This window comes from Photobacterium sp. Ph5, assembly GCF_022129445.1.
Taxonomy (GTDB): Bacteria; Pseudomonadota; Gammaproteobacteria; order Enterobacterales; family Vibrionaceae; genus Photobacterium.
Map to the genome: position 1 here is coordinate 1 of NZ_JADQAQ010000032.1, position 52,873 is coordinate 52,873.

Here is a 52,873-nt window from a genome sequence, read left to right on the forward strand (position 1 = left end):
ATTTAGGTTCTGGCGCCGCAAGGTGTGAGAGTTCAAGTCTCTCCTTCCGCACCATACATTAGAAACCCACTCTTTGAGTGGGTTTTCTTTTATCTGGCAAATATGTCATTAGATAAAGAAAAAGCTGAGTGACAATGTCTCTCAGCTTTATGCTTTTCGTTATATAAATAGCAAAATCTTAAATTAAAGACCCATTGCGTATTTCAATACTTGTTTTTTAATCCCGCCCGCCCCATCGGCTAAACGAAGCCCTGCATTACGAATAAACTTTAATGGCGCAATATTATTACTAAATGCCACATAGAAAAAATCCATCCCTGTTTGCATGACAAGGTTGTCAGGACGACGACGACGTTGATATTTATCAAGTACCGAACTTTCCGCCCAATGCTCACCTGCCGCTTCTATTTCTTGCAGTAAAATATCAACATCTTTAAAGCCAAGATTCACACCTTGGCCTGCTAATGGATTAATCGTATGAGCAGCATCGCCTAATAATACTACATTTGGCTTGTAATACGTTTGTGCATGACGACGCGTTAATGGAAAAGAGCCATGATCAATTACACTGAACTCACCCAGCTCTTCAGGGAAAACAGCAGAGATCTCTGTATGCAACTGTTCGGAAGTCATGTGTGTTAGACGTCGAATACGTTCAGGGCTGTCATACCATACTAATGAACCTTGATGCCCAGGCAACGGTAAGAATGAGCGTGGACCTGCTGGTGTAAACTGTTGCCACGTAATATCTTGTTGCGGCAATGCTGTTTCTATATTAATGAGCATGCAGTGTTGACGGTAATCCCACGCCGTAATACCAATGCCCGCTTGTTGGCGCACTTGAGAATTAGCACCATCGGCACCAATTAATAATCGACACTGTAGCTGCTGAGTATTTTCCAACTCAACGATATAGCCATTTTCAATCGGTGTTGTTGAAACCATTTTTGATGGGCAATATAGCGTCAAGTTCTCGATATTGTCGAATTGCTGCCAAAGCGCAAGTTGTAGCAGACGATTTTCAACAATATAGCCTAGTTGCTCTAACCCCATATCATCAGCATTAAAACGTGTACGACATTCTGGGCTTTCCCACGTTTCCAATCGTTTAAATGGACACAAACGCATGTTGAGCACTTCGTTCCATGCGCCTAACCGATCTAATAATGCAACGGAATGAGGAGAAATTGCGGAAACACGTAAATCCATCGGTTGTGTGTTTGCAAAAGGTCGAGGTGCAAAGCCTTCTAATATAGCAACATCTAGACCTAACTTCGCCAAGCCAAGCGCGGTGGCAGCCCCAACCATACCGCCACCAGCAACGATGACATCATACTGCTTCATTATTTACCTACCTATTACGTTCAGGCTCATTATTTGGTTATAATCCAATAAAACCATCATAGTAACTCGAATTGTATAAAAAATTTTAATATATAGGGAATGTCGCTAAGATAAACATTCTTTTATTGTGTGATCACTTTAATAAGCAGGAAACAGCCTTATCATGCTAAAACGTTTTTTTATTAAATTTCTTTTATTTGTGCTTCTGTTTCCTGTATTTCTCGTGATTATTTTTAAATTTATTAATCCACCATTTTGGGGCTGGGAGGTTAGTCGAACACTATTTCCACCTCAAGGTTACCCTGAGCACACTCAACATGAGTGGGTGAATTTAGATAAAATATCAAAGAATATGCAGTTAGCTGTAATTGCATCTGAAGATCAAACGTTTCCTGAACATCACGGTATCGATGTACAAGCGACACTTGCTGTATTAAAAGATGCGGGTAAAAATGGCCCAGATCGTGGCGCCAGTACCATCAGCCAGCAAGCGGCTAAAAATATGTTTCTATTTCCAGTCCACTCATTCATTCGTAAAGGTATCGAATTATACTTTTCTTTATTAATGGAAATAGTTTGGGGAAAAGAGCGTATTCTTGAAGTCTATCTAAATATTATTGAATTTGGCCCAGGTATTTATGGCGTAGAAGCGGCCAGTGAACACTTTTTCCATATTCCAGCCAGTCGATTAAGTGCCCAACAGGCAGCACAACTTGCAGCTGTATTACCGAACCCTTATAAGATAAAAGCCGCGCCAATGAGTAATTATGTCTACCAACGTAGCCAATGGATCCGTCGTCAAATGCGACAACTTGGTATGGTAACGCTCAATAAAGTCTATAATGAACAATCACTTTTCAAATCGGTTGCTATTTATCCATAGCTTTGAATAAACCCACAATTTATTCAGGGTGGTGATGATCTGGTCAGAGCGAGTTTAAAGCAGTACAATACGCGGCTTGCTACAGGCGATTACTATCATGTCCCCTGTCAGCCCGTAATCTGAATGTAATGAAATCAACACTACGAGCGAAGAGTTAGAGATGGCGAAGAAACTGCTGATCAAAACCTGGGGCTGCCAGATGAACGAATACGATTCATCAAAAATGGCAGATCTTCTTAATGCAGCTAATGGCTTTGAGTTAACCGAAATCCCAGAAGAAGCAGATGTTGTGCTACTTAACACCTGCTCGATCCGTGAGAAGGCACAAGAGAAAGTTTTCCACCAGCTAGGGCGTTGGAAAAAATTAAAAGATAAGAAGCCTGATCTTGTGATCGGTGTCGGTGGTTGTGTAGCCACGCAAGAAGGTGACTCGATTCGTAAACGTGCACCGTATGTTGACGTAATCTTTGGCCCGCAAACATTACACCGTTTGCCAGAGATGATTAAGCGTTCACAATCAAATGAAAAAACCGTTATGGATATCTCCTTCCCTGAAGTTGAGAAATTCGATAGCTTGCCTGAGCCTCGTGCTGAAGGCGCAACAGCATTCGTATCTATTATGGAAGGCTGTTCTAAATACTGTACTTACTGCGTAGTACCTTATACTCGCGGTGAAGAAGTGAGCCGTCCATTAGATGACGTACTGTTTGAAATTGCGCAACTTGCAGAACAAGGCGTACGTGAAGTAAATCTACTAGGACAAAACGTTAATGCTTATCGTGGTCCGATGCACGATGGAGAAGTAGCAAGCTTTGCCGAGCTACTGCGTTTAGTCGCTGCAATTGATGGTATCGACCGTATTCGCTACACAACTAGTCATCCTATTGAATTTACTGATGACATCATTGATGTGTACACAGATACGCCAGAATTAGTAAACTACTTACACTTACCAGTACAGAGTGGTTCAGATCGCATTCTGACAATGATGAAACGTCCTCATACTGTATTAGAATACAAGTCTAAAATTCGTAAGTTACGTAAAGTACGTCCTGATATCACCATGAGTTCTGACTTTATTGTCGCGTTCCCTGGTGAATCTGATCAAGATTTTGAAGATACCATGAAGTTAATTCGTGATATCGATTTTGATATTAGTTATAGCTTTATCTTCTCACCACGTCCAGGTACGCCAGCAGCTGATTACCCATGTGATCTGTCTGAAGATGTGAAAAAAGAACGTTTATATGCGCTACAGCAACAACTAAACAGCCAAGCAATGCGACATGCACGTCAAATGTTAGGCACTGAACAGCGTATCCTTGTTGAAGGTCCTTCTCGTAAGAACGTAATGGAACTGCGTGGGCGTACTGAAAACAACCGAATCGTAAACTTTGAAGGTTCTGCTGATTTAATTGGTCAATTCGTCGATGTGAAAATTGTTGATGTATTTACCAACTCACTACGTGGCGAATTAGTGCGTACTGAAGCAGAAATGAATCTACGTGTTGCAATGTCACCTGCTGAAATGATTGCAAAAACACGTAAAGAAAATGAATTGGGTGTAGGCGTATACACACCAGAGTAAACCGTTAGCTCTTGCTCTACATTGGTAGGCATGTACGTTTTACCTGAGTACGTCTCCTGCCCTGAACCTATGGCCGTCATCATGACGGCCTTAATGAGAGGCAAACCTTGAGCAAAATAATTACTGTAGAATTTCAACTTGAGCCAGCTGATAACCAGCGCTTATCTAGTCTTTGTGGCCCTTTCGACGACAATATCAAACAATTAGAGCGCCGATTAGGTGTTGAAATTAATCACCGTAGCAATAACTTTAGTATCGTTGGAAAAAACTATTCCGTTGACGCTGCGACAAATATCATCAAAGATCTCTACGTTGATACTGCACCTGTTCGCAATACAATTCCAGATATTGAACCTGACCAAATTCACCTTGCGATTAAAGAGTCTGGTGTATTAGAGCAAACGACTGAATCCTCAATTCCGTATGGCAAAGAAATTCACATCAAAACCAAAAAAGGTGTGATTAAACCGCGCACTCCTAATCAAGCGCAATATATTGCCAATATGGTAACGCATGATATTACCTTTGGTATTGGTCCTGCTGGTACTGGTAAAACCTACCTTGCAGTTGCCGCAGCTGTTGATGCATTAGAGCGTCAAGAGATCCGTCGTATTTTATTAACGCGTCCAGCAGTAGAAGCAGGGGAAAAGTTAGGTTTCCTTCCTGGCGATCTAAGCCAAAAAGTCGATCCTTACTTACGTCCTCTCTATGATGCGCTATTTGAAATGTTAGGTTTCGAGCGTGTTGAAAAATTAATTGAACGAAATGTGATTGAAGTTGCCCCATTAGCATATATGCGTGGACGTACCCTTAATGATGCATTTATTATCCTAGATGAAAGCCAAAACACCACAGTAGAACAGATGAAAATGTTCCTTACTCGTATTGGTTTTAATTCTCGTGCTGTGATCACCGGTGATGTGACGCAAATAGACTTACCTCGTGGTGCACGTTCAGGTCTACGTCATGCAATTGAAGTATTATCTGAAGTTGATGAGATCAGCTTTAATTTCTTCTTAGCCGATGATGTCGTTCGACATCCTGTGGTAGCACGTATTGTTCAAGCTTACGAAGTATGGGAAAGCGAAGACCAAAAACAACGTAAGCTTGCAGAACAACGCCGCCGAGCAGAGCAGGAAGCAAAAGAAGCGGCATTAGTTGCCGTTGCTACTGCGGCAAAGATAGAATCAGAAAAGAGTAATTAATGGCAATTTATCTCGATTTACAACACGCCACTGAGAGTCTGGATGGGTTACCGACAGAAGCGGAATTTCAACAGTGGTTAAATGCAGCCGTTACCCCTTTTCAAGCTGATGCTGAAGTCACGATACGTTTAGTTGATGAGCAAGAAAGCCATGCACTAAATCTCGAGTACCGTGGCAAAGATCGTCCAACAAATGTGTTATCTTTTCCATTTGAAGCGCCTCCTGGCATGGAATTGGAACTGCTTGGCGATTTAATTATTTGTCGTCAAGTTGTAGAAAAAGAAGCACTTGAACAAAATAAGCCCCTAAAAGCACACTGGGCACATATGGTTGTACATGGCAGTCTCCATCTGCTAGGTTATGATCATATTGAAGATGAAGAAGCTGAAGAAATGGAAAGTTTGGAAACAGAAATCATGCAAAACATGGGATTTGTTGACCCTTACATTTCTGAAAAGCAGTAATCATTTATATCGCGATTCATCCCTACGATGAGTCGCATTTCCGTGGCATCGTCCACTTAGCTGACAAGCTATTTGCTGAAAGTAAATAATGAACGAAGATAACTCTCCAACATCTGAAGGTCCGAGTAGAAAGTCCTTCTTTGAACGTATTGGCCAACTATTTCAAGGTGATCCACAAAACCGTGAAGAATTGGTTGAAGTTTTTCGAGATTCAGAAGAAAACGATCTAATCGACCATGACACTCGCGACATGCTTGAGGGTGTAATGGAAATTTCTGAAATGCGTGTTCGTGACATCATGATCCCACGTTCGCAAATGATCACGATTGAACGTTCTCAGAAGTTAGAAGATCTAATTGATTTAATTGTTGAAGCCCAACACTCTCGTTACCCTGTTATCAGTGATGATAAAGACCACGTAGAAGGCATCTTACTTGCTAAAGATCTCCTGCGTTATCTGCTTCCTGATAGCGAGCCTTTTGATATGGATAAAGTGCTGCGTCCCGCTGTTGTGGTGCCGGAAAGTAAGCGTGTTGACCGTCTATTAAAAGAGTTTCGTGAAGAACGTTACCACATGGCGATTGTGGTTGATGAGTTTGGTGGTGTATCAGGCGTTATCACCATTGAAGATATTCTTGAACAAATCGTTGGCGAAATCGAAGATGAATTCGATGACGAGGAAGAACAAGATGTCCGTCAGTTAAGTAAACATACTTACGCGGTAAAAGCACTGACAACCATTGAAGATTTCAATGAACTATTCCAAACCTCATTCTGTGATGAAGAAGTCGATACTGTTGGCGGACTTGTGATGATGAACTTTGGTCACCTACCAACGCGTGGTGAAGTTGTTGAAGTTAATGGTTACTCGTTTAAAGTGACTTCTGCCGATAACCGTCGTGTTATCCAGTTACAAGTAACGGTACCTGACGAAGCATTTCAACCGACTATTACTTCTTAAAGAATGACAAAAAAATCATTATTATCGTGGGGACAGCTGCTTGCAGCTGTGCCTGCGGGTGCAATTGCAACACTTTCTTTTGCACCTTATAACTACTGGCTTCTCGCGCCATTATCTCTCATCGCTTTTTTCTTTTTACTCCAACATAAAACTGCCAAACGTTCAGCCCTAATCGGCTTTCTTTACGGCTTAGGTATGTTTGGTACTGGCATTAGCTGGGTACACGTTAGTATTGATAACTTTGGTGGTATGCCAAAGATTGCTAGTGTGTTCTTAATGACGATGCTGATCAGCTACTTAGCGTTATACCCGGCGCTATATGGCTATCTCTACAATCGTTTTAATCGTACTCGTCCTTTCCACCAACTACTATTAACCGGCCCTGTATTTTGGTTACTTTTAGATTGGATCCGTGGTTGGCTATTTACCGGCTTTCCATGGTTATGGATGGGTTACAGCCAAATTGATACGCCCTTGGCTGCTATTGCGCCAATCTTCGGTGTTGAAGGTATTACGCTTGCCTTAGTACTTATTTCAGGTGCGATTGTTGCCGCAATAACCTACCGTAATTGGAAACCTTTACTGATCCCTATCGTCATTATTGGTTTGTCTTTGTGGGCAGGAAAAGCACAATGGGTTAAACCTGATCCTAAAAACAGTGTGTCTGTCGCTTTAATTCAAGGCAATATTCCTCAAGATCAAAAATGGCTACCGAGCCAACGTTGGCCAACCTTGATGAAATATATGGATCTCACCCGTGAAAATTGGGGATCCGATCTGATCATTTGGCCAGAAGCTGCAATCCCTGCACTCGAAGCACATATTCCTGTTTTTTTACAAGGTTTAGATGATGCTGCTCGTGCCAATAACAGCACGGTTATCACCGGTATTCTGGATCAGAAACCTGATGGACAATTCTTCAATAACATCTTAACTCTCGGTGTGGACGCTGATGGCCCATATAACTACGACACAGCAACACGATACAGTAAGCACCACTTACTGCCGTTTGGTGAGTTTGTACCGTTTGGTAATTTATTGCGCCCTATTGCACCGCTGTTTAACCTACCGATGTCGTCATTTAGCCGTGGAGCTTATGTACAACCGAACATTCAAGCTCATGGTTATTCAATAGCACCAGCACTCTGTTATGAAGTGGCTTTTAGTGAACAAATGCGTGAAAACATCACCAATCACACTGAAATGCTACTAACGCTTTCTAATGATGCATGGTTTGGTCGTTCTATTGGTCCTTTCCAACATATGGAAATAGCTCAAATGCGCGCATTAGAGCTTGGAAAACCACTATTGCGTGCAACCAACACAGGGATTACCGCTGTTGTTAATCACGAAGGCCATATCACCAAAAAGTTACCGCAGTTTGTTACTGGTGTTCTAAAAGCAACAGTGATCCCAACAATAGGTATGACACCTTATACTACGCTTGGCAGTTGGCCTTTATATTTCTATAGCTTCTGGGCTTTCGCGTTATCTTGGATCCTTATCCGACGTCAACGCGGACATTTCCGTGACACTCGACCATTGGAAACCGAGTAAAGTACCTAAAAAAGGTGAAGATTTAAGCTTCACCTTTTTTTTAATCTCATGGTATGTTGGTTGAATAAATAGCCAAATACTTACGAACACAACATACAAAGAACCTATGATTCGTAAGGTATTCCCCTATACCTTACGCAACCAACAAGGATCGAATTAATGAAAACGATACATAAACTATTTATAACCTTATGTACCTGCATCATGATGCTGAGCTCAACCTCTGCGTTAGCACAAGACAGTGACACACAAAAAACACTCGATTTATTCTACCAATCATCACAAACAAAACCTTTTTTTTCAACAGCTTATGGGTATGCGGTTTTCCCATCTGTCGGTAAAGGTGGATTCTGGGTAGGTGGTGCTTATGGCAAGGGTGTGGTATTTAAGGCTAACCAAGCAACAGGCTTTGCTAAACTATTTCAAGTTTCTATCGGCTTACAGTTCGGTGGACAAGCATATAGCGAAATTTTATTCTTCCAAGATAAACGTGCTTACGACAATTTTGTGAGTGGTAGCTTCGAGCTAGATGCCCAAGCATCAGCAGTCGCTTTAGATGAAGGCGCATCAGCAAAAGCAGGCACTGCAGGTGCGGGTGCTGGCTCTAATGGCAAATACGCAACGAAAAGTTACATCAATGGTGTTGCTATTTTCACAAAAGCAAAAGGTGGTGCCATGATTGAAGCATCATTAGCTGGACAAAAATTCACTTTCGAGCCAATGACCGAAGCTACACGTAACGTGAAGGGCTATAACAAAATGGTACCTCAAGAACTACAAAAATCAGCGCAAGCATCAAAGTCAGTAAAACCAGTTGAGACGATTAAAGCCCCAGCAGAAGACAATGCAGTGGTTGTTGAAACGTTAGAGCGTCCAGACGATATCTAGTAGCATCACGAATGTTAAAAACAAAAAACGCAGCCAATCGCTGCGTTTTTTATGATGTAGTAAAACCTATTTTTTACGGCTCAAGCGGCTGACGATTAAACTCCTTACAACCACATTTAATGCATGGTTCAATACGTGTTACATGAGTAATCGTTTGCTGGTAGCCACATTTCTCACATACCAAATGACCCAGTCCAACTAGCTCTCCTGCGCGGTAAACCCCTTTATGTTTAATATCATCCATCACTTCAATCCACTCCAATTGTGTTTTATCCGTGATCTCAGCAAGGTGTCGCCATACTGTTTCACTTACCAATTGATAAAATGGACTTTCTTTGAACGGTTCTGGGCTATTTTTCACTTCTTCACTAAAAGTTTTTAAATCACTTTTTAAATACGCTTCAATCAGTGAAAGCTCATCCTTAGTCATATCGCTGGCGGCTTTACCATACAGTTCAGTCGTCTCAATAAACTTCTTAAGCTCTTGTGGGCTATTCTTTAATGTCTCTGTTACTTTTTCTAATAGCGCTTCGTAGTGTGCTTTTTGCTGAGTCATGATGTTTCTCCTTAGCCTATATTGACTAAAAGCGTGCTGAAATGCCGCCAAATACAAGATTAAAGGTATCGAATTGCCTTCAGCTATTGTTGACACCTTTACCTTTGGTTATTCTATGTCGATTAATTTGAATGTGTTTATATTAAACTCACAAAATCCCGGATGTCATCGATGCAAGAACAATATCGTCCACAGGACATTGAACAGAAAGTTCAAGAACATTGGGACAACAAAAAAACTTTTGTTGTTAGTGAAGACCCTAATAAAGAAAAATTCTACTGTCTGTCCATGTTCCCGTACCCTAGTGGTCGACTGCACATGGGTCACGTGCGTAACTACACTATCGGTGATGTTATCTCTCGCTACCAGCGCTTACAAGGTAAAAATGTAATGCAGCCAATCGGCTGGGATGCATTTGGTTTACCTGCTGAAAATGCGGCAGTAAAAAATAAGACAGCTCCAGCACCATGGACTTACGAAAATATCGAGTACATGAAAAACCAGCTTAAGCTATTAGGCTTTGGTTATGATTGGAACCGTGAATTCGCAACTTGTACGCCAGAGTACTACCGTTGGGAACAAGAATTCTTCACTAAGCTTTACAATAAAGGCCTAGTTTACAAGAAGACTTCATCTGTTAACTGGTGTCCTAACGACCAAACTGTACTTGCTAACGAGCAGGTTGAAGATGGTTGTTGTTGGCGTTGTGATACACCTGTTGAGCAAAAAGAGATCCCACAATGGTTCATTAAGATCACTGAGTACGCGCAAGAGCTACTTGACGATCTTGACAACCTTGATGGCTGGCCTGAAATGGTTAAAACCATGCAGCGCAACTGGATCGGTCGTTCTGAAGGTGTTGAGCTAACATTTAATGTTAAAGGTCAAGACGATCTAGAAGTTTATACTACCCGCCCTGATACCCTTATGGGTGTAACATTTGTCAGCATTGCTGCAGGCCACCCTCTTGCTGCAAAAGCGGCTGAAAATAACCCTGCTCTTGCTGATTTCATTCACGAATGCCGTAATAACAAAGTTGCAGAAGCTGATCTTGCAACGATGGAAAAGAAAGGCATGGATACAGGCTTAACGGCTATCCACCCATTAGATGGTCGTGAAGTCCCTGTTTACGTTGCTAACTTTGTACTGATGGATTACGGCACAGGTGCAGTAATGGCAGTACCTGCGCACGATCAGCGTGACTTTGAGTTTGCAACAAAATACAACATCGACATCATGGCAGTTATCAAGCCTGAAGATGGTAGTGATGCTGACATTTCTGAGGCGGCATACACAGAAAAAGGTGTACTGTTTAATTCAGGTGAATTCGATGGCCTTAACTTCCAACAAGCGTTCGATGCAATTGCAACGAAACTTGAAGCTGAAGGAAAAGGCAAAAAGACAGTTAACTTCCGTCTACGTGACTGGGGCGTTTCTCGTCAACGTTACTGGGGTGCGCCAATCCCAATGGTAACGACTGAAGATGGTGAAGTTCACCCAGTACCTGCAGATCAACTACCAGTGATCTTGCCTGAAGATGTGGTAATGGATGGCGTAACTAGTCCAATCAAAGCGGATAAAGAGTGGGCAAAAACTACCTTTAACGGTGAACCTGCGCTTCGTGAAACAGATACATTCGATACATTCATGGAATCGTCTTGGTACTACGCGCGTTACTGTTCACCACAAGCTGACGATATTCTAGATCCAGAAAAAGCGAACTACTGGCTACCTGTTGATCAATACATTGGTGGTATTGAACACGCATGTATGCACCTACTGTACTCTCGCTTCTTCCACAAATTGCTACGTGATGCAGGTTACGTAACGTCTGACGAACCATTCAAGCAATTACTATGTCAAGGCATGGTATTGGCTGACGCATTCTTCTATACCACAGAGAAAGGCGGTAAAGAGTGGGTTGCGCCAACAGACGTCACTGTTGAACGCGATGGTAAAGGTCGCATCACGTCTGCTGTTGACTCTCAAGGTCACAACGTTGAACACTCAGGCATGATCAAAATGTCTAAGTCTAAAAACAACGGTATCGACCCTCAAGAAATGGTAGATAAGTACGGTGCTGATACCGTTCGTCTATTCATGATGTTTGCATCACCTGCTGACATGACACTTGAATGGCAAGAATCTGGCGTTGAAGGTGCTAACCGTTTCCTTAAACGTGTTTGGAAACTCGTTCGTGAACATACAGCGAAAGGTGCAGCAGAAGCGGTTGATGTGTCAGCATTAACTGGCGATCAAAAAGCACTTCGTCGTGATATTCACAAAACAATTGCAAAAGTAAGTGATGATATTGGTCGTCGCCAAACATTCAACACTGCAATTGCTGCTATCATGGAGCTGATGAATAAGCTGGCTAAAGCCTCTCAAGAATCAGTTCAAGATCGCGCAATTCTTGATGAAGCACTAAAAGCAATTGTGACTATGCTTTACCCTATCACTCCACATATCTGTTTCGAAATGTGGGCTGCACTGGGCGAAACTGACATTGATAATGCACAATGGCCACAAGCTGACGAAAAAGCATTAGTTGAAGATGAGAAACTGATCATTGTTCAAGTTAACGGTAAGCTTCGTGCTAAGTTAACCGTTGCAGCAGATGCAACAAAAGAACAAGTTGAAGAACTTGGTCTAAACGATGAGAACGTCACTAAGTTCACTGATGGTTTAACGATCCGTAAAGTTATTTACGTACCAGGTAAACTACTTAACATCGTTGCTAGCTAATTAGGTTATTGTTCTCTGTTAGTTCACCTAACATAGCGAGTAACCTTAAGATCCCCGCTTATGCGGGGATCTTTATAATTACAGTTCTATTTAATTTTTGCGCCTAGCGCACTTTCTTTTTACTTCAAGGAGCTGACTTTCGTGAAAAGTTTTTTCTCGGCGAACAGCCTAACTCGACTACTTATCATTACTCTTCTCGCGCTAACAACAGCTTCTTGTGGCTTCCATCTTCGCGGTAATTACATGCTTCCTGACGGTATCGCTAAACTATCATTAACCAGTTTTGACCCTTATGGTCAGCTAACACGTATGGTTAGATACCAATTTAAACTCCACGGTATTAGTGAAGTTGCACCTGCGAAAAATGTGCCGAACCTAAATATTAACAGTGAGTCTCAAGGTGAGCGTACTTTATCTATTTATCAAAATAACGGTAAAGCGGAATACGATTTAACCTTAACGGTTAATTACTCAGTCACTATCCCAAATCAAGGTCAGCAAACTTATACCACCAAAGTGACTCGTACTTTCCTTGATAACCCATTAACAGCATTGGCAAAATCTGTTGAACAAGACGAATTAGTTAACGTTATGCGTGAACAAGCTGCGCAACAAATTATGCGTAAATTGGCACGTTTAACCGCCGTATTTAATAAGATCGAAGAAGACAAATTAGACTCTCAATTACAAGAGATTCTGAACGAAGAAGATAAAAAAGAATCTTCCGATGAAACAGGAAAAACGATAATTACAACGTTACCTGCAGAGCAATCAAATACAGTTATTGAGCATAATAGTCATAACGCACAATGAGAGTTTATCCCGAACAACTGACGCAGCAGCTCAATAAAGGCCTGCGTCAGGCTTACCTATTATTTGGTAATGAACCACTACTTAAACAAGAATGTGGTGACAGTATTAAGCAACTAGCTCAACAGCAAGGTTTTCTTGAACGCCATCGTTTTACCATTGATAACCAGTTAGATTGGAATCAAGTACTCGATTGCTGTCAAGCCATGAGCTTATTCTCAGCCCAACAAATCATTGAGTTAGAGTTTCCTGAAACAGGGCTTAATGCCAATCAAGCTAAAGCCTTGTTAGAGGTTATTGAACATTTAAACCCTGATATTTTATTAGTGCTTACTGGTCCTTATTTAAATAAGAAACAAGAAGCAACCAAATGGTTTAAAGCCCTCGATGGCTTAGGCTTATATGTGCCATGTAATACCCCTGACGCCAAACAAATGCCGCGTTTTATTCAAACCCGTTGTCGAATGCTTGGTTTAAAGCCTGATCATGAGTCGGTACAAATGCTAGCACAATGGCATGAAGGTAATTTACTGGCGTTAGCACAAAGCTTACATAAGCTGGTCTTGCTTTATCCTGATGGTGAGCTAACCATTATTCGCCTACAAGAAGCATTAAGTCGTCATAATCACTATACCCCTTTCCAACTGGTTGATGCGGTATTAGCTGGACAATCAAAACGCAGCCAACGCGTGCTCCGTCAATTGCAAGGTGAAGGTATTGAGGCCACGATCTTATTACGTACCTTGCAACGAGAGTTGACGCAGCTTTATAAGATGCAAGAAATGGGGAAGAAAGGCACACCGCTTAATATCATTTTTGAGCAATTTCGGGTGTGGCAAAATCGCCGTGAAATTTATGTTGGTGCACTTCATCGCTTACCATTACCACGTTTGGTTAGAATCATTCGTCAATTAACTCAACTTGAAATACAAGTGAAAACTGATTACGACACCACACCATGGCCAGCTCTTAGTACACTCTGTGCTGAAATCTGCGGTTTAGAAACCCACTTACAGCACGCATAATCCGATATAAAAACGGTCTTCAGTCATTGTTGACCGTTTTTTTTCTAAATCTTACCTTAACCGGTCGAAAAATCATCGTCTGAACCTTGTCCTTTTATCGCTGTCAGATAAGAGCGTGGTATACTGCCGATCTTATTACGGTCGCAAACTTTTTACCTATCCTATCCAATAGTAAAATAGATCATAGACGACTACACATTTTTAAACGCTTATTGAGGGAATCCCTTTGCAAGTTCAAGAACTACACGATTTCATTGTTGATAAAATTGACGACATTAAAGCACAAGACATCGTAACAATTGATGTTCGTGGTAAATCAAGCATCACAGACGTAATGGTTATCTGTACTGGTACTTCAAACCGTCACGTGAGCTCTATTGCTGATCACGTAAACAAAGAATCAAAGTTAATTGACTTCCCTCCATTTGGTATTAGTGGTGAAGATGAAGGTCAATGGGTGATCGTTGATATGGGTAACGTAATGCTACATATCATGCAAGAAGATGCTCGCCAAGTGTACCAACTGGAGAAGCTTTGGAGCTAACTGAGTCATGAAGCTTCAATTAATTGCTGTTGGCACAAAAATGCCAAAGTGGGTTGAGGAAGGCTATAAAGAATATAGCCGTCGCTTCCCTAAAGATATGCCTCTGGAATTGATTGAGATCCCAGCGGGTAAGCGCGGGAAAAATGCAGATATTGCTCGTATCCTTCAAAAAGAAGGTGAAGCAATGTTAGCTGCCGTTGCTAAGGGTAACCGAATTGTTACTCTAGATATTCCTGGCAAACGCTGGGATACCGAGCAACTAGCAGGTCAGCTAGAAGTTTGGAAACTTGATGGTCGCGACGTCTCTATTTTAATTGGCGGACCAGAAGGCCTTTCACCAGCTTGTAAAGCAGCAGCAGAGCAAAGCTGGTCACTATCACCATTAACACTTCCGCACCCGTTAGTGCGTGTAGTTATGGCAGAAAGTTTATACCGTGCATGGAGCATCACGGCTAACCATCCGTACCACAGGGAATAACCATCGATGAGACAAAAGCGAACCCAGATCCGCGACCATCGCGCTGAGTCGGCGCTATTTTTCCGCCGAGCTCTTGTCTCATTTATTGGAATTGTCATTCTGGTCAGCATCTTATTATTCAATCTATTTAATATTCAGGTTGAACAACACCAAGACTATAAGACTCGATCAAATGACAACCGGATAAAAATTGTTCCTGTCGCACCTAATCGCGGTCTTATTTATGACCGTAATGGTGTGCTATTAGCCGAAAACCGCCCCATTTATAACCTTGAAGTTACCATCGAAAAAGTACCTGACATGGAACAAACCTATGCTGATTTAAAATCAGTATTAGGCCTTACCGATGAAGACATTGAGCGATTTAAAAAAGAGCGCCGCCGTACTCGTCGCTTTAAATCTGTGCCAATCCTTGAGGGATTAAACGAGCAACAAGTTGCTTTGTTTGCAGTCAACCAACATAAATTTCCAGGCGTGGAAGTTAAAGCCTATTTAAAACGTTACTATCCATATGGTGATTCGCTTACGCACGTCTTAGGTTATGTTGCTAAAATCAACGATCGTGACCTTAAAAAACTAGATAAAGCGGATAAACTCAGTAATTACAAAGCAACTCGCGATATCGGTAAGCTAGGTATTGAGCGTTACTACGAAGATCTATTACATGGCACTTCAGGCTATCAAGAAGTCGAAGTTAACAGTCGTGGACGTATTATTCGTACCCTTAAGTACGTACCCCCTATTCCAGGTAAAGACATCTCATTAAATCTTGATATTCAGCTTCAGCTTTATGTTCAAAACTTGCTAACTGAACGTAAAATCGATCCTGAAACGGGTGAAGAGATCACTAAACACAAACGTGGCTCTGTCGTAGTTTTAGATCCAAAAGACGACGCTATTCTCGCGATGGTTTCTAGCCCAAGTTACGACCCTAATTTATTTGTTCGTGGTATTTCCAGTAAAAAATACCGTGAATTATTAAATAACCCAGATCGCCCATTAGTTAACCGCGTCACTCTCGGTATTTATCCACCAGCATCCACGGTAAAACCGTTAATTGCAGTCGCTGCATTAACAGAAGGCGTGATCACGCCAAAAACCACCCGAAATGATCCCGGTTGGTGGCAGATCCCGAACACAACCAGTCGTAAATTCCGTGATTGGTTACGTTGGGGACATGGTCGCGTCAACATTTATAAAGCGATTGAAGAGTCAGTGGATACTTACTTTTATCAAGTTGCCTACGATATGGGTATCGATCGACTTTCAACGTGGATGAATAAATTTGGCTATGGCGTCTATACCGGTATTGATATTCACGAAGAAAGCAAAGCCAATATGCCAACCCGTGAATGGAAACAAGCTCGCCATAAACGTCCTTGGTATCAAGGCGATACTATTCCTGTCGGTATTGGACAAGGCTATTGGACAGCAACACCACTGCAAATAGCAAAAGCAACATCGGTATTGGTCAATAATGGCGTGGTTCATCGCCCTCATCTTCTAAAAGATATTATTGACGAAGAAACAGTCAAACCCGCTGAGTTTGAAGATTTCCCACCGATCACAGGCGTGACACCAGAAACCTGGGAGATCGCTCGTGAAGGTATGCATCGCGTTCTTTATGGTAATCGTGGTACAGCACGAAAAGCGTTTTATGATACGCCATATGAAGCTGGCGGGAAATCAGGCTCAGCACAGGTCTTCGGTTTAGCTGAAAACCAAAAATATAATGCAGATGAGCTTGAAGAGCGTTTACGTGACCATGCGTTATTTACTGCATTTGCGCCATTTGACAAACCTGAAGTAGTCGTTGCAATGGTATTAGAAAATGCCGGTGGTGGCTCTAGTAATGGTGGGCCAATTGCTCGTCAAATTTTCGATCATATGCTAATTAAGCCAACCGCTGAGAGCCTTCTTAAAGCAAAGCCTGAACTCACTGCGACACAACCAACAGAGGTACAATAATGAGTATTATGGCGGCAACCGGTACCAAGCGAACGCTAAGTGATCGCTTACATATCGATATGCCACTATTACTAGGGATCCTTACACTTATGGGGTTTGCCCTTATCATCATGTGGAGCGCAAGCGGACAAAATATTGCCATGATGGAACGCCAGGCAATGCGCATGTTGATGTCACTAGGGATTATGGTTTTACTCGCACAAATTGCACCACGCCATTACGAAGCATGGGCACCTTACTTATTTGGTATTGGCTTACTACTGCTGTTTAGTGTATTAGCTTTTGGTGAAGTATCTAAAGGCGCACAACGTTGGTTAAATTTAGGCTTTGTTCGCTTTCAACCTTCTGAATTGCTCAAACTGGCCGTACCGCTGATGGTGGCTCGATTTATTGGTAATCGACCATTACCGCCATCGATGCGTAATATCTTTGTTGCTTTAGTATTAATCTTCACACCAACCATCTTAATTGCTAAGCAACCCGACCTTGGAACCTCAATTTTGGTTGCCGCATCAGGGATCTTTGTTCTGTTTCTGTCAGGAATGAGCTGGAGACTGATTATAGGGGCGTTAGTATTACTCGGTGCGTTTATTCCTGTGTTATGGTTCTTCCTTATGCACGACTACCAGCGAACGCGAGTAATGACTTTGTTTAATCCAGAGTCTGATCCGCTCGGTGCGGGTTACCATATTATTCAATCAAAAATCGCGATTGGCTCTGGAGGCATAAGCGGTAAAGGTTGGCTCCATGGTACTCAGTCTCAGCTAGAATTTGTTCCTGAACGACATACCGATTTCATCTTTGCAGTTATCGCTGAAGAATGGGGATTAACCGGTGTGATTGGTTTACTGACAATTTACCTTTTCATCTTAGGACGAGGGTTATTATTAGCAAGCCGAGCTCAAACCGCATTTGGGCGTATGATGGCTGGCAGTATTGTATTAAGTTTCTTTGTTTATGTTTTTGTAAATATCGGTATGGTAAGTGGCATTCTGCCTGTGGTAGGTGTTCCACTTCCTCTAGTGAGCTACGGCGGTACATCCATGATGACCCTGCTAGCTGGCTTCGGTATTTTGATGTCTATCCACACTCACAGAAAAATGTTGTCTAAGGCGACCTAAATGCGTTCACTTTTTTTATTGTTCTTTGTTCTACTTGCAGGATGTAGCTCCGCGCCAGATAAACCTCAACAGCCAGAGACAAAAGCAGCTCAAGCCACACCAGGCTTACTGTTTAAACCCAATACCCCAACCAATGACGATCCCAATGCGGGCCGTTATTCATTAAAAGATGACCGAGCACCAACGGTGGTGCCTGATTTTAGTAAAGTACCACCCGTTGTACCGCATTATGAACCTTATAGTCGTGGTGGTAATAAAGACTACACATTACGTGGCAAACGCTACCATATTGTAAAAAATACGAAAGGTTATACTGAGACAGGCTTTGCTTCTTGGTATGGCGAGAAATTCCATGGCCATAAAACCTCCAATGGTGAAACATATAATATGTTTGCTATGACGGCAGCGCATAAAACCTTGCCGCTACCGAGTTTTGTCCGTGTAACCAATACCCTAAATGGTAAATCGACGATCGTTCGAGTGAACGACCGTGGTCCATTCCATGATGGCCGAATTATTGATTTAAGTATGGCCGCGGCAGCAAAAATTGGGGTAATCAGTCTTGGCACAGCCCCTGTTAAGATTGAAGTGATAAATATACCTAAGCCGACAAATAAAAGTGCAATGAAAAATTCACCGATTCCTCATCACTATTTTGTCCAATTAGCCGCGGTAAATAGCTTAGCAAAAGCCGAAGAGATGAAAAAAGAGCTAAAACGTAACTTCAATACCGATATTGATATCGAAAAAGTTGCTAGTCGTGCGGTATACCGTGTCCGTTTAGGTCCATATATGGATCACCGAGATGCAGAAATACAGCTTAGCAAAGTAAAATCTCATCGTTACCCAAAGGCATTTATAACCACTGTTAATAGATAATGGGAACCTAATCGACATTTAGCACTCATAACATCGGCTTGTATGTTTATTCGTTTAACGTAATGAACATACAAGTTTTATTTTGTTCACAACAGTGAATCAATAACCAATCTTTGCGCACATTACGTCCGCTTAATGTCAATAAATGGGATTCTCCCCCCATTCAACTGATAGGTGAGGTGTTATCTGCTATAGTGAGCGTCATTTCTTGTCTTAGATAAACTAAAGTTATAATAACCATGAAGAAAACAGCTGCGCTTTTCCGTTCTGTAGCCATCTCTGCCACTTTGCTGGCTTCAGCTACTGTTGCTGCATCACCAGCAGTCGTACCTGAAGCTCCACAAATCGCGGCAAAAGGCTATATCCTCGTCGACTATAACTCAGGTAAAATCCTTGCCGGTCATAATGAATATGAAAAATTAGCGCCTGCTAGTTTGACAAAAATGATGACCAGTTACGTTATCGGTCAAGAAATTAAAAACGGTAACATCTCACCAGATGATACTGTTGTTATCAGTAAAAATGCATGGGCGAAAAATTTCCCAGGCTCATCTAAAATGTTCCTTGAGGTCGGTAAAAGCGTAAAAGTTTCTGACTTAAACCGCGGTATTATCGTAGATTCTGGTAACGATGCCTGTGTCGCAATGGCTGAGCACGTTGCTGGCTCTCAAGAGTCTTTTGTTGATTTAATGAATGGCTGGGCTAAAAACCTTGGCATGAAATCAACACACTTTGCTAATGTTCATGGTCTAGATCGCCCAGATCTATACACAACACCTTACGATCTTTCAATTCTAGCGCGCTCACTGATCCGTGATTTGCCAAATGAATTTAAAATCTACGCAGAAAAATCATTTACTTACAACGGTATTACCCAATACAACCGCAATGGTCTGCTTTGGGATAAAAGCATGCACGTTGACGGTCTAAAAACAGGCCATACAGATAACGCAGGTTACAGCCTAGTAAGTACTGCCACTGAAGGTAACATGCGTCTGATCTCAGTTGTGATGGGTACTGCAAGTAAAAATGCTCGCCTTGCTGAAAGTAAGAAGCTGCTTAACTTTGGTTTCCGTTTCTACGAAACACTGTCACCAAACAAAAAAGATCAAACGATTGAAACTGAAAAAGTTTGGATGGGTGACACTGACACAGTAAACCTAGGTGTAGCTGAAAATACTTATGTAACGCTGCCTCGTAGCCAAGCAAAAGATCTGAAAGCAAGTTTTGTGCTAACCAAAGAGTTAAAAGCCCCTATCACTAAAGGTGAAGAGGTAGGTAAATTAACTTATCGTGTTGGCGATCAAGACGTTGCTGAATACCCGCTTGTTGCATTAAACGATGTGAAAGAAGGTAGCCTATTTAGCCGTATGGTCGACTACGTAATGATGCTAGTACAAAGTTGGTTTAAGTAATTTCAACCATCGACTTCATCAACAACTAAGAGGCAACTTCGGTTGCCTCTTTGTTTTCATTACTGAATACAAACATTACCTCCCATATTCTCTATCGTCTTCATCCCCCCCTTGTTTTACAATCACTGACACATTAAGATGCCTGCATTACACTACTATTAGCCATAATAGTAATGATGAAAGACACATTGAAAGCGAACCTTGGAGTTCTATATGCAAGAACAAGAGCAACCAAAACTAAAAGATCTACTGGAATTCCCTTGTATCTTTACTTTTAAAGTAATGGGCGAAAACAAACCAGAATTGCCAGATCGTGTGGTTGAAGTTATTCAGAGTATTATCCCTGGTGATTACACTCCAACAACAAAACCAAGTAGCAAAGGAACATACACTGCTGTTTCTGTTGCTGTAAACGCGACCAATGTTGAACAAATTGAAACCTTATATAAAGATTTAGGTGCAATTGATATTGTTCGCGTAGTGTTATAAGCACTATTTTTCAGGCGGTTATCAATACCGCCTGTCTTCCTCTTTACTCTACCTTTCTTATAATCCTCACTTATTATCCATAACTCCTTCATCAGTCGTTAACATTACATCCGCAACAAGTTTAGGTATAATGCCCCGACCTAGCCTTCTTTATGATTGGCATCTTAATTATTATCTGGGTAGTACATTGCAAACAGCTCTTATTATTAAAAACCTTGGCCGTTGCGATTACCAATCGACGTACGATGCCATGCATGACTTCACCAATAATCGAACTGAAGACTCGGCAGATGAAATCTGGCTGGTCGAACATTCACCTGTTTTCACTCAAGGACAGGCAGGCAAAGTTGAACACTTGCTCAACACAGGCGATATCCCTGTTGTTCAAAGTGACCGTGGCGGTCAAGTAACCTATCATGGTCCTGGACAACAAGTGGCTTATATCTTAATCGACTTGCGCCGTAAAAAATTAGGTGTACGTGAATTAGTTACGCACATCGAAAATACAGTAATCAATACTTTATCCCACTTTGGGATTAGCTCTAACGCTCGCCCTGATGCACCTGGTGTGTATGTTAATAATCAAAAAATATGCTCACTAGGATTACGGATCAGACGTGGGTGCTCTTTTCACGGTCTGGCACTCAATATAAATATGGATCTGGCGCCTTTTCTTCGTATTAACCCTTGCGGATATGCTGGAATGGAAATGACACAAACTGCGTCATTAAATGGCCCAACTGAACTGACGGAAGTTCAGCCTGTACTCGTTGAAGAATTAACTAAATTACTCGATTATCCGAAAATCGAGTGGATGACGGAAAGCAATCAACCATGAGTAAACCAATTAAAATTGAACAAGGCGTCAAATATCGCGATGCCGATAAAATGGCATTGATCCCAGTTCGTAACGTTGCGAATGAAGAAGCGCCAAAAGAAGTATTACGTAAACCTGAATGGATGAAAATCAAGCTGCCGTCTGATAGTAAGCGTATTCAGGAAATAAAATCAGCCCTACGTAAAAACAAGCTTCACTCTGTATGTGAAGAGGCTTCTTGCCCGAATTTAGCAGAATGTTTTAACCACGGTACAGCAACCTTTATGATATTAGGGGCTATTTGTACCCGTCGTTGCCCATTCTGCGACGTGGCTCATGGTCGTCCTCTTCCACCCAATGCAGAAGAGCCCGCGCATCTAGCACAGACAATCGCAGATATGAAGCTACGTTATGTGGTTGTCACCTCTGTTGACCGTGATGATCTACGTGATGGTGGCGCACAACATTTCGTTGACTGTATTACTGAAATTAGAGCAAAAAACCCAAATATTCATATTGAAACGTTAGTGCCTGATTTCCGTGGTCGTATGGATCGCGCACTAGAGATCTTCCGTGATACCGCACCCAATGTTTTTAACCACAACTTAGAAACAGCTCCACGCCTGTACCGTAAAGCTCGCCCAGGAGCTAACTACCAGTGGTCACTGGATTTGCTGAAAAAGTTTAAAGAGCTTCATCCTGATGTACCAACTAAATCAGGTGTGATGATGGGCTTAGGTGAAACTAAAGAAGAAATCATTCAAGTATTAAAAGATCTTCGTGCTCATGGCGTTACCATGCTGACACTAGGCCAATACTTAGCACCAAGCCGCCACCACCTACCGGTTGAGCGTTATGTACCGCCAGAAGAATTTGATGAACTAAAAGAGATCGCTCTCGATCTTGGCTTTACGCACGCGGCATGTGGACCCTTTGTGCGATCGTCGTACCACGCTGATCTACAAGCACAAGGTGTCGAGATTAAATAATATCACTACGTATTATGACGTAAGCTAAAAATTAAACACAAAAAAACCGCTTTAAATAAAGCGGTTTTTTTTATGGCTTAAATAACTAATTATTTTTGGAAACTCGCCGCAAAAGCAGGTGCTGCAGATTCTAAAATTTCACCAGTCACAGGCTTACCATCGTTATCAGTAATATTAATTGACGTACGATTACCAAGATCACCAACTAAAATACGGTACGTATCATCCGTTAGTTTCATCGGTTTAGTCCCTAGCGTTTGCCAGAATTCATCATCAGGCTCACGGTACTTAACATCAATCAAACCTTGTGAACGGTTACGATCTTCAACAGTAAAGCCCAGTTTTTCTAATGCCTTCGGTAAACGTTCCCACATATCGCTATAAGATGCACGAGCAATAAGAACAGGGAAACCACTACGATCCATACCCATTGAAATTGGTACATTTTTCAGCTGCTCAGCCGCTGCTAAACGTGCTTGTTCGCGAATATCTTCATCGTATTTAGACATCACCAAGTTAGTCATCAAAATACTATAACGACGTTTATTATTCGCAGTAACAGGCACCGTTTTACCATCTTCACGCCAATCCGTTAAAATAATACGGTAACTGTTCGTTGCTGGTGATTTCTCAATACTGTAGCGGCTACCTACTTCATGATCTTCGTCTTCATTGGTCCAACTGACCCAATCAGTATCAATACGATCAGCACTTTGTTTAGCAATGCCGATATTATTTTTACTGATCAAATTCTGAGTAACTTGCCATAGTTTAGTTAAATCAGAAGTTCGAGGAAGTTGAACGGTTACACCATCTTGGTCCACGTTAGAGCGCATACCAGGGATCAGATTAAGAACCTGTTGCGGTGGGCGAATATCAACGCTAGCACCAACATCACCAGTAAATGCCTTACTCGGAATCGCGTAACTGGCATTACTAAAAGGCATAGCCCCTGTTGGCAACGTCCATGATTCTAAAGGTTGAGTATCAAGATAGTTAAAATCCTGATTAGCCTGACGACGAGCCTCTGACCCACCTGAACAAGCAGACAAACTGGTTACCATGAATGCAGCTAGTGCTAGTCGATATTTATAATTCATTTATGCTCCTGCGCTCCTACGCTTGTGCAACTTAAAGCACACCGGCATCCAAAAGAGCCTGTTTAACAATCGGTTGCTGTGACTCGCTTAATACAGTTAGCGGTAGTCGTAATTCACCATTATCAATCAAGCCTAACTGATGAGCAGCCCATTTCACTGGAATGGGATTCGCTTCAACAAATAGATGATTGTGTAATGGCATTAAACGCTGATTAATTTCTCGTGCAGCGTCGATTTGGCCACTTAATGCGAGTGTATACATTTGAGCCATATCTGCTGCGGCAATATTTGCCGTAACAGAAATAACACCGTGACCACCTTCAGCGACAAAATCTACAGCTGTAGCGTCATCACCGCTTAATTGGATGAAATCTTCGCCACAAAGTTCCCGTGTTTTTTTCACACGAGATAAATCAGCTGTCGCATCTTTAATACCAATAATATTATCGATTTTAGCTAAACGCGCGACAGTTTCAGGTAATAAGTCTACCGCAGTTCGTCCTGGTACATTGTAAAGAATTTGCGGAATATCTGTCGCTTCAGCAATGGCTTTATAATGTAGGAATAAACCTTCTTGGGTTGGCTTATTATAGTACGGGGTTACACTTAAGCATGCTGCTACACCCGTTCCAGAAAAAAGCTTGGTAATTGTAATGGCTTCATGCGTTGCATTTGCGCCTGTGCCTGCAATAACAGGCACACGTCCATCAACATATTCCAATGTTTTTAAAACAACCTTAATATGCTCATCAACGGTAAGTGTTGCAGATTCGCCCGTAGTACCTACGGCAATAATCGCACTTGTACCTGCGTTAATATGATAATCCACCAGCGTTTTCAAACCGACGTAATCTACTTCGCCGGCTGAATCTAGTGGAGTTAATAGCGCAACCATGCTTCCTTTAAACATGTCCATCCCCCTCTTCTTATATATCCAAACGACTCTCTCATCATTTCCCTGTGGGGCTATATGCAAAAGCAGTTAGGGCATAACTTTGTCATGGTACTTTTGAGTGGCTATAAACTCAAGCAAAGGCTGATTGAAAACAGTGAACTAACAGGCTTTATCGCCTTCTTTCATCACAATTTTGTACTTTGAAACTAAAATATCGATAAACTCAATAATATTTCTACTTTCTTGTTCAAAAAGCAGTCAAATTCAATGTACCTAGCAAGGACTCTTGTCATTAAATTTGGCATCGTATCAATAGCAGTCTGTGCTAACATGCTTAGATTATAATTTAACAATGAAGACCAATATGGAACATTACCTTGTCATCACTGCTGTAGGTACTGATCGCGCAGGTATCTCTGATGAAATCACCCACCTCGTGACTCAATGTGGCTGTAATATTGTAGATAGTCGCATTGCCCTTTTTGGTTCTGAGTTTACCTTGATCATGTTGTTATCTGGCAATAACAATGCAATATCTCGAATTGAGTCAACCTTGCCATTAAAAGGGCAAGAGCATGATCTTATTACCGTTATAAAACGTACAAGTAAACACCAGAAGCGGTTTTTCCCTTATACCGCTGACTTCTATGTTGAAGCCAATGATAGCCCAGGTTTAATTAAGCAATTTACTCACTTTATGGCCAGCCGACACATCGACATTTCAACGCTTAGCGCTAATACCGTTGAAAGCCAAACAGTGGAAACAATGAATCAACTTGTTTTACAAATTAGCACAAATTTACCTGAAGACTGCAACCTGATGACACTGCAAGAGGAATTTGAAACCTTATGCCTGAGTTTATCAGCAAAAGGGGCTGTGAATTTTATTGGTCATAAAAATTAACGAAAGCAAAACAACAAGACTTTCATTATCAGCCTCATGTTCGTTCAACATGCAATGCATCGCGATACGATAACTAAAAGGATATTATATTTATGAATACACTCACAGCAGGCACGCCTGCACCTGATTTTACTCTGAATGACCAAGACAATAACCCTGTAACGCTATCTAAACTGCAGGGAAAGAAGGTACTGCTGTACTTCTACCCACGAGCGTCAACACCTGGCTGTACAGTTCAGGCTCAAGGATTACGTGATACTAAAGCTGAACTAGATGCTCACAATGTTATTGTGCTTGGTGTTAGCCCTGATACCCCCAAAAAGCTGACGAACTTTACCAACAAGCAAGAGCTGAACTTCACTCTACTAGCCGATGAAGAACACGAAGTTTGTGAAAAGTATGGTGTTTGGCAACTTAAGAAGTTCATGGGCAAAGAGAATATGGGTGTTGTAAGAACAAGCTTCCTGATTGATGAGTCTGGCAACCTTGAACATGTGTTCAACAAATTTAAGACCAAAGATCACCACCAAGTGGTACTTGATTATTTAAACCAATGATCGCTAAAGGTTTAATTAGATATAAAAAAGGCCGTTTTCACGGCCTTTTTACTACACTTTTTCTGACACTTCGGAGGATGATAAATTATTATCACTCGCAGGTAGCGCTCCCCACACAGCTTTGACTAATGTCGCTAATGGGATAGCAAAAAATACCCCCCAAAATCCCCATAACCCGCCAAAAACCAACACAGCAACAATGATAGCTACGGGATGTAGATTTACCGCTTCAGAGAATAAAATCGGAACTAACACATTGCCATCTAACATTTGAATAATGCCATACGCAACTAACAGCCACCAAAAATCAGGTGTCCAACCCCACTGGAATAATCCAACCATAGCAACGGGAACCGTAACTGCAGCAGCTCCAATGTAAGGAATAAGAACAGAAAGCCCTACTAATACACTTAATAACACGGCATAACGTAAATCCATTACTTCAAATGTGACATAACTTACAATGCCAACAATAATAATTTCAGTCACTTTACCGCGAATATAATTAGAGATCTGCTGATTCATTTCGCTGCCAACTTTACTGGCTAAACGACGGTTTTGAGGCAAAACGTTTAATAACGTACGCAACATTTCGTCTTTATCTTTAAGTAAAAAGAATACGAGTAATGGCACTAAGATCAGGTATACCCCTAACGTTGCTAAGCTGACTAATGAAGCCAATGAACCTTTTACAACACTTTCGCCAAGCCCTAGCACCTTCTCACGCAGAGTATTCATGAAATCAACCACTTGAGCTGGTTGAACAAAATCAGGATAGCGTTCTGGTAAGCTAGATACATAGATTTGAAGGTCGTTAAACATCTTCGGCACATCAGCACTTAAATTGGTAATTTGATGCCAAATCGTCGGCACTAAACCAAAGAGAGCAAGCACCATTAAGCCAGCAAAAACCAATAATACAATAGCGACTGACAGTGTTCTTGGCATCCCAAGCTTATTTAACCTTGCTACAGGCCATTCTAATAAGTAAGCCAAAACAATGGCGACTAATAACGGCGTAATTAAACTGCCAAAAAAGTAAATAGTCAGAAAGCCGCCGAGAAGAATAACAACAAGGCTTACAGCGTGGGGGTCTGAAAATCGACGCTGATACCAGCGGTTTAGCATGTATAACATGTTGAGCTCTATCCTTTTTTCACCATCATGATCAGTTGAGTATTATCATCAACTAAGATATCGGTAATATATCCATTATTATGCAAGAAACGAGGGATATCACTTCTTGCGCCGCTGTCTGAAATTCGTATTTCTAACCCTTGATTGGGAAGAAGTGTTGCGCATGCGCGTTTAGCTAACAATAAAGCCAGCGGACAACGTTGGGCCATTAGATCAAGCGATATAATTTCCATTTCATTTAAGTGACAGGTATTTTGTATTGCCGTATTGTAACCTCAGCACATATAAGATGCGAGATAGAGAAAGGACATGAATCACATTAACGAACCTCTAAAGTATTTCGTTGTCCTAACTAACTAGATATTAACGATAACTCAATAAGGAGGTTGTATCATTCCCATGTTTCGATTTGCCAAAGCACCAACCTATCTTTTGCTTTCTGCTCTTATTAGTAGCAGTATTCCAGCCATTGCTAGTGATGATAATCGCTTACCTGAAATGGGAACGACAGCCTCTTCTACGTTAACGATTGATAAAGAACGTGAATATGGCGATGCATATATGCGTATGCTAAGCGCCAGCCAGCCTGTTATTAACGATCCTTTACTCTCAAATTATGTTCAAGCTTTGGGTCATAAACTGGTCGCCAGTGCTGAAGATGTCCGAACGCCATTTCATTTCTTTTTGATCCAAAATCCTGAAATTAATGCTTTTGCTTTTTTTGGTGGCTATGTTGCTATCCACTCAGGGCTATTTCTCCATGCCGAAACAGAAAGTGAACTCGCCTCTGTTATGGCGCATGAAATTGCCCATGTCACCCAAAGACACCTTGCGCGAAGAATGGAAGCAGAGGCCAGAAATTCGCCTATCACGATGGCTGCACTGATTGGCTCACTGTTATTAACAATCGCAGCTCCTGAAGCAGGTTTAGCAGCTATGCATGCTACTACGGCCGTAGGGATACAAGGACAAATTAACTTTACGCGCAGTAATGAAAAAGAAGCAGACAGAATTGGTATTACCACCCTCGCAAAAGCAGGGTTTGATGCTCATGCGATGCCGCGTTTTTTTGGTCGTTTAGCCGATCAATATCGCTATACGTCAAAATTACCCGCGATGTTGTTGACCCACCCATTACCCGAATCACGGGTCGCTGATAGCCGTATGCGCGCAAGAAAGTATCCGCTTGTACGTTTACCTCCCTCTGAAGACTATTTACTCGCTCGATCTCGCATCGTTGCTCGTAATGCAGGCTTGAGTGATACCTCTGCGCTTAATTGGCTTAATCGTGAATTAAAAAAAGTGCCGCCAAACCGCCGTAAAGAACTTAATTACGGTAAGGCACTCATTTATCTCGATAATGGTAAATACCAATTAGCACATCAAATACTCGATCCATTATTGGCAGGAGAACCCAATAATTTATTTTTTATTGATGCAGCAACCGATCTTGATCTCAACCAAAAGCACTTTGATCGTGCAATCACTCGCTTAACTAATGCGCTTAAAACCAGCCCTGAAAGTAATGTGTTGCGCTTAAACTTAGCCAATATTTATCTTGAATCGGGGCAATATCAAAAGAGTATTCAAATTTTGAATCGTTACTCTTACGATCATCCTAATGATATTAATGCTTGGACATTATTAGCACAAAACTATGCCAAAATTGGTGATCGTAGTGCAGAACTTGCAGCTCTTGGAGAGCTGTTAGCCTTGCGAGCTCAGTGGGATAAAGCCATTAATAATTATACTCAAGCCGCACAAATGGCAGAGCTAGGATCAATGAATCAAGCGCGTTATGACGCACGCATTGATCAACTTCGTTTCCAACGTCAGAAATTCAAAGCATTACAATAACGTATTGATTAATTTTAATTTATTGTAGATTATCACCAATAAATCAATACCAATAAAATACGCTGCTAGTGCAGTCAGTTAGGAGATGTCATGTCAGTCACTATTTATCATAATCCTCGTTGTTCTAAAAGCCGTGAAACATTAGCGTTATTAGAAGAAAAAGGGATCACACCGACTATCGTTAAATACCTAGAACAAACACCAAGCGTAGCAGAATTAGAAACGTTATACCGCCAACTGGGTTTTGACTCTGTACGTAAAATGATGCGTACTAAAGAAGCGGATTATAAAGCACTTGAGCTCGGTAATAATGACGTATCTGATAATGCACTTTTTACTGCAATGTCCACACATCCAAAACTAATAGAACGTCCAATTGTCGTGCATGGTGAAAAAGCTGCATTGGGTCGTCCACCAGAGCAAGTATTGGATATTTTATAATGCATAAAATCTTAGTTCTTTATTACAGCCGTCATGGCAATACACGTCAGTTAGCACGGCATATTGGTCGCGGTATTGAACAAGTATCGGGTTGTGAAGCAGTGCTAAGAACGGTTGCTGAAATCGAAAAAAATGATCTTCAGCAATCTAACCTTGATCCAATCGTCAGTCATAGCGATCTGAAACAATGCATTGGTTTAGCGATGGGAAGCCCTGTTCGGTTTGGTAATATGGCTGCGCCATTAAAACACTTTATTGATAGCACGAGCCAAGAATGGTTATCAGGTACACTAATCGATAAACCTGCCTGCGTATTTACCTCATCATCTTCAATGCATGGCGGGCAAGAAACAACCTTACAATCGATGATGCTGCCGTTACTACACCACGGAATGCTAATTGTTGGGATCCCCTATTCCGAACCCACTTTGCATGCAACGCAACATGGAGGTACTCCCTATGGAGCTTCACACCTCAACAATGGTACTAATAAGCAACTCCATAGTGATGAAATTGAACTTGCACACGCTCTCGGTAAGCGGCTTGCATTAACCGCTATTCAACTTCAGCATTAATTCATTATGGCTAACGAAAAGGATTATTCGATGCCCCCAATGCAACTTCGAACACAGTATATTCACCGTTTTGCCGTTTGCGCTAATTTAACCCTAATGCTATGGGTCGCGTTATGGCAAATTACCCTCTCTCCTCACCCTCACTTAAATAACTGGGTAATGGCTGTTGTTTGGATCATACCTTTACTACTGCCATTGCGTGGGATGTTAGCGGCTAAGCCTTATACTTATGCATGGTCTAACTTCATTTTGATGTTTTATTTTCTACATGCTCTGACGTTACTCACTATTGATGAAGGTGAACGTTGGTTAGCTGGTGTAGAGCTACTACTCGTCACCATTGCATTTCTTAGTAACATCCTTTTTGCTCGTGTAAGAGCCAAAGAATTAGGTATAAAACTCCAGCGCTTATCGCAAGTAGAGCGCCAAGAACGCGAGCGTTTTGAGCCACCTAAAGATTGAACTAATAGCTCGTTCTCTAATAATAAGATATTAAAAAAAAGCCCTCATCGTGAGGGCTTAATTATTGCTATTAACAACGAATTTTAGTTATGCCATGTATACATATCATCAGGTGCCACATAATTTTCGGGTTGCGTTTGTGGTTGTGGTTGCGTAGCAGTGACATCTATCGCATTAGGATCACTACTTACATCAGTCTTTGGTCTTGTTGTTGCGCTGGTATTAGTAACAGCATAATCATCAGCACTAATACGCGTATCATGACTCAACTCTCGCTTAAACTCAGTATCAGGTGCTGATAAATTCATGCGGAAAATAACCTTATCACCTTTAATATTTACTGCATTAGCACTGCTAACCGTCGTCATCTGATTAAGCATACGTTCAAGCGTAAAGAAATCTTCTGTTGAATTAACATTTCCAACTTCAATATTAACACTACCTGATGCTGCACCACCTAATGCAACGGCATACTTCTGCGCTAATTGGTTCGCTACTTGGCTCATCATATCGCGACTGGCTTGTGCCAATGTACCACTCGCCTTTCCAGTCATAGGCTGAGTATCTGCAGCAATAGTGCTTGGCTGCTGAGCATATAACTGCCATGTTAATTCAACCTTATCTGTACCTTGCTGGTGAGCTTTAACTAACAATAAACCACCCGCATTATAACGTTGACTTCCGCTAGTGATGGGATCAATAAAACTCCCCCAAAGGTCAGATACATGTACCGCTGTAACATCGTTAAAATCACCCACAGGAAAAGTAACGGGTAGACCACGATCATTTGCCGCTTGTTTTGTATCAGCTACAAGTGCATTGGTTGATTGATCCCATAAAATATCTCGGCTATTACCGTTATCATCAACCATCCAAACGAGAATATTAGGACGTTGAGCACTCCAAAAATTCGCTTTCGCTTGTGTTAATAACTGCTTAATTTGTACCTGATCAAACGTTAAATCTAGCGTCTTCTGTCCATTATCTTGGCCATAACCAAACTGGCTGACGTAATTTGAACTGTTCGCTATCGCCTGTGCTACAACACTATTTTTATTAATGTTCGGATTACCTGTCACTTTCACTAATACTTGCTTAAAACCTTGCTCTCTTGCTGCTTGATCAGGGTTTTGTCCATCAACAGGCATGACTACTTGAGCCTGATATAAATCAGTGACTGTAGCGGCTTTAATAGGTAAAGCCAGTAAAGCTAAAAATAACAACGCAAATCGCAACATATCGCACTCGTAATTTACAAAAATAAACCGTCAAAAAATACAGAGATAATCAAAGAAAACCAGTGATTCATTGATTCTCTGTATAGTCACATAGACCAACATTAATTTGTTTTACAATATGTACTTTTTCCTGAACCAAAACAATACAACAAGCAAGAAACAAACCATTTATTGAAAAACATTATTTAGTGACAAATATTGACGCTTAAAAAATAGCGATATTTTTCTCTTATTCCATCTAGGTAAACGTTTGCTTTGTGTGATAGGATTGCGCGATTTTTTTTCGACACGGTAATTTTGAGTATGATGCAGGTATTACAAGGCGCCCAAATGTTATTTGTCGCATTTGGCGCACTCGTTCTGGTTCCGCTACTTACAGGACTCGATCCTAGCGTAGCTCTATTTGGTGCTGGTGTAGGAACCCTTCTTTTCCAACTTGTCACAAAACGTTCTGTTCCTATCTTCCTTGCATCCTCTTTCGCTTTCATTGCGCCGATTATGTACGGCATCCAAGCTTGGGGCGTAGCAAGCACCATGGGCGGCTTAATGATGGCTGGTATCGTCTACGTTATTATGGGTGTAGTCATCAAAATACGTGGGGTCGGCTTTATTCATAAGATCCTTCCCCCTGTTGTTGTTGGTCCTGTAATTATGGTAATTGGCTTAGGTTTAGCACCCGCAGCCGTCAATATGGCAGTAGGTAAAACGGGGGATGGTGGCGTACAGTTGATTGCTCACGATACCGCACTATGGATTTCAGCCATTTCATTAATCGTCACGATTGGTTTAAGTGTATTTGCCAAAGGCATGTTAAAGCTGGTTCCGATTGTGGGTGGTATCACTGCTGGTTACATTACAAGTCTTGCCTTTGGAGTTGTTGATTTTACACCTGTTCATAGCGCAAGTTGGTTAGCCCTTCCTAACTTTACTTTTCCTGAATTTAATATCAATGCCGTACTATTTATGATCCCTGTTGCGATAGCCCCTGCAGTCGAACACGTTGGCGATATGCTAGCGATCTCGAACGTTACAGGAAAAGATTACCTGAAAAAACCAGGTCTACACCGAACGATGGCGGGTGATGGTATTGCGACGATTGCCGCATCTCTTGTTGGCGCTCCACCAAATACGACTTACTCAGAAGTAACGGGGGCGGTAATGTTAACGAAAGCCTTTAACCCTGTGATCATGACATGGGCGGCAATTACTGCATTAGTATTAGCGTTTGTTGGTAAATTAGGCGCAATGCTACAAACCATCCCTGTACCTGTAATGGGCGGGATCATGATCTTACTATTTGGCTCTATTGCCACAGTTGGCTTAAATACGCTGATCAAAAACCAAGTCGATTTACACAAAGCCCGTAACCTTGTGATTGTTGCGGTAACGCTGGTATTTGGTATTGGTGGGATGGCATTTGGTATTGGTGAGTTCAGCCTACAAGGTGTGAGCTTATGCGGTATTGTCGCGATTGTTCTTAACCTGATTTTGCCACATGATCTTGGTGAGAATAATGTGGTAGATAATGCTCAAATTGAAGATACCGAGCACTTATAATTGCTATCTTAACGTTTAGAACTTTTCAGAAATAAAAAACCGGACATAATGTCCGGTTTTTATATTATTCGAATCACTAATTACTTAGTACCGAAAATCTTATCACCAGCATCACCTAAACCAGGGACGATATAACCTTTATCGTTTAGCTTCTCATCAATTGCAGCTGTGTACAGCTCAACATCTGGGTGTGCTTTTTCTAATGCAGCAATACCTTCAGGTGCTGCTACTAATACTAGTACTTTAAATTGCGTACAACCGTGCTCTTTTAACAGATCCAGTGTTGCAATCATAGAACCACCTGTGGCTAGCATTGGGTCAACAACAAGTGCAATACGCTCATCAATATTTGATGCTAACTTGTTGAAGTATGGTACTGGCTCAAGCGTTTCTTCATCACGGTAGATACCAACAACACTGATACGTGCACTTGGCATATGCTCAAGTACACCATCCATCATGCCAAGACCGGCACGAAGAATAGGCACTACAGTTACTTTTTTACCTTTGATCTGGTCTATTTCTACTGGACCATTCCAACCTTCAATCGTAACTTTTTCTGTCTCGAAGTCTGAAGTCGCTTCATATGTCAGTAGGCTACCAACCTCAGTTGCTAACTCACGGAAACGCTTAGTGCTGATGTCACCTTCGCGCATAAGACCAATCTTATGTTTAACCAGTGGGTGTTTTACCTCAACGACTTTCATCTCTGACTCCTGAGCAAATAAAAAATAAAATCGCATCATTATATACTAAGCCAAACGATTGCAGATAGTAGTAAACGTTTAACTGTTTACTTAATATCCAGCTAAAAAAATTGACGCAAACGTTTTCCTTTAGGCGGTGACTGCTGTTATCATGTATTCGCTTTTTTACTTTAATACGTTGAGGGATCATCTGTGAGCGACAAAAACTCTTCTCTTAGTTACAAAGATGCTGGTGTTGATATCGATGCCGGTAATGCATTAGTAGACCGTATTAAAGGGGTGGTAAAACGTACTCATCGCCCAGAAGTTATGGGGGGAATTGGTGGTTTTGGTGCACTTTGTTCACTACCGACCAAATATAAAGAGCCAGTTTTAGTTTCAGGCACGGATGGTGTAGGAACTAAACTTCGCTTGGCTATGGATTTAAATCAACACGATTCAATCGGTATCGATCTGGTTGCTATGTGTGTTAACGATCTTATTGTTCAAGGTGCTGAACCTCTGTTTTTCCTTGATTACTACGCAACGGGTAAATTAGATATTGATACAGCAGCAAGTGTTGTAACAGGTATTGGCGAAGGCTGTATCCAATCAGGTTGTGCTCTAATTGGTGGTGAAACCGCTGAAATGCCGGGTATGTACCACGGTGAAGATTACGACGTAGCTGGTTTCTGCGTTGGTGTTGTTGAAAAAGCAGATATCATCGATGGTTCAAAAGTGACTGCTGGTGATGCACTTATCGCTGTAGGTTCAAGTGGCCCACATTCAAACGGTTACTCATTAGTGCGTAAAATCATTGAAGTATCCAATGCCGATTTGAATGAAGAATTAGAAGGTAAAACACTTTCTGATCATCTATTAACACCCACTAAAATTTACGTTAAATCAACGCTAAAAATGATGGAAAGCTGTGACGTACATGCTATTTCACACATTACAGGCGGTGGTTTCTGGGAGAATATCCCTCGTGTACTTCCAAAAGGCACAAAAGCGGTTGTAAATGGTGCGAGCTGGCAATGGCCTGCAATTTTCAACTGGCTACAAACTGCAGGAAATGTAGAAACTTACGAAATGTACCGTACGTTTAACTGTGGTGTTGGCCTTGTGATTGCCCTTCCACAGGATCAAGCACAACAAGCCATTGATATCCTAAATGCTGAAGGCGAAAACGCATGGCTGCTAGGTGAAATTGCAAACGCTGCTGATAACGAAGAGCAAGTCGAGATCAAATAACTCTCCACTGTGCTAACTCGTAAAAAGAATGAGGACGCTATGTCCTCATTCTGCTATCTACATACCGATAACCTTTCAATAAATGGTAGTACCAAATATGAAAAATATCGTCGTCCTTATTTCAGGTAGCGGAAGTAATCTTCAAGCGATTATCGATGCATGCCGCAGTGGTACAATTAAAAATAGCCAAATCACCGCGGTGATCTCAAATAAAGAAAATGCTTATGGGTTAGAGCGTGCACGTAACGCTAACATTGAAGCGGTACATATAGCACCAAATCAATATACTGACCGTGAAAAATATGATGAGGCATTAGCGGATTGTATTGAACAGTTCCAACCCGATGTGGTTATTTTAGCCGGATTTATGCGAATTTTAAGTGCTGACTTTGTTCGTCGCTTTAAAGGAAAGATGCTAAATATCCATCCATCACTTCTTCCTAAATACCCCGGCTTAAATACCCATCAACGGGCGATGGATGCTGGCGATAACGAACATGGAACCAGTGTCCACTTCGTCACTGAAGAACTGGATGGTGGCCCTGTTATTTTACAAGCCAGAGTGCCTATTTTTGCCAATGACACCGTCGAAGAAGTAACAGCTCGCGTTCAAAAGCAAGAACATGCTATTTACCCACTTGTAACTCAATGGTTAGTGGAAAATCGTTTGGTCATGAGTCGTGACGGCAAAGCCATCCTCGATGGTATTGAACTCCCCACTCAAGGGTATGCAGCACAATAAAAAAGGCGATCGTTAGATCGCCTTTTTGCTATTACTGATAATACCGCTTCAATACTAACAGAAAATAACCATTATTCAGTTTTATCTTCAGCCACTAACTGGTTGAATACTGGCTCACCAAAATGGAACACAATAAATTCCCCTGTTGCCATTTTGTGCCAATTTTCATCATTGGTTAATGGTTGAGTAGCTATAACCGTTACCACGTCATCTGGGGTTGTTTCTTGTTGAAAATCAATCGTGACATCTTCATCAATTAACGATGCTTGACCAAATGGTGCACGACGCGTGATCCAATGTAAATTATTAGTACAGTAGGTAAGTACGTACTCACCATTACTTAATAACATATTGTAAACACCAAGCTGACGTAAGTGCTCACAACACTGAGCAAAGTAACTAAATACTGGGTTTAAATCGTCCGGTAATTTTGGAAACTTCGACTCAAGTTGATTGAGCAGCCAACAGAAGGCAATTTCACTGTCGGTATCACCCACCGCTTTATGTCTACCCGTTTCCAAACTCTCATAGCCCGTTAGCTGACCATTATGAGCAAACGTCCAATAGTTTCCCCACAACTCACGAGTAAATGGATGGGTGTTTTCTAAGTTCACTCCACCACGGTTCGCTTGCCGAATATGGCTCACCACTGCCCGACTTTTTATCGGATATTGTTGTACCAATTCAGCAATACGAGACTGACAGCTTGGATTCGGATCTTTAAAGGTTCGGAACCCCTTACCTTCATAAAACGTAATGCCCCAACCATCACGATGAGGGCCAGTGTTCCCCCCTCGCTGCATTAATCCAGTGAAACTAAAGCAAATATCTGTTGGCACATTTGCGCTCATGCCTAGCAATTCACACATATTCCTTTATGCCCTTTTATTATTAATTAACGATACTTATCAATAGCCAGAATGACCTAAGGCTTATTCTGCTGCCATTTCCTTTTCAACAAGCATAATTAAAATATGAATAATCTTAATATGAATTTCTTGAATGCGATCAGCATAACCAAAATGAGGAACACGGATTTCAACATCCGCTAAGCCAGCCATTTGACCGCCATCTTTACCGGTTAAGGCAATTGTCTTCATGCCCTTTACTTTTGCAGCTTCAATCGCCTTTAAAATATTGCCTGAATTACCTGAAGTAGATAGACCAAACAATACGTCACCTTTTGCACCCACTGCTTCTAAGTAGCGTGAAAATACGTACTCATAGCCGAAGTCATTACTTACACACGATAAGTGGCTTGGATCAGATATCGCAATACCAGGATAACCAGGGCGGTTTTCACGGTAACGACCTGTTAGCTCTTCAGCAAAGTGCATTGCATCACAATGCGAACCACCATTACCACAAGACAATACTTTACCGCCTTGTTTAAAGGAATCAGCTAATAGTTTTGCTGCCGCTTCAATATCAGCAAGGTTTTTATCATCACTTAAAAAGCGATTTAGTACATCAGCTGCATCTGTTAGTTCTGCACGGATCAGATCCTGATACATAAGCGATTCTCTCTATTATTCTTTAGATACAAATCAAGCGGGTAAATACCCGCTTGATGTTTTAAATACACCGTTATTCGCAGTTTACATACAAATAACTTACAGTGTCGACTCCTGATCAGAATCATTGTGAGAATTAATCAGTAAAACTTGCTGCAATTGACTAACAGAATGAGCTAAATGCACATTCTCTGCCTCAAATATTCCAGCATGGTAGAGTTTACGTTCAACATGCGGCTGCGTACCTAATAAATAGACAGGTAACTCAGACAGGCGATCTAACGCCATATCAAAGGCATGAATAGCAGTAATATCAATCGTTGAGACATCACTAAAATCAAGTACAACAGCACGTGTTTCTGTCGTTGCATGTTCAATAACAGAAAATGCTTTCTCACTCGCGGCAAAAAATAATGGACCATTAATGTCATAAACAACAACATCATCACCAAAGTTAAGATGTGGGTGCTCATCATGAGTAATCGTTACTGTCGTTAAGGTCGCAATACGCTGAATAAATAACACACCGGCAAGCAATAAACCGACAATAACAGCGACAACCATATCGAAAGCAACAGTTAAGATAAAACATGTCATCAAGACAGCAACATCACGACGTGGCGCAACCTTTAACGTATGCACAAAGTGAGGCGCTTCTGACATATTCCACGCTACCATGATTAGTAAGCCCGCTAATGCACTCATAGGGACAAAAGAAAGTGTTGGTGCTAATACAAGCATCGCGACTAATACAAAAATCGCATGCATCATGCCTGAAATAGGTGAAAATGCACCAGATCGAATATTGGTCGCCGTACGGGCAATCGCAGCCGTTGCTGGAATACCACCAAAGAAAGGCACAACCATATTGGCAATACCTTGACCGACAAGCTCGGCATTCGGATTGTGCTTTTTACTTGTCATACCGTCTGCAACAACCGCGCATAATAGCGATTCGATACAACCAAGCATCGCGATAGTCAGCGCTGATGGCATCAATTCAATCACGGTAGCCCAATTAAAAGTATCGGACTTCCACAGTGCGATAAACTGCGGTGCTTCTTGTGGAATACCATGGCCCACAAGGCTACCAATAGTGTAGCTAAATTTTTCACCCAGCAAAGTTACATGCTCAGGGCCAAATTTGTTTAATGCTAACGCTAAAACCGTACCTACCAATAACGATACCAAGTGAGGTGGAATACGCGTTTTTAACTTCGCCCAGCCAATAAAGACAAAAATAGTGACCACCCCGACAATCGCATCAGCATAGTTCGCTGTAGGTAGAGCATGGGCATACGACATCACTTTTTCAGGAAAATGGATTGGGCTACCTTGAATATGTAGACCTAATAAATCTTTAAGCTGCAAAAAAGCGATAACAAAACCGATACCAGCAGTAAAGCCCGTAGTAACCGGATATGGCACATACGCCACCAGCTGCCCTAAGCGGAAAACCCCCATCAATAACAGGATAATACCTGACATCATGGTGGCTAACATTAAGCCTGATAAGCCGTATTTTTGAGTGATAGGTAAAAGGATAACCACAAAGGCCGCAGTAGGACCTGTGATATTAAATCGTGAACCACCTAATAATGCGGCTAAAAAGCCCGCCACAATGACCGTATACAATCCATGTTGTGGTGGTACACCGACAGCAATTGCTAATGCCATCCCCAATGGAATCGCCACAATACCGACCGTAATACCCGATACAATATCGGCACGAAATTTAGAGAAGGAATAACCATCCTTCCACGCCTGTGATAAAGCATGAAATAACAACACAACAAGACCTCTTGTACTTTGCGTACATTTGATAAACAGGAATTGATGTCAACCCGATGTAGGGGGTCCGGCGGGCATGTGTCAGTCGGAATCGGGAAAGGCAACAAAAGGAAATACTATTCAACACGGGATGATTAAAATATAACCTCCCACAATAACGTGAACAATATCACAATACGGCATATGTTAACGCTCTGCTAAAATTCTGCAAGTGAAAAAAATAACCACGATGATCTCGATCAATCCCTTTATTAGCCTAACTTTTCCTTATTTTGTAGACGTAACCGTTTACTTTCATATTAAAAAACTATTTTACATTTTGTTAAAGAACACATTACAATAATTAAAAAGTGGTAAGACCTCTTACCTTAATAATAATTACCCTACAATTAACAATAAAATGTGTAGCAATGTACTGAACTCTTCATCATGAAGTCAGGTCTCGCTCAATTAGTCCTGATGATGTGTAAACAGTCTTACTACACAGATTAAGGAGAATCACTATGGTTACGCTTGCGTATGTCATTGGCTTTATCGGTGTTATGTTCATATTGGCGTATCATCGCGCGTCATTAAAAACTTTTACGGCGGTAATTGCTGCAACACTATTAATCGGTACTGTTTTTTCTATTACAGGTATTATTAGCTGGTTAATTTTCGCTGCGATTGCGATTCCTCTTAACATCCCAGCCTTACGTAAAAAATATCTCGCCGCTCCTGCATTAAAAGCCTTTAAAGGTGTAATGCCTGAAATGTCTCGCACTGAAAAAGAAGCCATTGATGCTGGTACCGTGTGGTGGGAAGCTGATTTATTTGGTGGTAATCCAGACTGGAAAAAACTCCATGATATCCCTGTGCCAACCCTTTCAGCAGAAGAGCAAGCTTTTCTCGATGGACCGGTAAATGAACTTTGCCGTATGGTAAATGATTTTCAAATTACTCATGAATTTGCCGATCTACCACCCGAAATTTGGCAATACTTAAAAGATCATAAGTTCTTCGCTATGATCATTAAAAAACAATATGGTGGACTTGAGTTTTCTGCCTATGCTCAATCATTAGTACTGCAAAAATTAACCGGCGTCTCTGCAGTATTATCATCAACCGTTGGTGTCCCTAATTCACTAGGTCCAGGCGAACTGCTTCAACACTATGGTACTGAAGAGCAGAAAAACCATTATTTACCCCGCTTAGCTGCTGGTCAGGAAATCCCTTGTTTTGCCTTAACTAGCCCAGAAGCAGGCTCAGATGCCGGCTCAATTCCCGATTTCGGTATTGTGAAAAAAGGTATGTGGCAAGGCGAAGAAGTCCTTGGTATGGAATTAACATGGAACAAACGTTATATCACTCTAGCGCCGGTTGCTACGGTACTAGGTCTTGCCTTTAAACTCTCAGATCCTGACAGCTTACTCGGAGATCAAAAAGATCTGGGTATCACCTGTGCCTTGATCCCAACCGATCTAGAGGGCGTTGAGATTGGTCGTCGTCACTTCCCTCTTAATGTGCCATTCCAAAATGGTCCAACTAAAGGTAACAAAATCTTTGTCCCTATTGATTTTATTATCGGTGGTCAGGAAATGGCAGGCCAAGGATGGCGTATGCTAGTAGAATGTCTATCGGTTGGTCGCGGTATCACTCTACCGTCTAATTCAACGGGTGGATTAAAAACCGCAGCAATCGCAACAGGGGCTTATGCGCGTATTCGTCGCCAATTCAAAATGCCAATTGGTAAAATGGAAGGCATTGAAGAGCCACTTGCACGTATTGCGGGTAATGCTTATGTCTTAGATGCAGCCAGTACTCTAACCGTCGCTGGCATCGATCTTGGCGAAAAACCTTCCGTTATCTCTGCGATTGTAAAATACCATTGTACCCATCGTAGCCAACGCGGTGTGATTGATGCGATGGATATTGTCGGTGGTAAAGGGATCTGTATGGGACCGAGCAACTTTATTGCTCGTGGTTATCAAGGTGCGCCTATTGCTGTCACCGTTGAAGGGGCGAATATTCTAACACGTTCAATGATCATCTTTGGACAAGGTGCAATCCGTTGTCACCCTTATGTGTTAGAAGAGATGAACGCCGCTTATAATGATGATAAAAAACAAGCCTTAGAAAGCTTTGATAAAGCAGTATTTGCTCATGTTGGCTTCGTGATAAGTAACATGGCACGCTCTTTCTGGTTAGGTATTACCGATGGCTACGGATCATCGGCGCCACGTAAAGATGCAACCACACGTTATTACCAACAACTCAACCGCTACAGTGCTAACCTTGCTCTACTGGCTGATATTTCTATGGCTGTGCTTGGTGGTTCGTTAAAACGTAAAGAGCGTTTATCTGCCCGTTTAGGTGATGTGCTTAGCCAGCTTTACTTATCATCAGCAACACTAAAACGTTATGCCGATGATGGTTATCAACAGCAAGATCTTCCATTAGTACATTGGGGGTTACAGGATTCATTATACCAAGCAGAAACAGCCCTTGATGACTTCCTAAGTAACTTCCCTAATAAGTTCATTGCTGGCGCACTACGTGTTGTATTGTTCCCATTAGGTCAACGTCGTATCAAACCAAGTGATAACTTAGATCATGCCGTTGCTCGTTTAGCACAAACCCCATCAGAAACTCGAGATCGCCTAGGTCGAGGTCAATTCTTAGAAGCATCTGAAGGGAATCCAGTCGGTATGATGGAAGCTGCACTTAACGATATTCTTGCCGCTGAGCCGATTTATGATCGAGTTTGTAAAGCTGCGAACAAAAAATATCCGTTTGTACAGTTAGGTAATGTTGCCGATAAAGGACTTGAACTCGGTGTAATTGAACATGCTGAAGCAGAGCTATTGCGCCGTGCTGAATTAGGTCGCTTACGTACCATTAATGTGGATGATTTTGAGCCTGACCAATTAGCCGCAAAGCCAAACTCAAACACTGATTGCTCAATCAATAATGCAGCTTAAACGAGCCTATTTTATTTAAAAAGTTAAGACACAACAAAGGGAAGCGACAGCTTCCCTTTTCTTTCTTCAACAGAAGAGAATTTATGAAGGTAAAACAAGGGCTTCTTTTTTCTCTTTTCGACGCTTTTTAAATACTCGCCAGCCCCATATACCACTAATCACTAATACGATTATCGCGCTATTTCCTATTACCATCACACTGAGTATTTTCTCTCGTGAGGCTTTTTGCAATTCAATCTCTTTTAATATCTGTTGTCGTTCAAGCTCTGCTTTATCAATAACGGGAAGCTCAATATCAGTTTCTGAGCGAATATTATTAATCACCGCAAAATGGCTTTCAACTAACGGAAATATCAGCTCGCGTTGATACAACCGATCAGTACCGTAGATCCAACCTTCCCACGAATATTTACCTGTCTCACCATCAAAAGGCAATCCAACCGACAGCTCAGTTTCATTTGGTAATGTTCGTTGCTGAATAATTTGCTGTTTAGTATTTGGTGTACCGTAGCGAATATAAGCAGCTAATGATCCTGCTACCAGCGCATCATCTTGAGGCAATATCACCACTTGATGAGGCTCTTGTCGTTTATGACTTTTAATAAGAGTGGCAGAAAACGGTTTTGGGTAAACCAATACTTCTTGCTCTATGGCTCGTGTAAAAACCCCATTCATTGACTTAATTACAACACGATATTTACCCGGCTCAACAGTAGCAGGAAGAGAAACCGTAAATATACCATCCCCTGCCACTTCATCACGATCCTGACCGTTATCTTCAAAGTTACCTACCACTATTGGTTCTGGCTGCATATCATTAGTGAGTTGCTGCTCTTTAGATATAAAGGGGTAAAATGACACCCGCAATTTCACCCGATCTAAAAAGTCACGGACGGTTAAAGGCTGCTCATTTTGTAATAGTTTTGCAGAGAACTTTAACACTTCAGATTGGTATAAATTCTGCGGTAACGTATCTGCTGTTAAATGAAGATTAGACAACAAAGTAATACGGTTATCTTGCGAAACGCGTCCAATCGCTTGCCAAGGTCCCGCCATTGGCTCATCAATCGAAATAATATCGAGATCATTTTCAGAATACCAAGAAACGTGCTCTGGATGACGACTGGAATAATATTTCGAGCCATCCGGCGCGACCAACACCACAGGACGACTGGGTTGCTCTCGTTTTACCATGAAAGACACTTGCTTTATCGTTGGATCAACACGGAAACGGTTATCAAGCCACGTCATCCGATCATTATCTTGCGCCCAAGCAAATAATGGCCAGACAACCATACATATCCATAACCGCTTCAGCATAATTCTCCTACAGACGCCAAAGAACGTCAGCTTTTTTACCGATCAAATCGAGTCTTTCTTCATGTGAAACTAATTCATCGGCAGAAGCACAGATAACCTTTAGCCCTTTTCTTTCACCGACCAAACGCTTTATCGCAAATTCTTTCTCACTATCCCCTTCGTTATCACCACTTAATTTCAATGACGTTTGACCACCCGTCATCATTAAATAAACGTCAGCAAGGATCTCGGCATCGAGCAAAGCGCCGTGCAAGGTTCGATGCGAGTTATCTATGCCATAACGCGAACAAAGAATATCAAGGTTATTACGTTTACCAGGAAAGAGGCGTTTTGCCATTTCCAAGGTATCCGTTACTTTGCAAATATCTTCGGTTTTCTTAAGATCAGATCCCATTAACTGGAATTCATAATCCATAAAGCCAATATCGAACGATGCGTTATGAGCGACTAATTCTGCACCATCAATAAAGTCGATAAACTCTTGATGAATGTCAGCATAACTTGGCTTACCTATTAAGAACTCATCAGTAATACCATGAACATCAATCGCTTCTGGATCAATCGGACGGTCTGGCTTGATATAAACATGGAATGTTTTACCGGTTAGTTTACGGTTAATGATTTCAACCGCACCAATTTCAACAATACGGTGACCTTCATAATGCGGCCCCGTCATGTTCATACCGGTGGTTTCTGTATCGAATACAATAATGCGTTGGTTAGTGGCTTTCATAGTGGCTTATGTGTCAGACTTAAGTTTTTATCTAGGGCAATACTACCAAATATGATGAAGCAGGTAGAAATTTACACAGACGGTTCTTGTTTAGGTAATCCTGGTCCCGGTGGCTATGGCGCAGTACTAAGGTACAAGCAACATGAAAAAGAATTAAGTGATGGCTTTTTCATGACGACTAACAATCGCATGGAGCTACTTGCTGCCATTGAAGGGTTAGCGAGCCTTAAGGAATCATGTCTCGTTGATCTTACCACTGATAGCCAATACGTGCGTCAAGGAATTACGCAATGGATTCATAATTGGAAAAAACGTGGCTGGAAAACTGCTGATAAAAAACCAGTTAAGAATGCGGATTTATGGCAACGTTTAGATACTGAAACCCAACGTCATCAGGTGCAATGGCATTGGGTTAAAGGGCATGCAGGTCATCCAGAAAACGAGCGCTGTGATGTACTAGCCAGAGCCGCGGCAGAAAAACCGACTTTTACTGATGAAGGCTATCAAGCTAATTAATTTGTCTTTACAGCATTACGGCAGATCTCGTTTTGCTACCTTATTACTGGCTTCGGTACGACAATTTACTTGCAACGGAGCCAATTGACGCCTCACTTTCCATTTCGGTTTTATCGGTCTTAATGGGAAAGTACGCTTTCTTGCCACGATAAAGTACAAACTTCCTACCGCCGATAATGGCTCTGATAAGATATTTTCCAACCATGCAGAACAGGCTAAATGACGCGTAGAAGGTAATACCGCAAACGTTTCATGATAGATTACTTCATAATTTAGCAACCCAAGCCAGTCAATAACCCGAGACGATAAATACATTCTTCCATTCCATGGTGCTTTGTTTCTATTCCACGGTAATAACCCGCACAATCCATTAATACTTAATGGGTTACTACCACTAAGTAACAAATAACCATCATCAACAGTAACTCTATCAATTTCACGCAACAATCGATGAGGATCCGTTGAATAATCAAGCTGATGAATAAGTAAACACGCATCAAACGACTTTTCAATGAAAGGTAACTCAAATGACTCAGCTTCAACGTTACGATAACTACTGAATTTATCTACACTAATTTGATGTTGGATATTACAATGGTGACTGGTCAGCTCTGCACTTAAGCCACCAAGCTTTAACATATGGTAACCAAACAGCTTCGGACACCACTCATCGATTCGAGCTTGTAATAATTGTGCCGCCCATTCACCATTGGTCACATTAGACCAAGAATAAGGCACTTCAATATGTGTTACTGTACGCGCTGGCTTCATAATAGTACTGCTCAACACCTGAATTAGGCTGGAGAAGAAATTCATGCTAACAGTTAAAAGCATACCCGCATTTAATGACAATTACATCTGGCTCATTCACAACAAAGATAATCACTGTGTCGTTGTCGATCCTGGTGATGCGACACCGGTTTTAGAAACCATCGATAAATTCGGTTTTACCCTTGATGCTATTCTCATCACCCACCATCATCACGATCATATCGGTGGTATTAGCGAGCTAAAACGCCGTTTTCCCTCAACCAAAGTCGTCGGTCCGGTGAATGAGCCTATCCCAGGACTCACACAACCAGTAGAAGATGGTGACCAAGTGGATATTTTTGGTGAGCGTTTTATGGTGCTTAGTGTTCCGGGTCATACCTTAGGTCATGTGGCTTATGTCGGAGATGAAAAACTCTTTTGTGGTGATACTCTTTTCTCTGCTGGCTGTGGTCGCTTATTTGAAGGTACGCCAGCACAAATGTTCGATTCACTACAAAAAATTGCAGCCCTTCCTGACGAAACAGAAGTTTTTTGTGCCCACGAATATACTGCAAGTAACCTCGCTTTTGCCCTCGTTGCCGAACAAGATAACCCCCACCTACAACAATACCGCGATAAAGTTATTCGACTTCGTGCCAATGGCAAATCGACACTCCCTTCAACGCTAAGTCAAGAAAAACGCATTAATCCATTTCTGCGTTGCGATCAACCTAGCATCAAGCGTTCTGTTGCTGATAAAGCATATGATGACTCTGATCTTGAGACATTCGCTGCACTTCGACGTTGGAAAGACAAGTTTTAATATACTAATCCTTGTCACTAAGGTGGTTGGACACGTATTATCTCCAGCCACTTTAGTAATAGACGACTGTTATGAAATCACGGATTCTTTTAGCAAGCGTGCTTTTATTAGTTGGCTGTCAAACCACACAGCCAGTCACTAAAAAGGCCGAGACTAACGATGTAAATACCGTCGTTGTAAAACCGACAGAGAAAGTCATTCCTCCCTTGTTTGAATCCCAACCAAGCAAGGTGACTTCAGAAGTAAAAAAAATAACACCTCAGCAACAAAAAAATGTCTGGGATCGCATTGGCATGCAGATCGATACCCACATCCCAAATAATAAACGTATCCGTTATTACCGTAACTGGTACTTAAAGCACCCTCGTAATTTAGAAATCATTGCAGAGCGTGCTCAACCTTTCTTGTACTACATTACAGAACAAGTTGAAAAACGCGGTATGCCATTAGAAATTGCCTTACTACCTATAGTAGAAAGCTCATTTGATCAAAATGCCTACTCGAGTATGGCTGCTGCTGGTTTATGGCAAATAATCCCAGATACTGGTCGTCGCTTTGGCTTAAAACAAAATAGTTGGTACGACGGTCGTCGCGATATTGTAAAATCGACAGAAGCGGCATTAAAGCTACTGACTTACCTCAATAAAAAATTTGATGGTAATTGGCAATATGCACTTGCTGCTTACAATACTGGTGAAGGCCGAGTATTTAGCGCAATTAAGAAGAACAAAGCACTGGGTAAATCAACCGATTATTGGGATTTAGATCTACCGGATGAAACAAGCAGTTATGTGCCTAAACTTTATGCGGTCGCTGATATAATCAAAAACCAGAAAAAGTACGGCATCATATTACCAGCAATCAGTAATAAACCCGCGGTTTCAGTGGTAAAGCCCAATACACAAATAGATTTAGATATCGCAGCGAAATTTGCAGGCATTAGTACCTCAGAAATAAAGGCATTAAATCCGGCTTATCGTCGAGGCGTTACTGCACCTAATGGATTAAACCATTTGTTATTGCCAATAAACAGCGTAAATAAATTTAATCGCGCATTAGCTAATAACAAGAATAAAGCATTAAGTACGACGACGACGACCTACACCGTTAAGTCTGGAGACAGCTTAGGTGTAATCGCCGCTCGCCATAACACAACAATCAGTGTAATTAAGCAAACGAACCACCTAAAAACAAATCATATTCGTATTGGTCAAAAACTGAAACTGCCATCAACAAGTTATGCATTAGTCAGTTCTCAGCACCGTAATGCTATTACTCAAACTCACCACACTGTTCGTCAAGGTGATAGTTTGTGGACAATTGCACGTCAATATAACACCTCAGTTAAAGCATTAGCGAAAGCCAATAAGCTCTCAACCAAAGCAACATTGCGCTTAGGTCAAAAACTGAAAGTAGCTAACAACGATGTATCACAAAAGACAGAGAAATCTACCAATAAAGCCAAAACAATCAACTACAAAGTAAAAAGTGGTGATAGCTTAAGTGTTATTGCTCAACGTCACAACGTGACAGTAAAACAAATAGTAAAATGGAATAATCTCAATAGTAAAAAATATCTAAAACAGGGCCAAACGCTTAAATTGGTTATAGATACAAGCAAGGTTAAAGCATGACACCATCCAAAAATCCATTAATGGCGCTTGTTGATCTTTTCCGTTCGCCGATTGATTGTTTCGCAGCGGTTTATGAACGTCCTAAGTGGGCGTTCTTACCCTATATCATTATTATTTTGGGCTCATTTATCTTTTGGGGAAGTTATTTCAATCACGTTGATCTACCTTGGTTACAACAAGCTTTACAAAACCAACTAGGTAGTGTTGATGAATCTGTGAAACAAGCGTGGCTAACAAAAGAAGTATTATTAGCTGGAGAGGTCTTTAGCGATTTTTCAGGTAGAACTGCAGTTATTTTTCTATTAGCGCTATGGCTGAAAATGGCAACAAAAGGTAGTCAATATCAACATAGCTATGGCAAATGGCTAGCCGCTTCCTGCTTTATCATGTTACCGGCCTTTATTGGTGATATTGCTAGCTACATCAATGTCCTATTTAATTCTGCAAATATTCTGCCCAATGCTGCTGATTTAAATAGTCTTAATGGATTATTAAAGTTACCTTTAAACAATCCATGGGCACCATTTGCAACCACAATACCATTGTTAGCACCTTGGTATATTGCACTCACTTATGCCGCAGTAGGCGCTTGGACTGATTTCGACCGCCCTAAAGCCATTATTGTTGCTGTATTACCTTGGGCATTAACACTTATCATTTGGCCACTACTGATTATCGTGGCCTAATAACGACCGAGACTCGCTTTCTTTATTTTAATCTAAACGATGCGAGTAGCGGATTATGATCAGAAGCATCTGTTTTAGGTGCTTCTGATTTCACTAACGTTAAATCACGGTAGTACAGATGATCAAGATGCTTACCTAAGATACGAATACGTTGATCATCAGCAAATGATACTTCTTTCAATCCTAACGAATGGGCAAAAGACTTCAGCACTTTAATTCGCCCCTGACGCCAAGTATTAAAATCCCCAGCTAAAATAATTGGACCAACATGCTTGGACAAAACATCTTTCAAACTATTTAACTGCGCTTTATACTCATCAAGTCCTAACGCAAAGTTCACACCATGCAAATTCACAACAACCAATGTTTGTCCATTTGAAAGTGAAAATTCTGATAACAATGCAGACTTTGGCAAACGTAACCAAGGCTCCATCGCTAAATAAGCACACGTCTGCTTAGAATCCACGCGAGATAAATTCATCACTCCTGCAGGCGTATCTAGGAAACGAAAAGCATTCGCCATCCGTACTTTCCAGCTATTCGCATCTAAATACGATTTTAAATCAGTATTTAAGCTCGCTTCTTGCAGTAAAACTAAATCCGTTCCTGTTGAAAAAGACTCTAAAGCCTTACGCCAATTACTGCGTTGTTGTTTATAGATGTTCCAAACTGCTACCGTTAATTCACCATCAATATCCAGTGGTGGTGCAATTACACTTTCCATACAACGATATGAAAAATGCGGAGCAAAAACCTCATTAGTAACATCGGGTTGTGTTGATATATCAAAAGAGGCATTAAAAGCACCAAGACCTAATGCACCTGCAACCACCCCGACACCAGCAACAAGCTTCGTTTTTGTATAACGTGCCATACTAACCCTTAAACAGAGTAAGCCAGCCTATTGAACATAAGCTGACTTATAAAAAATGGATATTTAAAGTTTGAAATTCTGTTTCAGAAAGGGATGTTAGTAATGTTCGCCATTATCATAATAAGCCGTCGCAGTTAATGCAGTAAAAATAACAGCAACATCTTGATTATTATCATCCAGTGCTTTACGCACAGAAGCAGTGATCACAGCAGCCACTTTATCTTGCGTTTCTTGTCCGCGATCAAACCACAATACCTCTACAAACGGGTAAGCATCAGATACTTCTCCGTCAAAAATAAAAGATGCTGGAATATGCTCTAAAGTAAAGTCTTCACGAGGGCATGACATGAGTGGTTGAAGTTCATCAACAAGTTCTGTTGATAAGATTTTCACTGCATCAAACTCTACAGCACGGAAACGAAGATGAGGCATGAACTCTCCTTGATTAATCAATGTTAGCAGCACTAGATTACCACTTTATCTTACCTAAGCTCGAAATTTTATTGTTAGCGATAGGTCAATCTCTATGCATTCGCATCTTAATCATACCCCTCATTTCCCGTTTTTACACTACACAACAAAATCAAGAATTAATAAATTCATTCAGTTACATTTCAATTTTTAATTTATTTATCTCAACATTGATACAACCACTATTAATAACTATATTTTTAATAATCTAACACGCATTTATTTCAACATTAACGATCTTTGGTATTAAATAAAAGCAAGCCAAACATCAAAAATAATAAGCAATAACATTCAATCAGTTAGACTCAGATTGCAACATTTAATTAACAAAAAAATATTACAGAAAACAATAATCGATAATCACTATTTCATACACGATAAAGATAAAAAAATACTCTTTTATTTAGATCATATTTTTATTTAAACACACCGCTAATTTTGGTGAGATAAACTAACCTAACAGGGTGTTATGAAATGAAAACATACCGTTATCCAGTAATAATACGAAACCTACTTATTAGTTTATTCGTTTCTTTCTCTCTCTATTTACATGCTCAACCCTATACTGAATCGTATGACTATATTGTGGTCGGTGCTGGCGCTGGAGGTGGCCCTCTCGCCTCTAGTCTTGCCGAGCGTGGCTTTTCAGTCTTACTCGTTGAAGCTGGTAATCTACGAGAAGACGATAAAGATTTTATGGATGCACCGGTTTTACATGTGAAAGCAAGCGAACACCCTCGCTTATCTTGGCAATATTATGTCAATCACTATAGCGATCCCAATCGAAACCGATTAGACAGCAAACATTGCCCTGAAAAAGCAGGATGTCCTAGTAATAAACAAGGTATCTTCTACCCTCGCGGATCGACAATTGGTGGTTCAAGCGCTGTTAACGCGATGATATCGGTCATACCACATAATAGTGATTGGAATAATATCGCAGATATAACTGGTGACGATTCATGGTCTGCACAAAATATGCGCCATTATCTCACCAAAGTAGAACGTAATCTTTACGGTAAAAATGAACATCAAGGACATGGTTCTCAAGGGTGGTTACCCATAAACCATAACGCATTAATCGCACCGCACGCTAATGGTAGTTTATATTCACCACTATCACCCAAGGTTAAATTTAGTTATTTAAGTATTATTGCAGGGGCTGGAAAGCAAGCCGATAAAGGTAAACCTGATCACCCTAGTCTATTCTTTCCTTTTAAAAACATTAATGCCCTCCGCAACGGTAAAGAGCCTGAAGGGCTTTACCAAGTTCCTGTTGCTGTAAATGAACATGGTCGTCGAGGTGGAGTGGCAGGTCGTATACTTTCAGCTATTGAGGCAGGCTATCCACTCACGCTTAAGACCAATACACTCGCGACAAAAGTTATTATCAATCAGCAACCCGGTTTAAAACCTAAAGCGCAAGGTGTTGAAGTATTGCATGGAGCGCATCTCTACAAAGCAGATCGCAATGCGGGGAATACCTTTCCTCCCTCTCCAACTTACTACCAAGCTAATAAAGAAGTGATTCTATCAGCAGGCGCATTTAACACACCACAACTACTAATGTTATCAGGAATAGGCGATCGAAATGAACTCAGTACGCATGGTATTACAACTAAAGTACATCTACCAGGTGTCGGTAAAAACCTCCAAGATCGCTACGAAGTACCTATTGTATTTGAAAAAAGAAAGCGTTTCTGGATCTTTGATTTTGGACCTAAAAACTTTCCAGCCCTACAAAACTGTAATTATAACCCAACTAATAAAGATCATTGTCACTACGCTTGGGAGCGAAACCAACAAGGGGTATACACTCAACCAGGTGCACTAATTAGTATGGTAACTAAATCTCAGCGCTATGATATTCATGGCAATAAAAAAGCAATTAATCATGAAATCGAGCAGTTAGACCCTGATTTATATATGTTTGCCCTTGGTGGTACGTTTAAGGGCTACTACCCAGGCTATAGTAATGATACGTTCGATCCCGATAATCAATACACATGGTTGATTTTAAAAGGACACAGTAAAAACCGAGGCAGTGTCACACTTCGAAGTGCCGACCCTTTAGAAACCCCCATTATCAACTTCAAATACTTTGGCGACCCAAAAGCAGGTGTCTTACCAAGTGATGAACATTACGATGATTTAGAGGCGATAATGAAAGGTGTAAAACTATTAAGAAAAACGGCTCAATACTCAACAAACCTTACTTTTGGTAAAGTTTATCATCGAGAAGTCTGGCCTGGGCGACACGTTAATACACAACGAGAAATACAAAATTTTATTATGAATGAATCATGGGGACACCATGCATCCTGTACTGCAAAAATTGGTCATATCGACGATGATATGGCAGTTCTAGATAGTAACTTTAAAGTCCATGGAACAGAGGGATTACGAGTAGTAGATGCAAGCGTCTTTCCTAATATTCCTGGATTTTTCCCAGCTGTTGCCATTTATATGCTCAGTGAAAAAGCTGCAGATATGATCGCACAAGATGCTTTCAATTATTAATTAACAGAAACCAATAATGCCTAAGTTAGGAGTATTATTGCTAGGCCAATCTACAAATGTAAAAAAGCCTCGTCATTTCTGACGAGGCTTTCTTGAAGATGGCAGGGGTGGAGAGATTCGAACTCCCAACACGCGGATTTGGAATCCGCT

The 52,873-nt window shown here is 41.3% G+C and carries 50 protein-coding genes; 34 read left to right on the forward strand and 16 right to left on the reverse strand.

From position 1 onward, the window contains the following. Positions 1-183: 183 nt before the first annotated feature. A complete protein-coding gene (locus I3259_RS13015; protein WP_238030013.1) occupies positions 184-1,344 on the reverse strand; it encodes a 2-octaprenyl-3-methyl-6-methoxy-1,4-benzoquinol hydroxylase in 1,161 nt (386 codons plus the stop codon). A 163-nt stretch (positions 1,345-1,507) separates the two neighbouring features. On the opposite strand from I3259_RS13015, the gene mtgA reads away from it, so the two are divergent. The 7 genes from mtgA to I3259_RS13050 all read left to right on the forward strand — a co-directional run bounded on the left by mtgA (position 1,508) and on the right by I3259_RS13050 (position 8,890). Next, positions 1,508-2,227 carry a monofunctional biosynthetic peptidoglycan transglycosylase gene (mtgA, locus tag I3259_RS13020; protein WP_238030014.1) on the forward strand — a complete coding sequence of 240 codons (720 nt, stop codon included), beginning with the start codon at positions 1,508-1,510 and terminating at the stop codon, positions 2,225-2,227. 160 nt (positions 2,228-2,387) lie between these two features. Further along, complete coding sequence (gene miaB, locus I3259_RS13025; RefSeq protein WP_238030015.1) at positions 2,388-3,815, forward strand: tRNA (N6-isopentenyl adenosine(37)-C2)-methylthiotransferase MiaB; 1,428 nt, start codon at positions 2,388-2,390, stop codon at positions 3,813-3,815. Positions 3,816-3,922: 107 nt separating this feature from the next. Continuing rightward, complete coding sequence (locus I3259_RS13030) at positions 3,923-5,020, forward strand: PhoH family protein (protein ID WP_238030016.1); 1,098 nt, start codon at positions 3,923-3,925, stop codon at positions 5,018-5,020. Further along, on the forward strand, positions 5,020-5,484 hold the full coding sequence (ybeY, locus tag I3259_RS13035) for an rRNA maturation RNase YbeY (RefSeq protein ID WP_238030017.1): 465 nt from the start codon (positions 5,020-5,022) through the stop codon (positions 5,482-5,484). Before I3259_RS13030 ends, ybeY begins: the two co-directional genes overlap by 1 nt. A gap of 88 nt (positions 5,485-5,572) precedes the next feature. Continuing rightward, positions 5,573-6,445, forward strand: a complete 873-nt coding sequence (corC, locus tag I3259_RS13040) for a CNNM family magnesium/cobalt transport protein CorC (protein WP_005363367.1) — start codon at positions 5,573-5,575, stop codon at positions 6,443-6,445. Between the two features lie 3 nt (positions 6,446-6,448). Beyond that, positions 6,449-8,002 (forward strand): apolipoprotein N-acyltransferase, encoded by a 1,554-nt coding sequence (gene lnt / locus I3259_RS13045; protein ID WP_238030018.1) that lies wholly within the window; start codon positions 6,449-6,451, stop codon positions 8,000-8,002. A 159-nt stretch (positions 8,003-8,161) separates the two neighbouring features. Then, positions 8,162-8,890: a lipid-binding SYLF domain-containing protein gene (locus I3259_RS13050; protein ID WP_238030019.1), complete on the forward strand. Its 729-nt coding sequence runs from the start codon at positions 8,162-8,164 to the stop codon at positions 8,888-8,890. 73 nt (positions 8,891-8,963) lie between these two features. On the opposite strand, the gene I3259_RS13055 is transcribed toward I3259_RS13050, so the two are convergent. Continuing rightward, the gene (locus I3259_RS13055; RefSeq protein ID WP_238030020.1) at positions 8,964-9,446 is read right to left on the reverse strand and encodes a zinc ribbon-containing protein; all 483 of its coding nucleotides are present in this window, start codon (positions 9,444-9,446) and stop codon (positions 8,964-8,966) included. Positions 9,447-9,617: 171 nt separating this feature from the next. On the opposite strand from I3259_RS13055, the gene leuS reads away from it, so the two are divergent. The 12 genes from leuS to lipA all read left to right on the forward strand — a co-directional run bounded on the left by leuS (position 9,618) and on the right by lipA (position 22,726). Further along, the gene (gene leuS / locus I3259_RS13060) at positions 9,618-12,191 is read left to right on the forward strand and encodes a leucine--tRNA ligase (RefSeq protein WP_238030021.1); all 2,574 of its coding nucleotides are present in this window, start codon (positions 9,618-9,620) and stop codon (positions 12,189-12,191) included. Positions 12,192-12,332: 141 nt separating this feature from the next. After that, positions 12,333-13,004, forward strand: a complete 672-nt coding sequence (gene lptE, locus I3259_RS13065; RefSeq protein WP_238030022.1) for an LPS assembly lipoprotein LptE — start codon at positions 12,333-12,335, stop codon at positions 13,002-13,004. Next, complete coding sequence (holA, locus tag I3259_RS13070) at positions 13,001-14,026, forward strand: DNA polymerase III subunit delta (protein ID WP_238030023.1); 1,026 nt, start codon at positions 13,001-13,003, stop codon at positions 14,024-14,026. Before lptE ends, holA begins: the two co-directional genes overlap by 4 nt. A 226-nt stretch (positions 14,027-14,252) precedes the next feature. Beyond that, positions 14,253-14,570 carry a ribosome silencing factor gene (gene rsfS, locus I3259_RS13075; RefSeq protein ID WP_238030024.1) on the forward strand — a complete coding sequence of 106 codons (318 nt, stop codon included), beginning with the start codon at positions 14,253-14,255 and terminating at the stop codon, positions 14,568-14,570. Positions 14,571-14,577: 7 nt separating this feature from the next. Further along, complete coding sequence (gene rlmH / locus I3259_RS13080) at positions 14,578-15,048, forward strand: 23S rRNA (pseudouridine(1915)-N(3))-methyltransferase RlmH (RefSeq protein WP_005363385.1); 471 nt, start codon at positions 14,578-14,580, stop codon at positions 15,046-15,048. 6 nt (positions 15,049-15,054) lie between these two features. Beyond that, entirely contained in the window at positions 15,055-17,016 is a 1,962-nt protein-coding gene (gene mrdA, locus I3259_RS13085) for a penicillin-binding protein 2 (RefSeq protein WP_238030025.1), read from the forward strand. Continuing rightward, complete coding sequence (gene mrdB / locus I3259_RS13090) at positions 17,016-18,137, forward strand: peptidoglycan glycosyltransferase MrdB (protein WP_238030026.1); 1,122 nt, start codon at positions 17,016-17,018, stop codon at positions 18,135-18,137. The genes mrdA and mrdB overlap by 1 nt, the downstream gene beginning before the upstream one ends. Beyond that, positions 18,138-19,016: a septal ring lytic transglycosylase RlpA family protein gene (locus tag I3259_RS13095; RefSeq protein ID WP_238030027.1), complete on the forward strand. Its 879-nt coding sequence runs from the start codon at positions 18,138-18,140 to the stop codon at positions 19,014-19,016. 239 nt (positions 19,017-19,255) lie between these two features. Further along, positions 19,256-20,431, forward strand: coding sequence for a serine hydrolase (locus tag I3259_RS13100; RefSeq protein WP_238030028.1), 1,176 nt, complete (start codon positions 19,256-19,258; stop codon positions 20,429-20,431). A 213-nt stretch (positions 20,432-20,644) separates the two neighbouring features. Next, positions 20,645-20,920 (forward strand): DUF493 family protein YbeD, encoded by a 276-nt coding sequence (gene ybeD / locus I3259_RS13105; RefSeq protein WP_238030029.1) that lies wholly within the window; start codon positions 20,645-20,647, stop codon positions 20,918-20,920. A gap of 187 nt (positions 20,921-21,107) precedes the next feature. Then, positions 21,108-21,758 (forward strand): lipoyl(octanoyl) transferase LipB, encoded by a 651-nt coding sequence (lipB, locus tag I3259_RS13110; protein WP_238030030.1) that lies wholly within the window; start codon positions 21,108-21,110, stop codon positions 21,756-21,758. Beyond that, positions 21,755-22,726: a lipoyl synthase gene (gene lipA / locus I3259_RS13115; RefSeq protein ID WP_238030031.1), complete on the forward strand. Its 972-nt coding sequence runs from the start codon at positions 21,755-21,757 to the stop codon at positions 22,724-22,726. The genes lipB and lipA overlap by 4 nt, the downstream gene beginning before the upstream one ends. An 89-nt stretch (positions 22,727-22,815) precedes the next feature. On the opposite strand, the gene bamC is transcribed toward lipA, so the two are convergent. Beyond that, on the reverse strand, positions 22,816-23,826 hold the full coding sequence (gene bamC / locus I3259_RS13120; RefSeq protein WP_238030032.1) for an outer membrane protein assembly factor BamC: 1,011 nt from the start codon (positions 23,824-23,826) through the stop codon (positions 22,816-22,818). 31 nt (positions 23,827-23,857) lie between these two features. After that, complete coding sequence (dapA, locus tag I3259_RS13125; RefSeq protein WP_238030057.1) at positions 23,858-24,736, reverse strand: 4-hydroxy-tetrahydrodipicolinate synthase; 879 nt, start codon at positions 24,734-24,736, stop codon at positions 23,858-23,860. A gap of 349 nt (positions 24,737-25,085) precedes the next feature. Between dapA and I3259_RS13130 the strand changes: the two genes are divergently transcribed. Next, positions 25,086-25,625, forward strand: coding sequence for a glycine cleavage system protein R (locus I3259_RS13130; protein ID WP_238030033.1), 540 nt, complete (start codon positions 25,086-25,088; stop codon positions 25,623-25,625). 92 nt (positions 25,626-25,717) lie between these two features. Next, positions 25,718-26,182: a thioredoxin-dependent thiol peroxidase gene (gene bcp / locus I3259_RS13135; RefSeq protein WP_238030034.1), complete on the forward strand. Its 465-nt coding sequence runs from the start codon at positions 25,718-25,720 to the stop codon at positions 26,180-26,182. Positions 26,183-26,233: 51 nt separating this feature from the next. Here the strand turns inward: bcp and I3259_RS13140 are convergent, their stop codons facing one another. Next, positions 26,234-27,319: an AI-2E family transporter gene (locus I3259_RS13140; RefSeq protein ID WP_238030035.1), complete on the reverse strand. Its 1,086-nt coding sequence runs from the start codon at positions 27,317-27,319 to the stop codon at positions 26,234-26,236. 8 nt (positions 27,320-27,327) lie between these two features. Beyond that, positions 27,328-27,552, reverse strand: a complete 225-nt coding sequence (locus tag I3259_RS13145) for a sulfurtransferase TusA family protein (protein ID WP_238030036.1) — start codon at positions 27,550-27,552, stop codon at positions 27,328-27,330. Between the two features lie 166 nt (positions 27,553-27,718). Between I3259_RS13145 and I3259_RS13150 the strand changes: the two genes are divergently transcribed. The 4 genes from I3259_RS13150 (at position 27,719) to I3259_RS13165 (ending at position 30,654) form a co-directional block, all read left to right on the forward strand. Further along, positions 27,719-29,176 carry a M48 family metalloprotease gene (locus I3259_RS13150; RefSeq protein ID WP_238030037.1) on the forward strand — a complete coding sequence of 486 codons (1,458 nt, stop codon included), beginning with the start codon at positions 27,719-27,721 and terminating at the stop codon, positions 29,174-29,176. 90 nt (positions 29,177-29,266) lie between these two features. Continuing rightward, positions 29,267-29,617, forward strand: coding sequence for an arsenate reductase (glutaredoxin) (gene arsC / locus I3259_RS13155; protein ID WP_238030038.1), 351 nt, complete (start codon positions 29,267-29,269; stop codon positions 29,615-29,617). Then, a complete protein-coding gene (gene wrbA / locus I3259_RS13160) occupies positions 29,617-30,192 on the forward strand; it encodes an NAD(P)H:quinone oxidoreductase (protein ID WP_238030039.1) in 576 nt (191 codons plus the stop codon). The genes arsC and wrbA overlap by 1 nt, the downstream gene beginning before the upstream one ends. Before the next feature lie 30 nt (positions 30,193-30,222). Continuing rightward, positions 30,223-30,654 (forward strand): DUF2069 domain-containing protein, encoded by a 432-nt coding sequence (locus I3259_RS13165; RefSeq protein ID WP_238030040.1) that lies wholly within the window; start codon positions 30,223-30,225, stop codon positions 30,652-30,654. Positions 30,655-30,737: 83 nt separating this feature from the next. Here I3259_RS13165 and I3259_RS13170 read toward each other — a convergent pair whose 3' ends face one another. Beyond that, complete coding sequence (locus I3259_RS13170; RefSeq protein WP_238030041.1) at positions 30,738-31,892, reverse strand: DUF2066 domain-containing protein; 1,155 nt, start codon at positions 31,890-31,892, stop codon at positions 30,738-30,740. Between the two features lie 303 nt (positions 31,893-32,195). On the opposite strand from I3259_RS13170, the gene I3259_RS13175 reads away from it, so the two are divergent. Then, a complete protein-coding gene (locus I3259_RS13175; RefSeq protein WP_238030042.1) occupies positions 32,196-33,449 on the forward strand; it encodes a uracil-xanthine permease family protein in 1,254 nt (417 codons plus the stop codon). An 80-nt stretch (positions 33,450-33,529) separates the two neighbouring features. Here I3259_RS13175 and upp read toward each other — a convergent pair whose 3' ends face one another. After that, complete coding sequence (upp, locus tag I3259_RS13180) at positions 33,530-34,156, reverse strand: uracil phosphoribosyltransferase (protein ID WP_045129097.1); 627 nt, start codon at positions 34,154-34,156, stop codon at positions 33,530-33,532. Between the two features lie 192 nt (positions 34,157-34,348). On the opposite strand from upp, the gene purM reads away from it, so the two are divergent. Both purM and purN read left to right on the forward strand, forming a co-directional pair. Further along, complete coding sequence (gene purM, locus I3259_RS13185) at positions 34,349-35,389, forward strand: phosphoribosylformylglycinamidine cyclo-ligase (RefSeq protein ID WP_238030043.1); 1,041 nt, start codon at positions 34,349-34,351, stop codon at positions 35,387-35,389. 97 nt (positions 35,390-35,486) lie between these two features. Next, a complete protein-coding gene (purN, locus tag I3259_RS13190; protein WP_238030044.1) occupies positions 35,487-36,131 on the forward strand; it encodes a phosphoribosylglycinamide formyltransferase in 645 nt (214 codons plus the stop codon). A 71-nt stretch (positions 36,132-36,202) separates the two neighbouring features. Here purN and I3259_RS13195 read toward each other — a convergent pair whose 3' ends face one another. The 3 genes from I3259_RS13195 to dauA all read right to left on the reverse strand — a co-directional run bounded on the left by I3259_RS13195 (position 36,203) and on the right by dauA (position 39,436). Then, entirely contained in the window at positions 36,203-37,000 is a 798-nt protein-coding gene (locus I3259_RS13195) for a class II glutamine amidotransferase (protein ID WP_238030045.1), read from the reverse strand. Positions 37,001-37,063: 63 nt separating this feature from the next. Next, entirely contained in the window at positions 37,064-37,645 is a 582-nt protein-coding gene (gene lpcA, locus I3259_RS13200) for a D-sedoheptulose 7-phosphate isomerase (RefSeq protein ID WP_238030046.1), read from the reverse strand. Positions 37,646-37,744: 99 nt separating this feature from the next. After that, positions 37,745-39,436 (reverse strand): C4-dicarboxylic acid transporter DauA, encoded by a 1,692-nt coding sequence (gene dauA, locus I3259_RS13205; protein WP_238030047.1) that lies wholly within the window; start codon positions 39,434-39,436, stop codon positions 37,745-37,747. Positions 39,437-39,939: 503 nt separating this feature from the next. Here dauA and fadE point away from each other — a divergent pair. Further along, positions 39,940-42,396: an acyl-CoA dehydrogenase FadE gene (fadE, locus tag I3259_RS13210; RefSeq protein ID WP_238030048.1), complete on the forward strand. Its 2,457-nt coding sequence runs from the start codon at positions 39,940-39,942 to the stop codon at positions 42,394-42,396. Between the two features lie 81 nt (positions 42,397-42,477). On the opposite strand, the gene I3259_RS13215 is transcribed toward fadE, so the two are convergent. Both I3259_RS13215 and dnaQ read right to left on the reverse strand, forming a co-directional pair. Beyond that, entirely contained in the window at positions 42,478-43,716 is a 1,239-nt protein-coding gene (locus I3259_RS13215; protein WP_238030049.1) for a TIGR03503 family protein, read from the reverse strand. Positions 43,717-43,723: 7 nt separating this feature from the next. Further along, positions 43,724-44,449 carry a DNA polymerase III subunit epsilon gene (gene dnaQ / locus I3259_RS13220; protein WP_006647095.1) on the reverse strand — a complete coding sequence of 242 codons (726 nt, stop codon included), beginning with the start codon at positions 44,447-44,449 and terminating at the stop codon, positions 43,724-43,726. Between the two features lie 51 nt (positions 44,450-44,500). Between dnaQ and rnhA the strand changes: the two genes are divergently transcribed. Continuing rightward, entirely contained in the window at positions 44,501-44,965 is a 465-nt protein-coding gene (gene rnhA / locus I3259_RS13225) for a ribonuclease HI (RefSeq protein WP_045084816.1), read from the forward strand. A gap of 15 nt (positions 44,966-44,980) precedes the next feature. Here the strand turns inward: rnhA and I3259_RS13230 are convergent, their stop codons facing one another. Then, entirely contained in the window at positions 44,981-45,736 is a 756-nt protein-coding gene (locus I3259_RS13230) for a methyltransferase domain-containing protein (RefSeq protein ID WP_238030050.1), read from the reverse strand. Positions 45,737-45,779: 43 nt separating this feature from the next. On the opposite strand from I3259_RS13230, the gene gloB reads away from it, so the two are divergent. The 3 genes from gloB to I3259_RS13245 all read left to right on the forward strand — a co-directional run bounded on the left by gloB (position 45,780) and on the right by I3259_RS13245 (position 48,858). Further along, a complete protein-coding gene (gene gloB / locus I3259_RS13235; protein ID WP_238030051.1) occupies positions 45,780-46,538 on the forward strand; it encodes a hydroxyacylglutathione hydrolase in 759 nt (252 codons plus the stop codon). Between the two features lie 71 nt (positions 46,539-46,609). After that, a complete protein-coding gene (locus tag I3259_RS13240; protein ID WP_238030052.1) occupies positions 46,610-48,172 on the forward strand; it encodes a LysM peptidoglycan-binding domain-containing protein in 1,563 nt (520 codons plus the stop codon). After that, positions 48,169-48,858, forward strand: a complete 690-nt coding sequence (locus I3259_RS13245; RefSeq protein ID WP_238030053.1) for a YIP1 family protein — start codon at positions 48,169-48,171, stop codon at positions 48,856-48,858. The genes I3259_RS13240 and I3259_RS13245 overlap by 4 nt, the downstream gene beginning before the upstream one ends. Before the next feature lie 22 nt (positions 48,859-48,880). Here the strand turns inward: I3259_RS13245 and I3259_RS13250 are convergent, their stop codons facing one another. Further along, positions 48,881-49,732, reverse strand: coding sequence for an endonuclease/exonuclease/phosphatase family protein (locus tag I3259_RS13250; RefSeq protein WP_238030054.1), 852 nt, complete (start codon positions 49,730-49,732; stop codon positions 48,881-48,883). A 96-nt stretch (positions 49,733-49,828) separates the two neighbouring features. Next, entirely contained in the window at positions 49,829-50,164 is a 336-nt protein-coding gene (locus I3259_RS13255; RefSeq protein WP_238030055.1) for a DUF1904 domain-containing protein, read from the reverse strand. A gap of 513 nt (positions 50,165-50,677) precedes the next feature. Between I3259_RS13255 and I3259_RS13260 the strand changes: the two genes are divergently transcribed. Then, complete coding sequence (locus I3259_RS13260) at positions 50,678-52,723, forward strand: GMC oxidoreductase (protein WP_238030056.1); 2,046 nt, start codon at positions 50,678-50,680, stop codon at positions 52,721-52,723. The last annotated feature ends 150 nt before the right edge of the window (positions 52,724-52,873 follow it).

Coding starts and splice junctions, on each gene's coding strand:
- I3259_RS13165 (WP_238030040.1), top strand. CDS start 30,223: ATGCCCCCAATGCAACTTCGAACACAGTATATTCACCGTTTTGCCGTT.
- I3259_RS13050 (WP_238030019.1), top strand. CDS start 8,162: ATGAAAACGATACATAAACTATTTATAACCTTATGTACCTGCATCATG.
- lnt (WP_238030018.1), top strand. CDS start 6,449: ATGACAAAAAAATCATTATTATCGTGGGGACAGCTGCTTGCAGCTGTG.
- I3259_RS13215 (WP_238030049.1), bottom strand. CDS start 43,716: ATGCTGAAGCGGTTATGGATATGTATGGTTGTCTGGCCATTATTTGCT.
- purN (WP_238030044.1), top strand. CDS start 35,487: ATGAAAAATATCGTCGTCCTTATTTCAGGTAGCGGAAGTAATCTTCAA.
- mrdB (WP_238030026.1), top strand. CDS start 17,016: ATGAGTATTATGGCGGCAACCGGTACCAAGCGAACGCTAAGTGATCGC.
- I3259_RS13250 (WP_238030054.1), bottom strand. CDS start 49,732: ATGGCACGTTATACAAAAACGAAGCTTGTTGCTGGTGTCGGGGTGGTT.
- lpcA (WP_238030046.1), bottom strand. CDS start 37,645: ATGTATCAGGATCTGATCCGTGCAGAACTAACAGATGCAGCTGATGTA.
- ybeY (WP_238030017.1), top strand. CDS start 5,020: ATGGCAATTTATCTCGATTTACAACACGCCACTGAGAGTCTGGATGGG.
- I3259_RS13170 (WP_238030041.1), bottom strand. CDS start 31,892: ATGTTGCGATTTGCGTTGTTATTTTTAGCTTTACTGGCTTTACCTATT.
- mrdA (WP_238030025.1), top strand. CDS start 15,055: ATGAGACAAAAGCGAACCCAGATCCGCGACCATCGCGCTGAGTCGGCG.
- I3259_RS13240 (WP_238030052.1), top strand. CDS start 46,610: ATGAAATCACGGATTCTTTTAGCAAGCGTGCTTTTATTAGTTGGCTGT.
- gloB (WP_238030051.1), top strand. CDS start 45,780: ATGCTAACAGTTAAAAGCATACCCGCATTTAATGACAATTACATCTGG.
- I3259_RS13175 (WP_238030042.1), top strand. CDS start 32,196: ATGATGCAGGTATTACAAGGCGCCCAAATGTTATTTGTCGCATTTGGC.
- fadE (WP_238030048.1), top strand. CDS start 39,940: ATGGTTACGCTTGCGTATGTCATTGGCTTTATCGGTGTTATGTTCATA.
- upp (WP_045129097.1), bottom strand. CDS start 34,156: ATGAAAGTCGTTGAGGTAAAACACCCACTGGTTAAACATAAGATTGGT.
- I3259_RS13095 (WP_238030027.1), top strand. CDS start 18,138: ATGCGTTCACTTTTTTTATTGTTCTTTGTTCTACTTGCAGGATGTAGC.
- I3259_RS13255 (WP_238030055.1), bottom strand. CDS start 50,164: ATGCCTCATCTTCGTTTCCGTGCTGTAGAGTTTGATGCAGTGAAAATC.
- lipA (WP_238030031.1), top strand. CDS start 21,755: ATGAGTAAACCAATTAAAATTGAACAAGGCGTCAAATATCGCGATGCC.
- mtgA (WP_238030014.1), top strand. CDS start 1,508: ATGCTAAAACGTTTTTTTATTAAATTTCTTTTATTTGTGCTTCTGTTT.
- dnaQ (WP_006647095.1), bottom strand. CDS start 44,449: ATGAAAGCCACTAACCAACGCATTATTGTATTCGATACAGAAACCACC.
- I3259_RS13130 (WP_238030033.1), top strand. CDS start 25,086: ATGGAACATTACCTTGTCATCACTGCTGTAGGTACTGATCGCGCAGGT.
- I3259_RS13260 (WP_238030056.1), top strand. CDS start 50,678: ATGAAAACATACCGTTATCCAGTAATAATACGAAACCTACTTATTAGT.
- corC (WP_005363367.1), top strand. CDS start 5,573: ATGAACGAAGATAACTCTCCAACATCTGAAGGTCCGAGTAGAAAGTCC.
- bamC (WP_238030032.1), bottom strand. CDS start 23,826: ATGAATTATAAATATCGACTAGCACTAGCTGCATTCATGGTAACCAGT.
- holA (WP_238030023.1), top strand. CDS start 13,001: ATGAGAGTTTATCCCGAACAACTGACGCAGCAGCTCAATAAAGGCCTG.
- bcp (WP_238030034.1), top strand. CDS start 25,718: ATGAATACACTCACAGCAGGCACGCCTGCACCTGATTTTACTCTGAAT.
- rlmH (WP_005363385.1), top strand. CDS start 14,578: ATGAAGCTTCAATTAATTGCTGTTGGCACAAAAATGCCAAAGTGGGTT.
- ybeD (WP_238030029.1), top strand. CDS start 20,645: ATGCAAGAACAAGAGCAACCAAAACTAAAAGATCTACTGGAATTCCCT.
- I3259_RS13150 (WP_238030037.1), top strand. CDS start 27,719: ATGTTTCGATTTGCCAAAGCACCAACCTATCTTTTGCTTTCTGCTCTT.
- wrbA (WP_238030039.1), top strand. CDS start 29,617: ATGCATAAAATCTTAGTTCTTTATTACAGCCGTCATGGCAATACACGT.
- I3259_RS13230 (WP_238030050.1), bottom strand. CDS start 45,736: ATGAAGCCAGCGCGTACAGTAACACATATTGAAGTGCCTTATTCTTGG.
- I3259_RS13195 (WP_238030045.1), bottom strand. CDS start 37,000: ATGTGTGAATTGCTAGGCATGAGCGCAAATGTGCCAACAGATATTTGC.
- leuS (WP_238030021.1), top strand. CDS start 9,618: ATGCAAGAACAATATCGTCCACAGGACATTGAACAGAAAGTTCAAGAA.
- dapA (WP_238030057.1), bottom strand. CDS start 24,736: ATGTTTAAAGGAAGCATGGTTGCGCTATTAACTCCACTAGATTCAGCC.
- I3259_RS13245 (WP_238030053.1), top strand. CDS start 48,169: ATGACACCATCCAAAAATCCATTAATGGCGCTTGTTGATCTTTTCCGT.
- I3259_RS13145 (WP_238030036.1), bottom strand. CDS start 27,552: ATGGAAATTATATCGCTTGATCTAATGGCCCAACGTTGTCCGCTGGCT.
- I3259_RS13055 (WP_238030020.1), bottom strand. CDS start 9,446: ATGACTCAGCAAAAAGCACACTACGAAGCGCTATTAGAAAAAGTAACA.
- I3259_RS13140 (WP_238030035.1), bottom strand. CDS start 27,319: ATGTTATACATGCTAAACCGCTGGTATCAGCGTCGATTTTCAGACCCC.
- rnhA (WP_045084816.1), top strand. CDS start 44,501: ATGATGAAGCAGGTAGAAATTTACACAGACGGTTCTTGTTTAGGTAAT.
- I3259_RS13015 (WP_238030013.1), bottom strand. CDS start 1,344: ATGAAGCAGTATGATGTCATCGTTGCTGGTGGCGGTATGGTTGGGGCT.
- miaB (WP_238030015.1), top strand. CDS start 2,388: ATGGCGAAGAAACTGCTGATCAAAACCTGGGGCTGCCAGATGAACGAA.
- I3259_RS13100 (WP_238030028.1), top strand. CDS start 19,256: ATGAAGAAAACAGCTGCGCTTTTCCGTTCTGTAGCCATCTCTGCCACT.
- arsC (WP_238030038.1), top strand. CDS start 29,267: ATGTCAGTCACTATTTATCATAATCCTCGTTGTTCTAAAAGCCGTGAA.